This window comes from Amycolatopsis sp. WAC 01416, from assembly GCF_003947485.1.
In the GTDB taxonomy this organism is placed as follows: domain Bacteria; phylum Actinomycetota; class Actinomycetes; order Mycobacteriales; family Pseudonocardiaceae; genus Amycolatopsis.
On record NZ_QHHX01000003.1, the window covers coordinates 567,368 to 624,449 of the forward strand.

Annotated in this window: 53 protein-coding genes and 2 pseudogenes (2 of these 55 cut by a window edge); 39 read left to right on the plus strand and 16 right to left on the minus strand. The window is 68.5% G+C overall.

Features of this window, described 5'->3' with window-relative positions:
• The 4 genes in view from DL990_RS12570 to DL990_RS12585 are tightly spaced (each overlapping or abutting the next) and all read left to right on the plus strand, a layout consistent with a single transcriptional unit that may run on beyond the window.
• Window positions 1–795 carry the 3' portion of a methylaspartate mutase gene (locus DL990_RS12570; RefSeq protein WP_125788281.1) on the plus strand. 513 nt of this gene lie to the left of the window's left edge, so the window shows 795 of its 1,308 coding nt (coding positions 514–1,308); its start codon lies off the left edge, out of view; the stop codon is at window positions 793–795.
• Window positions 792–1,787 (plus strand): asparagine synthetase A, encoded by a 996-nt coding sequence (locus DL990_RS12575; RefSeq protein WP_125798747.1) that lies wholly within the window; start codon window positions 792–794, stop codon window positions 1,785–1,787. Before DL990_RS12570 ends, DL990_RS12575 begins: the two co-directional genes overlap by 4 nt.
• Complete coding sequence (locus tag DL990_RS12580; protein WP_125798748.1) at window positions 1,784–3,028, plus strand: glutamate synthase-related protein; 1,245 nt, start codon at window positions 1,784–1,786, stop codon at window positions 3,026–3,028. Before DL990_RS12575 ends, DL990_RS12580 begins: the two co-directional genes overlap by 4 nt.
• Window positions 3,025–3,354, plus strand: coding sequence for a hypothetical protein (locus DL990_RS12585; RefSeq protein ID WP_125788278.1), 330 nt, complete (start codon window positions 3,025–3,027; stop codon window positions 3,352–3,354). The genes DL990_RS12580 and DL990_RS12585 overlap by 4 nt, the downstream gene beginning before the upstream one ends.
• Before the next feature lie 363 nt (window positions 3,355–3,717).
• On the opposite strand, the gene DL990_RS12590 is transcribed toward DL990_RS12585, so the two are convergent.
• Entirely contained in the window at window positions 3,718–4,068 is a 351-nt protein-coding gene (locus DL990_RS12590) for an MmcQ/YjbR family DNA-binding protein (RefSeq protein WP_125788277.1), read from the minus strand.
• Window positions 4,052–4,744: a hypothetical protein gene (locus tag DL990_RS12595; protein WP_125798749.1), complete on the minus strand. Its 693-nt coding sequence runs from the start codon at window positions 4,742–4,744 to the stop codon at window positions 4,052–4,054. Before DL990_RS12595 ends, DL990_RS12590 begins: the two co-directional genes overlap by 17 nt.
• Window positions 4,745–4,931: 187 nt before the next feature.
• Here DL990_RS12595 and DL990_RS12600 point away from each other — a divergent pair, with 187 nt between their 5' ends.
• From DL990_RS12600 to DL990_RS12635, 8 genes are all read left to right on the plus strand, one after another.
• Entirely contained in the window at window positions 4,932–6,398 is a 1,467-nt protein-coding gene (locus DL990_RS12600) for an NB-ARC domain-containing protein (protein WP_125798750.1), read from the plus strand.
• 87 nt (window positions 6,399–6,485) lie between these two features.
• Window positions 6,486–8,054 (plus strand): carbamoyltransferase C-terminal domain-containing protein, encoded by a 1,569-nt coding sequence (locus DL990_RS12605; protein WP_125788274.1) that lies wholly within the window; start codon window positions 6,486–6,488, stop codon window positions 8,052–8,054.
• A 102-nt stretch (window positions 8,055–8,156) separates the two neighbouring features.
• On the plus strand, window positions 8,157–9,314 hold the full coding sequence (locus DL990_RS12610; RefSeq protein ID WP_125798751.1) for an FAD-binding oxidoreductase: 1,158 nt from the start codon (window positions 8,157–8,159) through the stop codon (window positions 9,312–9,314).
• On the plus strand, window positions 9,311–10,564 hold the full coding sequence (locus tag DL990_RS12615; protein ID WP_125798752.1) for an ATP-grasp domain-containing protein: 1,254 nt from the start codon (window positions 9,311–9,313) through the stop codon (window positions 10,562–10,564). Before DL990_RS12610 ends, DL990_RS12615 begins: the two co-directional genes overlap by 4 nt.
• A gap of 79 nt (window positions 10,565–10,643) precedes the next feature.
• Window positions 10,644–11,456 (plus strand): dimethylargininase, encoded by an 813-nt coding sequence (gene ddaH, locus DL990_RS12620; RefSeq protein ID WP_125788271.1) that lies wholly within the window; start codon window positions 10,644–10,646, stop codon window positions 11,454–11,456.
• A 10-nt stretch (window positions 11,457–11,466) separates the two neighbouring features.
• Entirely contained in the window at window positions 11,467–12,888 is a 1,422-nt protein-coding gene (locus tag DL990_RS12625) for a cation:proton antiporter (RefSeq protein ID WP_125798753.1), read from the plus strand.
• A gap of 6 nt (window positions 12,889–12,894) precedes the next feature.
• Window positions 12,895–13,908, plus strand: a complete 1,014-nt coding sequence (locus DL990_RS12630) for a TauD/TfdA family dioxygenase (RefSeq protein ID WP_125788269.1) — start codon at window positions 12,895–12,897, stop codon at window positions 13,906–13,908.
• A gap of 300 nt (window positions 13,909–14,208) precedes the next feature.
• Window positions 14,209–15,063, plus strand: coding sequence for an SDR family oxidoreductase (locus tag DL990_RS12635; protein WP_125798754.1), 855 nt, complete (start codon window positions 14,209–14,211; stop codon window positions 15,061–15,063).
• Here DL990_RS12635 and DL990_RS41745 read toward each other — a convergent pair.
• Window positions 15,026–15,241: pseudogene (locus DL990_RS41745) on the minus strand (glycosyltransferase family 9 protein); the annotation flags it as partial. The gene DL990_RS12635 and the pseudogene DL990_RS41745 sit on opposite strands and share 38 nt — an antisense overlap.
• Window positions 15,242–15,374: 133 nt before the next feature.
• Between DL990_RS41745 and DL990_RS12645 the strand changes: the two are divergent.
• The 6 genes and pseudogenes from DL990_RS12645 to DL990_RS12670 all read left to right on the plus strand — a co-directional run.
• Window positions 15,375–15,800 (plus strand): annotated as a pseudogene (locus DL990_RS12645) (aldehyde dehydrogenase family protein); the annotation flags it as partial.
• Window positions 15,800–16,855 (plus strand): aromatic acid exporter family protein, encoded by a 1,056-nt coding sequence (locus DL990_RS12650; RefSeq protein WP_125798755.1) that lies wholly within the window; start codon window positions 15,800–15,802, stop codon window positions 16,853–16,855. The pseudogene DL990_RS12645 and the gene DL990_RS12650, both read left to right, overlap by 1 nt.
• A 28-nt stretch (window positions 16,856–16,883) precedes the next feature.
• A complete protein-coding gene (locus DL990_RS12655; protein WP_125798756.1) occupies window positions 16,884–17,939 on the plus strand; it encodes an NAD-dependent epimerase/dehydratase family protein in 1,056 nt (351 codons plus the stop codon).
• On the plus strand, window positions 17,936–18,745 hold the full coding sequence (locus DL990_RS12660) for a nucleotidyltransferase family protein (RefSeq protein WP_125788265.1): 810 nt from the start codon (window positions 17,936–17,938) through the stop codon (window positions 18,743–18,745). Before DL990_RS12655 ends, DL990_RS12660 begins: the two co-directional genes overlap by 4 nt.
• Window positions 18,742–19,479, plus strand: coding sequence for a metallophosphoesterase (locus tag DL990_RS12665; RefSeq protein WP_125788264.1), 738 nt, complete (start codon window positions 18,742–18,744; stop codon window positions 19,477–19,479). The genes DL990_RS12660 and DL990_RS12665 overlap by 4 nt, the downstream gene beginning before the upstream one ends.
• The gene (locus DL990_RS12670) at window positions 19,476–20,147 is read left to right on the plus strand and encodes a PhoU domain-containing protein (protein ID WP_125798757.1); all 672 of its coding nucleotides are present in this window, start codon (window positions 19,476–19,478) and stop codon (window positions 20,145–20,147) included. Before DL990_RS12665 ends, DL990_RS12670 begins: the two co-directional genes overlap by 4 nt.
• 424 nt (window positions 20,148–20,571) lie before the next feature.
• Here the strand turns inward: DL990_RS12670 and DL990_RS42145 are convergent, their stop codons facing one another.
• Window positions 20,572–20,697 (minus strand): hypothetical protein, encoded by a 126-nt coding sequence (locus DL990_RS42145; RefSeq protein WP_255431337.1) that lies wholly within the window; start codon window positions 20,695–20,697, stop codon window positions 20,572–20,574.
• Between the two features lie 137 nt (window positions 20,698–20,834).
• On the opposite strand from DL990_RS42145, the gene DL990_RS12680 reads away from it, so the two are divergent.
• Window positions 20,835–21,524: a HemK2/MTQ2 family protein methyltransferase gene (locus tag DL990_RS12680; protein ID WP_125798758.1), complete on the plus strand. Its 690-nt coding sequence runs from the start codon at window positions 20,835–20,837 to the stop codon at window positions 21,522–21,524.
• On the plus strand, window positions 21,508–21,723 hold the full coding sequence (locus tag DL990_RS12685) for a CDGSH iron-sulfur domain-containing protein (RefSeq protein WP_125788261.1): 216 nt from the start codon (window positions 21,508–21,510) through the stop codon (window positions 21,721–21,723). Before DL990_RS12680 ends, DL990_RS12685 begins: the two co-directional genes overlap by 17 nt.
• Here the strand turns inward: DL990_RS12685 and DL990_RS12690 are convergent.
• From DL990_RS12690 to DL990_RS12700, 3 genes are read right to left on the minus strand one after another with little or no spacing between them, the layout of a single operon-like run.
• Entirely contained in the window at window positions 21,691–22,701 is a 1,011-nt protein-coding gene (locus tag DL990_RS12690) for an iron-containing redox enzyme family protein (protein WP_125788260.1), read from the minus strand. The two genes, DL990_RS12685 and DL990_RS12690, sit on opposite strands and share 33 nt — an antisense overlap.
• Window positions 22,702–22,719: 18 nt before the next feature.
• Window positions 22,720–23,817, minus strand: coding sequence for a glutamate--cysteine ligase (locus tag DL990_RS12695; RefSeq protein ID WP_125798759.1), 1,098 nt, complete (start codon window positions 23,815–23,817; stop codon window positions 22,720–22,722).
• Window positions 23,817–25,331 carry an FAD-dependent oxidoreductase gene (locus tag DL990_RS12700; protein WP_125798760.1) on the minus strand — a complete coding sequence of 505 codons (1,515 nt, stop codon included), beginning with the start codon at window positions 25,329–25,331 and terminating at the stop codon, window positions 23,817–23,819. The genes DL990_RS12695 and DL990_RS12700 overlap by 1 nt, the downstream gene beginning before the upstream one ends.
• 74 nt (window positions 25,332–25,405) lie before the next feature.
• Here DL990_RS12700 and DL990_RS12705 point away from each other — a divergent pair, with 74 nt between their 5' ends.
• From DL990_RS12705 to DL990_RS12720, 4 genes are all read left to right on the plus strand, one after another.
• Window positions 25,406–26,719, plus strand: a complete 1,314-nt coding sequence (locus DL990_RS12705) for an acetyl-CoA carboxylase biotin carboxylase subunit family protein (protein ID WP_125798761.1) — start codon at window positions 25,406–25,408, stop codon at window positions 26,717–26,719.
• 3 nt (window positions 26,720–26,722) lie between these two features.
• A complete protein-coding gene (locus tag DL990_RS12710) occupies window positions 26,723–28,747 on the plus strand; it encodes a CocE/NonD family hydrolase (RefSeq protein WP_125798762.1) in 2,025 nt (674 codons plus the stop codon).
• On the plus strand, window positions 28,734–29,660 hold the full coding sequence (locus DL990_RS12715) for an alpha/beta hydrolase (protein WP_125798763.1): 927 nt from the start codon (window positions 28,734–28,736) through the stop codon (window positions 29,658–29,660). The genes DL990_RS12710 and DL990_RS12715 overlap by 14 nt, the downstream gene beginning before the upstream one ends.
• 213 nt (window positions 29,661–29,873) lie before the next feature.
• A complete protein-coding gene (locus DL990_RS12720; RefSeq protein ID WP_233620449.1) occupies window positions 29,874–30,257 on the plus strand; it encodes a DUF6098 family protein in 384 nt (127 codons plus the stop codon).
• A 319-nt stretch (window positions 30,258–30,576) separates the two neighbouring features.
• On the opposite strand, the gene DL990_RS12725 is transcribed toward DL990_RS12720, so the two are convergent.
• The gene (locus DL990_RS12725; RefSeq protein WP_125798764.1) at window positions 30,577–31,659 is read right to left on the minus strand and encodes a glutamate--cysteine ligase; all 1,083 of its coding nucleotides are present in this window, start codon (window positions 31,657–31,659) and stop codon (window positions 30,577–30,579) included.
• Window positions 31,660–31,731: 72 nt separating this feature from the next.
• On the opposite strand from DL990_RS12725, the gene DL990_RS12730 reads away from it, so the two are divergent.
• Window positions 31,732–32,091 (plus strand): hypothetical protein, encoded by a 360-nt coding sequence (locus DL990_RS12730; RefSeq protein WP_125788253.1) that lies wholly within the window; start codon window positions 31,732–31,734, stop codon window positions 32,089–32,091.
• Between the two features lie 10 nt (window positions 32,092–32,101).
• Here the strand turns inward: DL990_RS12730 and DL990_RS12735 are convergent, their stop codons facing one another.
• On the minus strand, window positions 32,102–33,037 hold the full coding sequence (locus DL990_RS12735) for a universal stress protein (protein ID WP_125798765.1): 936 nt from the start codon (window positions 33,035–33,037) through the stop codon (window positions 32,102–32,104).
• 97 nt (window positions 33,038–33,134) lie between these two features.
• Here DL990_RS12735 and DL990_RS12740 point away from each other — a divergent pair, with 97 nt between their 5' ends.
• Window positions 33,135–33,527 carry an STAS domain-containing protein gene (locus tag DL990_RS12740; RefSeq protein ID WP_233599141.1) on the plus strand — a complete coding sequence of 131 codons (393 nt, stop codon included), beginning with the start codon at window positions 33,135–33,137 and terminating at the stop codon, window positions 33,525–33,527.
• A 17-nt stretch (window positions 33,528–33,544) separates the two neighbouring features.
• Here the strand turns inward: DL990_RS12740 and DL990_RS12745 are convergent, their stop codons facing one another.
• The 4 genes from DL990_RS12745 to DL990_RS41235 all read right to left on the minus strand — a co-directional run bounded on the left by DL990_RS12745 (window position 33,545) and on the right by DL990_RS41235 (window position 37,916).
• Window positions 33,545–34,789, minus strand: a complete 1,245-nt coding sequence (locus DL990_RS12745) for a CdaR family transcriptional regulator (protein WP_125798766.1) — start codon at window positions 34,787–34,789, stop codon at window positions 33,545–33,547.
• 22 nt (window positions 34,790–34,811) lie between these two features.
• On the minus strand, window positions 34,812–35,159 hold the full coding sequence (locus DL990_RS12750) for an STAS domain-containing protein (RefSeq protein ID WP_125788250.1): 348 nt from the start codon (window positions 35,157–35,159) through the stop codon (window positions 34,812–34,814).
• A gap of 223 nt (window positions 35,160–35,382) precedes the next feature.
• Window positions 35,383–37,569: a tetratricopeptide repeat protein gene (locus DL990_RS12755; RefSeq protein WP_125798767.1), complete on the minus strand. Its 2,187-nt coding sequence runs from the start codon at window positions 37,567–37,569 to the stop codon at window positions 35,383–35,385.
• A gap of 188 nt (window positions 37,570–37,757) precedes the next feature.
• Complete coding sequence (locus DL990_RS41235; RefSeq protein ID WP_158632604.1) at window positions 37,758–37,916, minus strand: hypothetical protein; 159 nt, start codon at window positions 37,914–37,916, stop codon at window positions 37,758–37,760.
• A gap of 260 nt (window positions 37,917–38,176) precedes the next feature.
• On the opposite strand from DL990_RS41235, the gene DL990_RS12760 reads away from it, so the two are divergent.
• From DL990_RS12760 to shbA, 3 genes are all read left to right on the plus strand, one after another.
• Complete coding sequence (locus DL990_RS12760; RefSeq protein WP_233599140.1) at window positions 38,177–39,178, plus strand: hypothetical protein; 1,002 nt, start codon at window positions 38,177–38,179, stop codon at window positions 39,176–39,178.
• A gap of 246 nt (window positions 39,179–39,424) precedes the next feature.
• Window positions 39,425–40,111, plus strand: a complete 687-nt coding sequence (locus DL990_RS12765) for a hypothetical protein (RefSeq protein WP_125798768.1) — start codon at window positions 39,425–39,427, stop codon at window positions 40,109–40,111.
• Between the two features lie 3 nt (window positions 40,112–40,114).
• Window positions 40,115–40,765, plus strand: a complete 651-nt coding sequence (gene shbA, locus DL990_RS12770) for an RNA polymerase sigma factor ShbA (RefSeq protein ID WP_125798769.1) — start codon at window positions 40,115–40,117, stop codon at window positions 40,763–40,765.
• Between the two features lie 12 nt (window positions 40,766–40,777).
• Here the strand turns inward: shbA and DL990_RS12775 are convergent, their stop codons facing one another.
• Window positions 40,778–41,713 (minus strand): SEFIR domain-containing protein, encoded by a 936-nt coding sequence (locus DL990_RS12775; RefSeq protein WP_158632605.1) that lies wholly within the window; start codon window positions 41,711–41,713, stop codon window positions 40,778–40,780.
• 222 nt (window positions 41,714–41,935) lie between these two features.
• On the opposite strand from DL990_RS12775, the gene DL990_RS12780 reads away from it, so the two are divergent.
• The 7 genes from DL990_RS12780 to DL990_RS12810 all read left to right on the plus strand — a co-directional run bounded on the left by DL990_RS12780 (window position 41,936) and on the right by DL990_RS12810 (window position 53,236).
• Window positions 41,936–42,514 carry a toll/interleukin-1 receptor domain-containing protein gene (locus DL990_RS12780; protein WP_233598672.1) on the plus strand — a complete coding sequence of 193 codons (579 nt, stop codon included), beginning with the start codon at window positions 41,936–41,938 and terminating at the stop codon, window positions 42,512–42,514.
• 3 nt (window positions 42,515–42,517) lie between these two features.
• Window positions 42,518–44,149 carry a CATRA system-associated protein gene (locus tag DL990_RS12785; RefSeq protein ID WP_125798770.1) on the plus strand — a complete coding sequence of 544 codons (1,632 nt, stop codon included), beginning with the start codon at window positions 42,518–42,520 and terminating at the stop codon, window positions 44,147–44,149.
• Between the two features lie 25 nt (window positions 44,150–44,174).
• A complete protein-coding gene (locus DL990_RS12790; RefSeq protein ID WP_125798771.1) occupies window positions 44,175–44,813 on the plus strand; it encodes a hypothetical protein in 639 nt (212 codons plus the stop codon).
• Entirely contained in the window at window positions 44,813–47,899 is a 3,087-nt protein-coding gene (locus DL990_RS12795) for an ATP-binding protein (RefSeq protein ID WP_125798772.1), read from the plus strand. Before DL990_RS12790 ends, DL990_RS12795 begins: the two co-directional genes overlap by 1 nt.
• 53 nt (window positions 47,900–47,952) lie before the next feature.
• Window positions 47,953–51,345: a hypothetical protein gene (locus DL990_RS12800; RefSeq protein WP_125798773.1), complete on the plus strand. Its 3,393-nt coding sequence runs from the start codon at window positions 47,953–47,955 to the stop codon at window positions 51,343–51,345.
• Between the two features lie 93 nt (window positions 51,346–51,438).
• Window positions 51,439–52,128 (plus strand): DNA alkylation repair protein, encoded by a 690-nt coding sequence (locus DL990_RS12805; protein WP_199746324.1) that lies wholly within the window; start codon window positions 51,439–51,441, stop codon window positions 52,126–52,128.
• 88 nt (window positions 52,129–52,216) lie between these two features.
• The gene (locus DL990_RS12810; protein WP_125798775.1) at window positions 52,217–53,236 is read left to right on the plus strand and encodes a hypothetical protein; all 1,020 of its coding nucleotides are present in this window, start codon (window positions 52,217–52,219) and stop codon (window positions 53,234–53,236) included.
• Window positions 53,237–53,258: 22 nt separating this feature from the next.
• On the opposite strand, the gene DL990_RS12815 is transcribed toward DL990_RS12810, so the two are convergent.
• On the minus strand, window positions 53,259–53,642 hold the full coding sequence (locus DL990_RS12815) for a nuclear transport factor 2 family protein (RefSeq protein WP_125798776.1): 384 nt from the start codon (window positions 53,640–53,642) through the stop codon (window positions 53,259–53,261).
• Between the two features lie 123 nt (window positions 53,643–53,765).
• Between DL990_RS12815 and DL990_RS12820 the strand changes: the two genes are divergently transcribed.
• Together DL990_RS12820 and DL990_RS12825 are read left to right on the plus strand one after the other, a co-directional pair.
• Window positions 53,766–54,347 carry a PadR family transcriptional regulator gene (locus DL990_RS12820; RefSeq protein WP_125781402.1) on the plus strand — a complete coding sequence of 194 codons (582 nt, stop codon included), beginning with the start codon at window positions 53,766–53,768 and terminating at the stop codon, window positions 54,345–54,347.
• Window positions 54,340–54,762 (plus strand): VOC family protein, encoded by a 423-nt coding sequence (locus DL990_RS12825; protein WP_125798777.1) that lies wholly within the window; start codon window positions 54,340–54,342, stop codon window positions 54,760–54,762. The genes DL990_RS12820 and DL990_RS12825 overlap by 8 nt, the downstream gene beginning before the upstream one ends.
• Before the next feature lie 5 nt (window positions 54,763–54,767).
• On the opposite strand, the gene DL990_RS12830 is transcribed toward DL990_RS12825, so the two are convergent.
• A complete protein-coding gene (locus tag DL990_RS12830; RefSeq protein WP_125798778.1) occupies window positions 54,768–56,609 on the minus strand; it encodes a glycoside hydrolase family 5 protein in 1,842 nt (613 codons plus the stop codon).
• Between the two features lie 71 nt (window positions 56,610–56,680).
• Here DL990_RS12830 and DL990_RS12835 point away from each other — a divergent pair, with 71 nt between their 5' ends.
• Window positions 56,681–57,082 carry the 5' portion of a cysteine hydrolase family protein gene (locus DL990_RS12835; RefSeq protein WP_125781396.1) on the plus strand. 153 nt of this gene lie beyond the right edge of the window, so only the first 402 of its 555 coding nucleotides appear in the window; the start codon lies at window positions 56,681–56,683; its stop codon lies off the right edge, out of view.

A 57,082-nucleotide genomic window follows, 5' to 3' on the forward strand; every position in this document is an offset into this window, starting at 1 on the left:
CCGCATCTGGAGACCTTCGGCGGCTGCATGATGGGCCAGCTGTGCCCGCCGGCGCTGCTGGTGGCGCTGAGTGTGCTGGAGGGGATGTTCTTCTGGCGGCACGGGATCCGCTGCCTTTCGTTCAGCTACGCGCAGCAGACCCACGCCGGGCAGGACGAGGAGGCCGTCGCCGCGCTGCAGGCGCTGATCAGGGAATACGTGCCGCACGCGCGGACCCATGTGGTGATCTACGGCTACATGGGCGTCTATCCGAGGACCCCGGACGGCGCGCTCGCGCTGATCGCGGAGTCCGCTCGGCTGGCCGCGCGGACCGGGGCGAGCAGGCTGATCGTCAAGACCACCGCCGAAGCGCACCGGCTGCCGACCGTGGCGGAGAACGTGACCGCGCTGGAACACGCCGCCGAGGCCGCGCGGGGCGTGTCCCGCATCGGCCGTCTCGGCGACACCGGGATCCACGCGCAGGCGAAAGCGTTGGTGGACAACGTCCTTTCGCTTGACAGCGACCTCGGCAGGGCGCTGGTCACCGCTTTCGCGCGGGGCCAGCTGGATGTCCCGTTCTGCCTGCATCCGGACAACGCCGGCCGCGCGCGCGGCCGGCTGGACGCCGGTGGCCGCCTCGAATGGCAGCGGATCGGCGCGATGCCGCTGGGCGACCTCGTCGACCTGCCGGCGGACCGGCGGATGACTTCGAGCGACCTGCTGGACGCACTGCGGTACGTCGAGCGGTCGTTCGACGAGAAGTACGGGCTGCCCGGAATCGAGACTGTACAACCAATACAGGGGAGTGGAACATGACCGGAACATCGGAAGCCGGGCTGCCGCCGGGCACCCGCGAACACCTGACGTCACCGGTGACGCAGGCGGCGTTGCGCATCCAGAACAGCATCACCGCGGGCACCCGCGAGTACCTCGGGATGAACGGGTTCGTGGAACTCCAGCCGCCGCTGATCGGACCGGTCACCGACCCTGGCTGCCGCGGTGCCAAACAGGTCGATGTCGACTACTACGGGCACAAGTACAAGATGATGACCAGCGTCATCCTGTACAAACAGGCGTCGTTGCTCGCGTTCGACAAGATCTTCTACGTCGCCCCGAACGTGCGGCTGGAGCCGCTGGAGACCTCGACCACCGGACGGCATCTGGTCGAGTTCACCCAGATCGACGTCGAGGTCGCGCGGGCGAGCCGCGAGGAGGTGCTCGACGTCGCTCAGGGCCTGCTCCGGCACGTGGTCACGTACACCCTGCGTGAGTCCAAAGTGGACCTCGCCACGCTGGGCCGGGACCAGGCGGCGTTCACGGCGCTGCTCGAAGAGGACTTCGAGCGGATGACGCACCGCGAGGCGGTGTCGCGGTTGCAGGGCCTGCGGCACGGGCAGAGCGCCGACGCGGAGATCGACTGGCAGGGCGAGCGGATCATCTCCGAGCAGACGAACCGGCCGTTCTTCATCGTCGACTATCCCAAGGGGTCGCGCGGGTTCACCGACGGCGAGTCCAGCACCGAACCCGGGGTGCTGCGGAACTTCGACCTCATCGCCTCGGACGGGTTCGGCGAACTGTGCAGCGGCGGCGAGCGCACGCACGAGTACCGGCGGCTGATCGAGCGGATGCGGGAAACGGGGGAGAACCCGGCGAAATACGCCTGGTACCTCGACCTCGCGCGCGAGGGACTGCCGCCGAGCGCGGGTTTCGGGATGGGGCTCGAGCGGGTGACGCGGTACATCGCCGGGCTGGACGCGGTTTGGCAGGCCAACGCGTACCCGAAGCTGCCGGGGATCGCGGCGCCGTGATCACCGCACGGCAGCTCCCCGAAGACGCGATCCGCGCCAGGGCGCGGGAAGGCAGCGCGGCGATCTTCCCCGACGTCGCGGGATACGGCCGGTCGCTGTTCGGCGCGGACGTCGAATCGGGTACCGACGAACTCGACCGCGCGCGGATCGTGCCGCCGGTGTTCGTCCCGCGACGCCTGGAGAAGATGTTCGACCTCGCCCGCGAACCGGTCTACGGCGACGTCGGACTGTCGACCGTGCTCGGCGGCTTTACCGCGCCGTCACCGGTGTTCCTGTGCGCGTTCGGATCCACACAGGTGGCGGGCAGCGGGCTCGGCATCGCCGTGAGCGAGCAGGCGGGCAGGCTCGGAATGCCGATGGTGATCGGCGAGAACGTCGTGCCCATGCACGGATACGGTCGCATGGGCGAAAGCGCCGAAGACGGCCTGCTCGGCCGGATCCGCGCGTACGCCGGCGCGGTGCCGGACGGGCTGCGCGGCGTCGTCGTCCAGCAGAGCACCGAAGACGCCGACGCGGAGGTGTGGAACCTCGTCTACAGCGACCCGTCGGCGACGAAACTGCTGGAAACCGGGCGGCTGGCGTTCGAGCTCAAGGTCGGCCAGGGGGCCAAACCGGGCCTCGGCGGGATGACCGTGCTCTCGCGCACGGCCGCGGGTGAGATCGCCGAACAGTACACAGTGGACGAAGCCTTCGGCGACGGCACGGCCATGGTGCTGCGGTCCAGCAGTCCCGGCACCTTCACCGGGGAGATCCTGCGCCAGCAGATCCACCTGATGCGCAACAACTACCCGCGGGCCCGGGCCTGGGTGAAACTGCACCCGGGCCGTGACGTCGGCGAGGCCGCGCAGGTCGCGTGGGCGGCGGGCGCGGACGCCGTCACCGTGGACGGTGCCGAGGGCGGTACCGGCTGGGCGCCGTCGGTGTTCCTCGACCAGGTGGGGTTGCCGCTGGTGGAATGCCTGCGCAGGGTCGGCAAACATGACGCGTCGCTACTCGTGTCGGGGCGGATCTGGGAAGGGGCCCGCGCGCTGAAATGCCTGGCGATGGGCGCTTCCGCGGTCGGCCTCGGCCGGGCGGCGCTCCTCGCCGTCGACGAGGACGCGACCGAAGGGCTCGTGCGGCTGGTGCGCTGCCTCGAGCTCGAACTGCGGCTCCTGGCCAGCGCGCTCGGGAAGTACGACCTCGCGGATCTCACCTCGGACGACCTGTGGTTCCCGACTCGAACGGAGCAGCACGGATGATCAACTACGACGGGAAACGGTTCCGCAAGGTCAGTGCCGACCCGAACGCGCCGGTCACCCTGTACCGGCAGAAGGACGACCTGGTGTGGGCCGAACTGACCGGCGGCGGTGTGCGGCTCGGGTCGCTCACCGGGAAATGCGGCGAGGACGGGACCATCGACATGGCGTACACGATGGTCCTGGCCGGCGGTCAGGTGATCGCGGGGCACAGCACGAACACCCCGGAGTTCCTCCCGGACGGGAGGATCCGGCTGAACGAGGTCTGGGAGCGGTACGGGACTCCTGGCTCTCGCGGAACCTCCGCTATCGAAGAGGTCGCCGAGTAGGTCTTTTGCGCGTGAAGGCCCCCTTCCCTCGGCTGAGCCGAGGGAAGGGGGCCTTCACGCGCTTATGGGGTGCGGCAGGCGTTCGGTGCAGGTGGTCGTGGCGAGGACCGAACACACGTGATTGAAGGCGTAACACACGTGATTGAAGGCGTAACTCTCGCACCCGGCTGTCATCCGTCCCCAGACACGCGAGTTACGGCTCCAGACACGCGAGTTACGGCTTCAATCACGCGAGTTACGCGTCAACACGATGCCGGGCCGCCGCAGCACCGGATTTCTACCCGCTTCATCGGCCGAATGGCGATTCACGCGACCGAAAAGGGCAGTCGAGGGGGCCGAACGGCGCACGCCGAAAGGAGGATTTCACCGCGGGTTCTTTTCCAGGTATTCCGTCCAGACCTTCTTGGGCACGCACATTCGCCAAGAGTCGACGATCAGCTCTCGTAACTCCTCGTAATCGATCGCGGACAGCCGGACGCGAACCCACTGATAGCGCATATCGGAGGGAATCGGCATCATGAACTTGTCCGGCTCGCCTGCCACCAGCGCTTCCCGCTCTTCTTTGGGATAGCCGAATCCCATCACGGTTTCGTCGGGTGAGAGCGAAAGGAAGACGATTCGCCCCACGCGGAACTTCGCCCGGTCCCGGACCAGTGCCTCATAGGCGCGGGGTAGCTCCGAAGCGATCTTTCTGACGTCATCCCCGGTTACCATTTTTCCACCATTCTCCGCTGTCTGTTCCCCAGTCACCCTTGGCGCCCATGGTGAAGGCGACGTAAAGGTATTCGTCGAGGACCTTCGCCAGTGACACGGGCCTGCCCATCAGGGCGGGGATGTCCTCCCCGCCGTCTCCCGCCTCCGCGATCACCGCGGCGGCCCAGTCGCGGCCGAGCCGGAGGTGCCTGCCGAACGCGGCGCCGTCACCGACGCCGTGGAGGGCGGCCGCGATGGCGGCGTCCCACGGCATGATCGTGTTGGGCCGCAACGCATACAGTGCCTTGGCCGCGGCGGTCGGACCGAGGGTGCGCCGGGCCCGTCCGGCTGAGACGACGACGCCCGAGAGGTCCGCGTACGCCTTCGCGGCGGTGTCGATTCCCGCGTCGGTCAGGTCGGCGAGGTCGCCGGACGGGAGCGTAGTACCCCAGGTCTCCCACCAAGCCCGGACCCCCTCGTCGAAGGGGGCGGGCTCGCCGTCCCGAGGGTATCGGATCCGGCATCCCCACGAGTTCAACCAGCGAAGAAGAATTGTGCGATGTGCGGGCTGTGACAGGTCGATCGCGGACCGCGTTTCTTCTACGAGTCGAAGCCATGTGGTGTCGGCATTCGCGAAGCCGTTGAACACTTCGGCGGCCCGTCGGAGTTCGGCGAGTGGCGGCAGGGCGTCAGACATGGGCGAACCCTATCCGGTGCCACCAAGGGGGTGAATTTCCGCGTCCAACTATTGGACTTTGTACATTGAGTCACCTATTTGTATCTGCTGCATGGTTGATTGGTCCTTTAGGGTTGTGGCCAGGAAGGCCACAGGGGTGGCGGTCACGCAGCGCGATTGCGTTACCCCATCCAGGGGAGGAGATGGCATGGGCAGACCCGAGCGACCGTTGGACGGCACAACCGGTCCGATCGCCGCATTCGCTCACGATCTGCGCGTTTTGAGGAACCGAGCGGGAAACCCGAGCTACCGGGAACTCGCGAGGACGGCACTGTTCGCACCTTCCGTGCTGTCCAGCGCGGCCAGCGGCCACCGACTGCCCACTCTCGCCGTGACCTTGGCGTTCGTCTCCGCGTGCGGTGGGGATCGTGCGGCGTGGGAACGGCGTTGGCGGAGTGTCGCCGGGCAGACCGGGAGCGGCGCCGAGGTCCGGGAGGACCGTGCGCCCACGCCACCGCAGGCGGAGGTTCCGCCGGATGCCGCGCACGCGGTGTCATCCGGCGTCATCCGTCTCGCCCATCCGGCTCAGCTGCCCATGGGATCGAGGACTTTCGTCGGCAGGGAACGGGATCTGGCCGACGCCGCCGGGATGATCGGGTCGACCGGGCCGGTCAAGGTGCCGTTGCTCGTCAGCGGGCCGATAGGCGTGGGGAAGACGGCCTTCGCCTTGCGGCTGGCCGAAGAGGTGGCGGCGGACTTCCCGGACGGGCAGCTCTACGCCGATCTGGGGGACGGCGGAACCGGTGGCCGGTCGGCCAACGGGATCGTGCGTGGTTTCCTGCGCGCGCTCGGCGTGCCGGCGCATCTCGTGCCCGACGACCCGATGCAGCGGATCGGGCTGTACCGATCCCTGCTCGCGGAACGCAGGTTGTTCGTGCTCCTCGCGGGCGTCAGCGACGAAGGACAGGTGCGGCCGCTGCTGGGCCGGGCCCCGCACAGCCAGGTCGTGGTGACCAGCCGCGCCCGGCTGCTGGGGCTGGAGGACACGAACCGGATCGAGCTGGACACGTTCTCCCGCAAGGAATCGCTGGCATTGATCGGCAGGATCGCCGGCCAGGGCCGGGTGCGGTCGGAACACGACGCCACCGACACGATCGCCGAGTTGTGCGGGGATCTGCCGTTGGCGATCAACATCGTCGGCCGAAAGATCGCCGCGCGTCCGGAATGGGCGATCGCGTACACGGCGGGCCAGCTCGCCGATCGCGAGCGGCTCATGGACAGTCTCGCCGTGGGAGACGTCAATGTCCGGGACCGGTTCACCTCGGCGTACGAACGGCTTTCGGCCGCCGAACGGGAGGCCGTCCATCACTTCGGGCAGAGCGGGGCGGGCTGGACGACGTCGATCGGCATCGCGGCGGCGATGGGCATCATGATCGAGACCGCCGACGAACTCCTCGAATCCGTAGTGGACGCCGGACTTCTCCGGCGTGCCAGCGTCGCCGGCCGGTACGCGGTCTCCCGATTGGTCCTCGATCCCGCCGCCGAGCGGCAGCGCGAACCGAGCCCGTTCGCCGCCGCCGTCCCGATGGTGGGCCGCAGGGCCAGGAAGAACGCGTTCGAATCGCTGCGCCACGAGGCCGTGCGCACGCTGCCGGGTGGCTCGTCCGAAGGTTGATTGTTCTCCCCGTGTGGCGCTTCCGGTCAACGGGCCGCGCGGTTTGAATGAGTCGACGAATGAAGGCGAGCGAAATTCGGTGACACAATGCTGATTCTGTCGATGAAAGAGGGTCACGATGGCGGGATCGTGGCGATCGAGGACGGCAAGCTGCTGTTCGCGCTGGAGTCGGAAAAGGACAACTACCCGCGCTACGACCGGATCACCGGCGAGCTGATCGCGCGTGCGGCGGGCATGCTCGACTCCCGTCCCGACGTGGTCGCGCTCGGTGGCTGGGTCAAGGGGGAATTCTCGGTGGAACCGCCCTCCCGCACCGGATACTTCGGTGTCGGCGAGGGCGCGATCTCCGATGAGGCGGGCAAGTTCTTCGGCAAGGACGTGCGCTACTTCTCCTCCACTCACGAGCGCTCGCACATCTACACCTCCCTCGGGATGGCGCCCGCCGCCCCCGGCCAGGAGTACTACTCCCTGGTGTGGGAAGGGAACATCGGCGACTTCTACCGGATCGACGAACACGGTGAGGCCACACATCTGAAGCACGTGCTGACCGACCCCGGTGCGAAGTACGCGTACCTGTTCGCGCTGGCGGACCCAGGCTTCCCGATGGGCAAAGGAAAGTTCCGGTTCAACGACGCCGGCAAGCAGATGGCGCTGACCGGGTTCGCCGAGCCCGGCCCGCTCACCCCGGACGAGCAGAAGACCATCGACTTCATCCTCGACCGCGACGGCATCATCCTCGGTCTGTCCAAAGAGGAGATGTCCTGGTCCCATCTGTACAACGCCGGCGTCTGGTCGCAGGAGTACCGCAACGCGGCGGCGAAGCATTCGCAGGCGATCTTCGACCGGTTCCACGACTACGCCGAGAAGAACCTGACCGAAGGCCTACCGCTGCTGATCTCCGGCGGCTGCGGCCTGAACTGCGACTGGAACCGCTTATGGCGTGAGAGCGGCCTGTTCTCCTCGGTGTTCGTGCCGCCTTGCCCCAACGACAGCGGTTCCGCGCTGGGCACGGCCATCGACGCGCAGTGGTTCTACACCGGGCAGGCGACCATCGATTGGGACGTCTACGCGGGGGAGAACTTCGTCGAGGACGTCGTCCCGGATCCCGCCAAGTACGAGACGCGGCCGCTCGTGGCGAGCGAGGTCGCGAAGTACCTCAAGGACGGCAACATCATCGGCTGGGCGCGTGGCCGGTACGAGATGGGTCCGCGGGCGCTGGGCAACCGGTCGATCCTGGCCGCGCCGTTCACCGTGGACACCACCGTGCGGCTCAACAAGATCAAGCGCCGCGAGGACTACCGCCCGATCGCCCCGATCGCGCTGGAATCCGACGCCCCCAAGTGGTTCGTCGGCTCGGTCGAGGATCCGTACATGTTGTACTTCAACCACGTCACCTCCGACGAGTTGAAGGCCATCACGCACATCGACGGGACCGCGCGCACCCAGACGGTGACGCGGGAACGCAACGCCGGCATCACCGACCTGCTCGAGGCGTTCCGCGAGCAGACCGGGTTCAGCGTGCTCTGCAACACCTCGCTGAACAACAACGGGCGCGGTTTCCTCAACCGCACCAGCGATCTCATCGAGTACGGGGAGACGTACGGCCTCGACGGCTACGTCATCAACGACACGTTCGTGACCCCGCGCGACTCCTGAATCCTTGCCCAACGGGGGCAAGACCCGGATGCCACGCGCCCAGTCGTGGCATCCGGGGACCTCGTCGCGTCCATCGAACTTTTCGCCAGGAGGGGGAAGGCCATGCGAGTCGTGCTCGCGGGCGGCGGGGTCATCGCGTTGCTGACCGCCGTGGAGTGCGTGTCGGCCGGGCACGAAGTGGTGATCGCCGATCAGGCGGACATCCCGTTCTCCGGCGCGACTTCGTTCGACCGTCATCGAGTGCTGCGCGCACTGCACCCCGGTGACCTCGCCACCACGGCCGCCGCCGTCGGTGCACACCACGCGTGGATCGAACTCGAACACCTGCTGTCCACGGCGTTCTACGAACAGTCCGGCGCGCTCACCGCGCTCGGGACGGACGACGCGACAGCAGCGCGGGACCTGCTGACAGTGGCCGGATCGAAGGCCGAAGTGTTCGGCGCGGACGAACTCGCCGCCGAGTTCCCGCACGCCGGATTCGCCCCCGGGACGGGCGCGGTCTTCGAGTCGCACGCGGGGATCCTGCTCGCCGATCGCTTGCTGGCGGCCTGCGCCGGCTGGCTGCGTTGGCACGCGCACGCGGAACTCCACCCGCATCGCAAGGTGGTCGGGGTCGACGCCGACCGGGCCGAGGTCCGGCTTGCCGACGGCGAGATGCTCCGCGGGGACGCGGTCCTGCTGGCGGCGGGGCCGTGGTCGCGGGAGCTGCTGGCGCCCGAGCTGTCCAGGGAACTCGTGCTGCACCGGCAGACCATGCTCTACTGCGACGTGCCGCCCGCCGACGCCGCCGCGTGGGCCGCGACCCCGGCGATCACCTCGCTCGGCTCCGACGGCGGCGCCTGGCTGGTGCCGCCGGTCGCCGGGACGCCGTTGAAGCTCAGCGCCGCGAGCGCGTGCCGGGTGGTCGACGAGGTCGGCGGCGCCACCGTGCCCTCGTGGTGGCGTGAGCATCTGATCGACACGTTCACCGCGCTGATCCCGGGCTTCCGCCGGGACTGGCTGATCGACACCCGGGACTGCCACTACCTGGCCCGGCGCTCCACCCTCGGCCCGATGCTCGCCGTCCTGGGCGACCGGGTCCTGTCCTACGCGGCGTGCGGCGGCTCGTCGTTCAAGTTCGCCCCGCTGATCGCCCGCTCCCTCGCCGCGCGCCTGACCGGCGCCGAACCTGCCCCGACCGGACTCGAACCGCTCGACCGGCCGCTCGTGCGAGCGGGCGGTGTCCACCCGATCCGTCCTGCCCTACGAGGTGTGTCGTGAAACTGCTCGCGCTGGAAGCCAGCCAGAACTCCTACTACTACCTGCCCCGGTACCAGCAGATCGAGGACTTCGGCGGGGTGCTGTACGTGCTCAACGGGATCGGGACCGAGGATCTCTGGCCGTCCGAGCGTTACCGGGTCGCCGGCAGCAACCACATCGGCGACCTGATCCGGCATGCGAAGGCCTGGCACGCGGAAGAGTCCTTCGACGGAGTGCTCACCTTCTCCGAGTCCGGTGTGGTCCTGGTCGCCGCGGTGGCCGAAGCACTCGACCTGCCCGGCGTGGGAGTGGACGCGGCACGGACGAGCCGGAACAAGCTGATCATGCGGCAGGCGCACGAAAAGGGCGAGGCCGCACATCCGGACTTCCGATTCGTCGAAGACCTCGATTCGGCCCTTCGAGCGGCCGAAGACTTCGGCTATCCGGTGATCCTCAAGCCGACGCTCGGCGCGGCCAGCAACTTCGTGTTCCGGGTCGACGACGAGGAGAAGATGCGGGAGCGCTACGCACAGGCGCGCGAAGGCATCGACGGCATGAGCTGGTACAACATGGAGGCCGAAGGCCTGGACCTCGGCCCGCACGGCCTGCTCGTCGAGTCCTTTCTGGACGGTCATGAGCACCTCATCGAAGCCGTCGCCTGGGACGACGAGGTCTACCTCGGGTCCATTGTGGACAGGGTCACGTCGGAGGGCGAGACCTTCGACGACGACGTGCACCACGCGCCCACGTCGCTCACCGCCGAACAGGTCGCCGAGGTGCACGCCGTGGTGACCGCCGGGGTACGGGCACAGGGGCTCACTCGCGGCGCGTTGCACGCCGAAGTCCGCTTCCACCAGGGCAAACCGTTCCTGCTGGAGATCGCGGTCCGCCCCGGCGGCGGCGGACTCGACCACATGGCCCGGCTTTCGGCGGGCTACGACCCGATCAAGGGACTCATGGACGTCTCCCGCGGGGTGCGGCCGGACGTCCGCCATTTCAGCCCGACCGGACTGCACACCGCCGCGATGTGCCTGATCTGCCCGGGCGGCGTGATCGCCTCGATCGAGGTCCCGCCGGCGGTGAACGACTCGGAATCCCTGTACTACCTCAAGATCTTCGCGAAGCCGGGTGACCTGATCAAGCGCCCGCCGCTGGGCAACAACATCTTCGGCGGCATCGGCGCGCTCGGCTCGACCTTCGACGAAGCCATGCGCAACGCGAACGACCTGGCGGGCAAGATCGAGGTCAAACTTTCCGAAACCCAGAAGTAGTACCGAATCCTGTTCGACGAAACCGGAGCCTCACCCAGGGTCCGGTGGCGGAAGACGCCCAAAACCGCGTGGAGGAAGCGTGTCACGGACTGCCACCCAACGGCAATACCTGATGGTCAGACCGACGTACTTCGACGTCGAGTACTCGATCAATCCCTGGATGGACCCGAAGAAACCCACGGACACCGAGCTGGCCGTCGCGCAATGGGAGTGGCTGCGCGATCTGTACGTCGACCTCGGCCATCGTGTCGAGCTGCTCGATCCGTTGCCCGGCCTGCCCGACATGGTGTTCGCGGCCAACGGCGCCACCGTGGTCGACGGGCAGGTGCTCGTCGCGCGATTCCACCACGTGCAGCGGGCGGGCGAGTCCGAGGCGTACCTGGAATGGTTTCGGGCCAGCGGATACCGCTACGTGCGGCAGGCGCAGTGGGTGAACGAGGGCGAGGGCGACTACCTCGTCACCGGGAGCACGATCCTCGCCGGGACCGGGTTCCGCACGAACCCCGAGGCGCACAACGAATCCCGCGAGTTCTTCGGCCGTCCGGTGACCAAGCTGACGTTGATCGACCCGCGGTACTACCACCTCGACACGGCGCTCGCCGTCCTCGACGAGGACACGGTCATGTACTACCCGGGTGCGTTCTCCGAGGACAGCCGTCTGCTGCTGAAGGAGATGTACCCCGACGCGATCCTCGCCTCCGAACGCGACGCGTCCGTCTTCGGTCTCAACGCCGTCTCCGACGGCAAGCACGTCGTGCTGCCGCAGGCGGCCACCGAGCTGACCGCGCAGTTGCGGGAGCACGGCTTCGAACCGATCGGTGCCGACCTGTCCGAATTGCTCAAGGCGGGCGGCAGCGTCAAATGCTGCACGCTGGAACTACGTGCCGGTTAGGGAGAACTCGATGGATACGGCTGTGCGGGATCGGGTCGGGCGCACCACACTGCGCCGGATCTTCGTCGGGACGGCGTTGATCACGGTCCCGGCGGTGGTCGTCGTCGTGGTGCTCGGACTGGGAGCGGCCAACGCGCCGGTCGCGAGCACGGCGGCCAAGGCCGCGGGCGGCGGACCCGACGTCTACGCGCGCCTGCTGGTCGCGCTGCCGGTGATCCTGGGCGCCTGCCATCTGGCAGGCGTCCTGGCCCGGCGGCTCGGCCAGCCCGCGGTGATCGGCGAGATCGTCGCCGGCATCCTGCTGGGGCCGTCGCTGTTCGGGATCGTCTGGCCCGGCGCGTTCGGCTGGTTGTTCCCCGGCGGAGTGGTCTCGGCGATCGACATCCTTTCCCAGCTGGGCCTGATCTTCTTCATGTACCTGGTCGGATCCGAGATCGATGTCGACGCGGTCCGCAAGCGCGGCTTCACGGCGGTGACGGTCAGCCAGGTCAGCATCGCGCTGCCGATGGTCTGCGGCATCCTGCTCGCGCTCGGCATGTACCCGACTTTCGGCGGAGACGTCGGCTTCCTCGCGTTCGGACTGTTCATCGCGGTCTCCATGAGCGTGACGGCCTTCCCGGTGCTGGCGAGGATCCTCACCGACCGGGGGATCTCGAAGACCCCGCTGGGCGCGCTCGCGCTCACCTGCGCCGCAGTCGACGACGTCGCCGCGTGGTGTCTGCTGGCCGTCGTGGTCGCCGTCAGCCAGGGCGGGGCGCCGTCGGAGGTCTTCCTGACCGCCGGGCTCACCCTCGCGTTCGTCGTGGTCATGATCTACGTCGTCAAGCCACTGCTGGGCAAGGTGCTCAGCCGGGTGCCGGAACCCGCGGTGCTCGCGATCCTGCTCGGCGGGATCATGCTGTCGGCCTTGGCCACCAACGAAATCGGCATCCACGCGATCTTCGGCGCCTTCCTCTTCGGCGTGATCGCGCCGAGGAAGGACCCGGTCGTCGCCCGCGCGGCAGGGAAGCTCGGCAGCGTCACCCTCACCCTGCTGCTGCCGCTCTTCTTCGCCTACACGGGACTGCATACCGAGTTCAGCCTGCTCGGCTCCGGATCGTTGTGGCTCTGGACCGTGCTGATCACGGCGGTGGCGGTGTTCGCGAAGTGGGCGGGCAGCACCGCGGCGGCGCGGTTGACCGGTGTCGGCTGGCGCGAGTCACTGTCGCTCGGGGCGCTGATGAACTGCCGGGGGCTCACGGAACTGGTGGTGCTCAACGTCGGCCTCCAGCTGAAGGTGATCAGCCCGGCGGTGTTCGCGATGCTCGTGATCATGACGCTGGTCTCGACGATCGCGACCGCCCCCGCGCTCACCCTGATCGCCAAGTTCGGGAAGAAGTCCGGAAAGGACTTGGACAAGACCGCCGGTCCAGCGGCGGCGGAGAGCAGATAGGACACCATGACCAGTAAGCAGGAAACCCTAGTCAGCACCTTCGCCGAGGTCGTGCTCGCCGACGAGGTCCGGGACACCATCGGCAGCGAGCTGCGGTCCTTCCCGAACCCCGCCGACGACATCGACCGCTCGCTCGCGATGCTCCGGGTCGCGTTCTCGAAGCTGCCGATCGAGCAGTTGCAGACGATCCTGGACTTCGGCAGGCACGTCGACACCCCCGGCGTCGCGCTCGTGCGCAACCTGCCGGTGGACCAGGAGCTCCCGGAGACGCCGGTCGACGGGGAACCCAGCAAGGACAAGAAGACGTTCGTCGCCGAGACCGTCCTTTTGGGACTGAGCCAGCTGCTCGGCGAGCCCGTCGGGTTCACCACCGAGAAGAGTGGGCGGCTCGTGCACGACGTCGTCCCGGTCTCAGCGGGGGCGCGGAGCCAGACCAACCAGAGCTCGCACGTGTTCCTGAACTTCCACAACGACATCGTGCACGACGACCTCGGTCGCTACGACGTGTCCAATCCGGACTTCCTGGTGCTGAACTGCGTACGCCAGGACGGGAACAAGGAGGCCGTCACCTACTACGCCGACGGCCGGGACATCTCCGCCGCACTGGCCCCCGAGGTGCTCGACGTCCTGCGCCGCCCGCTGTTCCGGCTCAACGCGCCCGGCAGCTACGTGCGCGACGTCGCGAAGGGGGCTGACGTGCTGTCCGACCTCGTGCCGATCATCTCCGGGCCGGCGGACTCGCCGGAAGTGGCGGTATCGGCCAACGGTGTGGTGGGGGAGACCGTCGAGGCGGAACAGGCGCTCGAGGAACTGCAGCGGATCTGCCGCGAGGTCGCGCACCAGGTCAGACTGGAGCCGGGGACGGCGCTGCTGATCAACAACCGAAAGGGCCTGCACGCGCGGTCGCAGTTCTTCGCGCGGCACAACGGGCGGGACCGGTGGTTGCAGCGCACCTACATCCGCCGGAGCCTGTGGACGATCCGGTACCGGGGCACGGCGGAGGACCGGCGGGTGCACTGAGCCTTCCTGCCCCCAGTCACGCGGGTCGTCCCTCCAAGCACACGTGACCGCCCTTGGCTGCGGGTGATGCGAAAGCCACTTTCGCAACGTTGAAGGTTGCGAAAGTGGCTTTCGCAACGCTTGACCTGGGCGCACCGGTTCGTGGTGCCGTGGTCGCGTCGGGGTGGCGTGCTCCCAATGTGGCATTGGGGACGCTCACCGTCCCCAATGCCACATTGGGTGCGCCGCGGCGGCCGCGCATGTTCGAGAGAGCGGCCATCCGGGTAACCGTCGGCGAAAGCACCCGACGGGAGGATTCCGATGCCAGACAAGTTACGGCCACCGCAGCAGCAGGAACCGCCGGGCGTGACGTCGAAGATGGACCCGCCGCCTCGCGACTCCATGGCGGACTACGAGGGCCGCGGTCTGCTGAGCGGTAAGCGTGCGCTCATCACCGGCGGCGACTCCGGGATCGGCCGCGCGGTCGCCATCGCCTTCGCGAAAGAGGGCGCCGACGTGGCGATCGCCTACCTGAACGAGCACGAGGACGCGAAGTACACTGAAGAGCGCGTACGAGCTGAAGGGCGCGAGTGCCTCCTTCTGCCGGGTGACCAGGCTGAGGCGGCGCAGTGCCGCGAGATCGTCGACCGGACGGTGAACGAGCTCGGCCGCTTGGATATCCTGGTCAACAATGTCGCCACGCAGTGGCCGGTCGATTCCCCGGAAGAGCTCACCGACGAGCAGTGGACCCACACCTTCGACGTGAACATCCACAGTTTCTTCCGGGTCACCAACGCCGCCTTGCCCCATCTGGGGGAGGGCTCGGTGATCATCAACACCGGTTCGGTGAACGGCTTGCGGGGCAACAAGTCCCTGATCGACTATTCCGCGACCAAGGGTGCCGTGCACGCCTGGACGTACGCGATGGCGCAGGCACTGGCCGATCGCGGGGTGCGGATCAACTGTGTCGCGCCCGGTCCGGTGTGGACACCGCTGATCCCGTCGACCTTCCCGCCCGAGAAGGTGGAGAAGTTCGGCCTCCAGGTCCCGTTCGAGCGCGCGGCTCACCCCGACGATCTCGCGCCGTCGTACGTCTTCCTGGCGTCCAACCGGCTTTCGTCGTACTACAGCGGCGAGGTCATCGCCGCGCTGGGCGGCGAGACGACACCGGGATGAGGCTCGCGACCGCGTCGACGACGGTTTCGGGCGCGATACGGTCCAGGCACGGATGGCCGGGCACGGGGCAGACCCGGGCCCCGCTGTCCTTGCAGGCCGCGTGCTGGTCGCCGAGCACTTCGGACGGCACCCCGTACGGTGCCCAGCGCGACGACGGCACGACAGGGGCGAACAGCGGGCAACCGGCCTCCGAATACTTCGAGGAGGTGCGAATGACGACGGTGGACCGACCTGTCGTACTGGAGATCCGCGACCCCGCGCTGCAAACCGTGCAGGGTGACGCGAGCGTCGGCGCGGAACTGGCGGCCCACGCGGAGGCGATCGCGCAGGGCGCCGATCCGCTGGTGGGCGGTGTGCTCCCGGACGGCCCCGGTGCCTTCTACCCGGCGACCGTCCTCGCGGGATGCACCCCGGGTATGCGGGTCCTCACCGAGGAGACCTTCGGCCCGGCCGCACCGGTGACGGTGGCCGCGGACTTCGAGCAGGCACTCGAACAGGCCGCCGCCGGCGACTACGGTCTCGCGGCCACGGTGCTCACCCGCTCGATGGCGCACGCGCAGCGGGCTTGGCGCGAACTCCCGGTCGGCACCGTGAAGATCGGCAACGTGTTCGGCGGCGCGCCCGGCGGGGCCGCCCAGCCACGAGGAGCCAGCGGCAGCGGCTACGGCTATGGGCCGGAACTGCTCGACGAGATGACCCAGACCAAAGTCGTCCACCTGGCGCCACGGGGGCCGTGATGGACCTCCGGAGCCGTTGGGCGGCGCCGTTCGCCTGGGCCGCCCGCGCTTTCCGGGTTCCGGGGGAAGAACGACGGAGTCTGATCCAGACCACGAAAGCCGCCGCGGCCGCGATGATCGCGTGGATCATCGCGACGGCGGTGCTGCGGCTGCCCCAGCCCTTTCTGGCGCCGTATGCGGCGGTGTTCCTGGTGCAGGCCACCGTCTACCGCTCGTTGCGCGGCTGGGCGCAGCAGGTCGGCGCGGTGAGCGTGGGGGTGCTGCTCGCGGCGGGCGCCGGACAGCTCATTCCCTCGGTGACGGTGGCGCTCGGGCTGGTCATCTTCATCGGCTTGCTGATCGGCACCTGGCGGGGTTTCGGCGATTCGGGGGTTTGGGTCGGGATCACCGGCATGCTGCTGATCTCCTACGGCAACGCGACCGAACCCGTCCTGCTGGCCGACAGGCTGCTGGAAACCGCGCTGGGCGCGGCGATCGGCGCGGTGCTGAACGCGGTGATCCTGCCCCCGTTGCACGGCGAGCGCCTGCGGGCGGCCGCCTCCCGGCTCGCTTCGGCGATCGCCGACGTCCTCGAGGAAACCGCGGCACTGGTCCGCGACGGCGAGCCACCCGAAGCGACCGAAGCCCTGCACGACCGCGTGCGCGACGTCCGCAGCCTGGTCGCGGAGGCGGAGGACGCGATCGGCTGGACCAGGGAAGGTCGGTACCTGAACCTCCGCGGGCGGCGTGAACCGGGGGAGGAGTCCTTGTCGAACCTCATCTCCCTGTGGCAGCCGCTCGCCCAGTTGATCGACGCGGTGAGCGAAGCCGCCCGCCGCGAGCGGCCGTTCCGGCATCCCGGCGAATACGCGCGCGGGGTGGTCGGCGATCTGCTCGAAGCCCTCGCCGAAGTGGCCCGTTCGGGTGACACGGACGAACTCGATCGATGCCGCGAGCTGCTCGACGAGATCGACCAGCTGCTCCTCACGCCGACGGACGAGGTCACCACTTCGATCGAACTGGGGGCGATGGCGCTGCCCGCCCGCCGTCTCGTCCAGCGTCTTCGCGCCGATTAAGCCGGGGCGACGGCGGGTAACCGTACCCATGACCAGCAGCGGTAAGCGGATCGTGGTCACCGGCGCCACCGGCAACGTCGGGACGGCGGTGGTCCGCGCACTGGGCGCGGACCCCGAGGTCGGCTCGATCGTCGGCGTGGCGAGGCGCCCGAGCCGCTGGGAGAGCCCGAAGACCGAGTTCGTCACCGCCGACGTCACGCGTGACGACCTTCGCGCTGTGTTCGACGGCGCCGACGCGGTGATCCACCTGGCCTGGCTCTTCCAGCCGACGCACCGGCCCGAGGTCACCTGGCGCTCCAACGTGCTGGGGTCGATCCGGGTCTTCGAAGCCGTCCAGGCGATGCGGGTGCCGGCGCTGGTGTACGCGTCGTCGATCGGCGCGTACTCGCCGAGGGACGACGACCACCCGGTGACCGAGGACTGGCCGACCCACGGATCGCCGAGTGCGGCGTACACGCGGGAAAAGGCTTATGTGGAAAGGGTTCTCGAGGCATTCGACCGGAGTCATCCGTGGCTGCGCGTGGTGCGGGTGCGCCCGGGGTTCCTCTTCCAGAAGGCCGCCGCACCCGAACAGCGCCGCCTTTTCGCCGGGCCGTTCGTACCCGGCAAACTCGTGCGGCCGTCGCTGATCCCGGTGCTCCCGGACATCCCGCAGCTGCGGATCCAGACCGCGCACACCGACGACGTGGCCGACGCGTACCGTCGCTGCGCGCTCCAGGACGTCAAAGGCGCCTTCAACATCGCCGCCGATCCGGTGCTGGACACCCGTGCGCTCGCGCGGATCTTCGGCGCCAAGCCGGTGAAGGTCCCGGCGATCTTCGTCCGGCGCGCGCTCGCCGCGGCCTGGTCGCTGCACCTGATCCCGGCCACGCCGGGACTTTTCGACGCCGTCCTGCACCTTCCGGTGATGGACTGCACACGCGCCAGGGAAGAACTGGGCTGGACGCCGCGATACTCCTCGGAGGAGGCGATCGAAGCGTTCCTCAAGGGGCTGCGGGAAGGCGAAGGATTCCCGACCGAACCGCTGAAAGCCGACGTCGGGAGGGGCCACGAACTGGCCACCGGAGTGGGGGAGCGGCCGTGAACGAGAAGGAACTGCTGCACACGCTGACCAAGGTTGTGTCCACTTTGGACAGGACGTCGGTGCGGTTCGCCGTCGCGGGCGGACTCGCCGTGTACGCGCGGGGCGGACCGCCGTCGGATCACGACGTCGACCTCTTCCTCAAACACGAAGACATCCCCGAAGCGACGAAAGCCCTGGAAGCCGCGGGGCTGAGACGGGTGCGCCCGCCGGAGGACTGGCTCACCAAGGTCTACGACGGCGACTGTCTCGTCGACCTGATCTTCCGGCCAAACCACCGCCCGGTCACCGACGAGATGCTCGACCGCGCTTCGCTGATGCGGGTCGGGCCGACCGCCGCTCCCGTGCTCAACGGGACCGATCTGCTCGTCGACAAGGCCCTCGTCCTCAGCCCGCACCGATGCGATTTCGGGCCGCTGCTGCGGATCGCCCGCGACCTCCGTGAACAGGTCGACTGGCACCGGGTGGCGGAAGAGACCTCCGAATCCCCGTACGCGTGGTCGTTCCTGACCCTGCTCGCGGCACTGTCCATCATCGACGGAAAGGAGCTCCCGATGCCCGCGGAAGCACCCCAGTACCTGGTCGCCAGGCTGACCAAGGCACTGGCCGAAGATCCGAGGACCGCCGAACTCGGCGTGCACGTCACCGTGCGCGGCGACCAGGTCCGGCTCAGCGGCGAGGTCGCCTGCGCCAACCGCAAGGCCGACATCGAGGCGGTCGTCTGCGAACACATCGCGGCCGAACTGGTGCACAACGACGTCCGGCTGGCCGACATCCGCGAACCGGCGCACGCCGAGGAGATCCGGTGATCCGGGTCGCCGCGGTCGGGGACGTCCACCTCGGGGAGGACAACCGAGGCCTGCTGCGGCCGGCACTGGACAACATCGCCGAACACGCCGACGTGCTGCTGCTCGCGGGTGACCTCACCCGGCACGGCAGCATCGAGGAGGCCAGGGTGGTCGCCGACGAGTTCGCCGGACTCGACGTCCCCGTGGTGTCGGTGCTCGGCAACCACGACTACCACTCGGACGCGGCCGAGGCGGTCAGCGGACTGCTGGAGGAAAGCGGGATCACCGTCCTCGAAGGCTCGGCCACCACGGTCGAACTGGAAGGCGGGAAGCTCGGCGTCGCCGGGGTGAAGGGTTTCGGCGGCGGGTTCGCGGGCAAATGCGCGAGCCGGTTCGGTGAACGCGAGATGAAGGACTTCGTCGAGCACACCATGGCGGCCGCCAAGCGGCTGCGCACCGCGCTGGAAGGGCTCGAACACGAGCAACCCGACGTGATCGTCGCGCTGACGCACTACTCGCCGATCCCGGGCACACTGCACGGCGAACCGCCGGAGATCCACCCGTTTTTGGGGTCGTATCTGCTGTGCGAGCCGATCGACGACGCGCAGGTGGCGCTCGCGGTCCACGGGCACGCGCACTACGGCAGCGAGCAGGGGGTCAGCCCGGGCGGGGTCCCGGTGCGCAACGTCGCCCAGCCGGTGATCCGCGCGGCGTATGCGACGTACGTCCTCGAACCCGCGAAGGTGCCGGCATGAGGGAGCGATTCCACGGTCAGCTGAGCGGCCTCGGCGACCGCCTGTCGGGTATGTGCTGCATGGCGTGCGAGGAACTGCGGCTGGCCAACCGGGTCTTCCTCGACCGGGACGCCGAGGCCGCCGCCGAGCTGGGGACGGTCGAGGCGAAGTTGAACGCGGCGCGGACCGAATGCGAAGAGGCCGCGCAGAAACTGCTCGCCCTGCAGGCGCCCGTCGCGCGGGACCTGCGGACCGTCCTCGCGGCGGTGTACTGCGCCGACCGGCTGGAGCGGATGGGCGACCTTGCCAGGCACATCGCCGAACAGGCCGCGCGAGCGCCCGAATTCGCCGTCCCCGACGCACTCGCCGGACGCTTCGGCGAGATGGCCGGGCTGGTCGTTTCGATGGCGGAAGACCTCGGTGTGGCGATCGAAGGACCGACGGCGGAGGTGTTCCCTTCCCTGGCCCGGTCCGATCAGCGCGTCGACGCGCTGTACGAGGAGCTGATGACGCTGGTGACCGCGCCGGACTGGGCCGACGGTGTCGCGCCCGCGATCTCGGTGGCGCTGCTGGCGCGGTTCTACGAGCGGTTCGCGGACCAGGTCGTGTCCGTGGCGCGGCGGGTGGACTTCGCGCTCACCGGGGAACTGCCCGAATCTTCCGTGCGGGACGTTCCTGCCGGGCTCTGAGGTCGCTGGCGCGTTTTGCGCGCGATTTGCCGGCTGGAGCGGCGGGTGTCACCGGAGGCTGTTGCGAAAGCCACTCACGACCCCACGCGGGCAACCCGATGCGGATGCCCGAGAGCGAGCCGTCCGAAACACCGGTGATCGCGCGGCGGATCTTCCGCACCACGGCCGCCCGCCGGCGCGCGTTGGCTTCATGGCGTCGCGGAGGATGCCGAAGTCGACGCCCGCGTGTTCGGCGGTCCGCAGCAGCGCGGCGATGTCCTTGGGCAGGTACGCGGTGGACCAGCGCCACCGCTCGCAGTGGGGAGCCTGCCGCACGTCGGTTCATCGGGAACGCCTCCGTTGCGCCGCCAAGTCCGTCGGATACCCCGAGAAGACGTCGTGAAACGCCCCGGCCAGTGGGACCGGAGGCGATTCCGCCGTGTGATCAACCCGATTGCGGGTCGGTGTCGTCGTGGGGGTCACCGGAGGACGTGCCTTGTTCCCCGCGGACCTCTTCGCGGTCTTTCTCGTCCTGTTTGTCTTCACTCCCGGACTTGTGCTGGGCGTCCATGGCGCTTCTCCTTCGGTTGCTTTCCTTGCGGCTACCCCTTTCGCGCCGTTTCAACCCCTTGAGCGCCAGACCTTTGTGGACGTTTGGCGCCACCCGGACGGGGTAGTCCTCGGCAACGACGGTGAACCGGAGGGGACATGACCGCGATCTCCAGCGCAGCGATTCCACTTGTCCGGACGCGGCCGTGGCTGCTGCGGCCACCGGGCGTCTATCGCCCGCAAGACGACACCTGGCTACTGGCGCACGCGTTGAGCACGTCCGGAATGCCCACCGGAGCAAGAGTTCTCGACCTCTGCACCGGAACAGGGGCGCTCGCGCTGACGGCCGCGGCGCACGGCGCGGGGTCCGTGACCGCCGTGGACATCTCCCGGCGGGCGCTGGCCGCGGTCTGGCTCAACTCGCGGTTGCGCCGTCTTCCGGTCCAGCCCCTGCGAGGTGGCCTGGCCGAGGCGGCCCGTGGAGGCCCGTTCGACGTCGTGCTGACGAACCCGCCCTACGTGCCGTCCCCGGTGCGGGCGGTCGGGGCCGCGCGGGCATGGGACGCCGGACCGGACGGCCGGATCGTGCTCGACCAGGTCTGCGCACAGGCGTCGTCCCTGGTGGCGCCCGGCGGGTACCTGATGATGGTCCACTCCGCGGTCGCGGGACCGGACAAGTCGTTGGATCAGTTACGGGCGGCGGGATTGACGCCCGAGGTGGTCGCCACCCGATCGATCCCGTTCGGGCCGGTGATGCGGGCGCGGGCGGCCTTCCTCGAAGCGGCGGGCCTGATCGTGGCCGAGCAGCGGCACGAAGAACTGGTGGTGATCCGTGCCGACCGGCCGTAGGACCAAGGTCCGGCTCGATCCCGGCGGGCCCCTCCTGGTGGAGGGGCCGGTCGAGATCGTCATGGAGGACGGCGAGACGGTGACTTCGGACCGCTTCCTGGTCGCGCTCTGCGCCTGCCGCCGCAGCAAGCGTTACCCGTTCTGCGACACCAGCCACCGCCGCCGCTCACGGCAAGGGGTGCAGCGGCCTCAGGAGTGACGTTTCCCCGGCTGACCAGGTGCCAAGCAGGTGCTCGGTCAGCCGGTTCTCCAGCAGGTCGGTGGCCTGGATACCCAGCGCGATGTCCGCCGCCAGTTCCGGCTCCCGGTCGAGCAGATCCCCGACGACGTCGTGCCGCAGCACTTGTTCGTGCACCGCGTCGGCCTCGATGTGCTCGGTGTAGAAGTACCGGCACTCCCCGGGCGCGCCGAGACGCTCCAGCGCCTGGTCCATGCGCCGGGCGGCGGGCGCGGTGGTGATCTCGGCGGCGGCGAAATGCCCGACGAGCGCGCCACGCAGGCTCCGGTGCAAACCGAACAGCGACATCATGTTCACCGTCGCGAGCGGCTCGGCCGGGACGTGGTCGAGGTAGGCGAGGTAGCCGCCGGACAGGCCCGCCGCGGTCAGCAGATCCGCGAACAGGCGGGAATGCGCCTGGTCGGCCCGGCCGCCCCCGAACTCGTCGAACTCCACGGCGACCAGAGCCGCCTTGGCCTTCCCCCGCAGCCGCGGGATCACCCAGGCGTGGGGGTCGGCCTCTTTGAGGTGATAGATCGACCGATGGGCGAAGTACTCCTCGACGTGCCGCCATTCGCCCTCGTCACGCAGGAAGTGCGAAACACCGCCACCCTCGACCGGCTCGATCAGCAGGTCGTCGAGCAGGCCGTGGACGTCGTCCCCGCCGGGCACGGTGGCGCGGATGCCGTCGAGGAACGCGTGCTCAAGAACGGACCGGAAGGCGAGCAGGCGGTAGTCCCATTCCCATTCGGAGTCGACGCCGTCGAAGCCTTGGTAGTGCAGCTCGTAGCAGACATGCAGCGCCAGCTGCAGGTCCTCGCCGAACGGATCGGCGTCGGTCGCCGCATCGAGGTCGAAGTCGTCACGGCGTCCGCCTGCCAGGGTGTCCACCACGGCGGCCGAGAGCGGGCCGCGGATCTCGGGCAGCCTCGCGGCCACCTCACGGTCGATCGTCGTCATGCCAGGGGAGTACCCGATCTAGCCGTGCGGAACCGTCTCTTCGGTCAGCATCCGCAACACCGCGACCTCCCCGTCGGCGGCGGCCCGGCGCTGCCGTTCGGCGCCGGTGCCCTCCCGGTCCAGCCGGCCGAGGAGGGTGCGCACGAGACCCAGGTCGCCGGTGTCCTCCAGCGCCTGCTCGGTACGCGTGAGCAGCGCGGCGACCCGGTCGCCCACCGGAACCGGCTTGCCGGCCACCGGATCGACGGCCGGCCCGGAAAGGCCGTGACGCGCGGCCGACCACACCGCGGCGGCGGCGATCTGCGGATCCAGCGGGATCGCCTCCGTCCCGTGGTCCAAGTCGGCGAGCGCGGTGCGCACGAGCGCACGCGTCAGCAGCCCCTGCAAGACGGCTTCGTCCACAGTCGACGCGGTGTCGGCGACGCGGACTTCGACGGTCGGCCAGCGCGTGGAAGGCCTCGCGAGCCAGAAGGTCTGGTTCTCGTCCACCAGCACCCCGCAGTCCACCAGCTTTCCGACCTGCTCCTCGTATCCGGCGGCGTCCGCGAAGTACGGGGCGATGCCGGAGCCGGGGAAACGGCTCTGCTCCACCATCCGCCAGCTCTCGTATCCGGTGTCGCGGCCCCCTTCGAACGGCGAATTGCCCGACAACGCCAGCAACGTGGGCAGCCATTCACCCAGATGGTTAACGACGGCGACCGCGGTCTCGCGGTCCGGCACGCCGATGTGCACGTGGCAACCGCAAGCCTCGTACGCCTTGACCACCCCGGCGTAGAGCGCGTCGACCTTGCCGAAACGGTCGCCGGCGCCGTACTCGCGGTCGGGCGAGCGACGCGGGGGAGTGCCGGAGGCGATGATCGCGCAGTCCTCGCCCGCCGCCGCTTCGGCGAGCGTGCGACGCCCCGCTGCCAGGTGTTCGTACAGCTCGTCGGCGGTTTCGCAGACGCCGGTGGCGGCCTCGATCTGCGTCGGCCGCAGTTCCCGGTGGACCGCCGCGCCGTCCGGCAGCGGGCAGCAGACCCGGTGCCGTTCGAGCACGGCCTCCGCCCGGGGGCAGCTCACCCCGGTCCTGGGGTCGACCAGCAGGAATTCCTCTTCGACACCGATGCCGGTCATCACCGCTCCCGCTTCTTCGGCAGTGCGCGCACGGCCGGACCTTGGATCACCGACCCGTCCAGACCGAACCGCGAACCGTGACAAGGGCAGTCCCACGTCTTCTCCGCGTTGTTGAACGCGACGAGGCAGCCCAGATGGGTGCAGTGGGCGCCGACGGCGTGCAATTCACCGCCCGGGTCGCGGTATCCGGCGACAAGTTCTCCTCCATCGCGGGTCACCTTGGCCTCGCCGGGTAGGAGTTCGTTCAGGGAGGCGGGTTTGCGCAACGCGCTGAGGTGGTCGCCCACCAGGAACTTCGCCACCGTGGCGTTGTTCTCCACCGTCGAGATCGCGGACCGGAGGTCGAAGCGGTTGGGGTCGTACAGGCTCGCCGACGGATTGTCGCGGCCGGTCAGCAGATCCGCGAGCAGCAACCCTGCCGCGGTGCCGCCCGTCATCCCCCACTGGCCGAAGCCGGTGGCGACCCACAGGTGACGGCTCGCCGGATGGTAGCGCCCGACGTACGGAACGGAGTCCAAAGTGGACAGATCATGGGCCGACCACCGATGGGTGACCCGGCGTACGGCCGCGTGTTCGCCCGCCCAGCTCGCCAACCGTTCGTAGCGGCTCTCGACGTCGACGGAGTCGCCGACGCGGTAGTGCTCGCCGCCCGCGATCGCGTACGGAACACCGTCTTTGAGGTAACTCCGCACGGAATGGTGGGTATCGGCGTCCAGGTACATCCCTTCCGGCGGGCGGTTGCCCTCGACCGGCCCTGCGACCACGAGGTCGCGGACCGGGTCGAGCCGGGCGAAGAACAGGCCACGGTCGAAAACGGGGTAGTGGGTCGCCACCACGACCTCGCCCGCCCGCACCTCGCCGGAACTGGTGCGCACCTTCACCCCGCCGAGTTCGTCGACGCCTTCCGCGCGAACGCCTTCGACGATCGTCCCGCCCGCGCGTTCGATCTCGACGGCGAGGGCGAGCAGCCAGCGGCGCGGGTGGAAGTGCGCCTGCGACGCGAACTTCACCGCGCCGAGGGCAGGAACGTCGAGGTCGACTTCGGTGACGTAGGAAGCGGGAAGCCCGGCCTCGGCCGCGGCTTCCGCCTCTCGTTCGAGGCTTTCGACCGTTCCGGGATGGGTCGTGTAGACGAAACTGTCGGCGCGCGTGAACCCGCAGTCGATGCCGAGTTCGGCGGTGGCCGCGGCTATCCAGTCCAGCGCGGCCGCCTGTGTGTAGGCGTACGTCGCGGCGGCTTCGGCGCCTTTGGTCTTCGCCAGCGTGGCGTACTTGAGCCCGTGCTGGGTGCTGACCTTCGCCGTGGTGTGGCCGGAAACCCCCGCCGCGAGGCGACCGGCCTCCAGTACCAGCACCGAGCGCCCGGCCCTCGCCAGCCGGTAGGCCGTGGTGAGGCCGGCGATCCCGCCGCCGAGCACGGCGACATCGACCTCGGCGGGCAGCGGCGTCCCGGTGCGGTCGGGAGCGGGAGCGGTGTCGAGCCACAGTGAACGCGTTCCAGGCAACTCCGTCATGGCGCCCGGATTCCCGCGTGGCCACGTGGGCAAACCAGGGTTTTCCGGATCGTCGGAGCGGGTAGCACTGGCCTATGACCACATCCTCCAGTCCCCCAGAGGAAAACAACACAGAGGAAAAGAACATCTTCGTCATCGGTCTCGACGACAGCAACGAAGAGGTGCTGAGACGAATCCCCGGCGCTGGGCGGTATCGCTTCCACGGCCTGCTGTCGCCGGACGAACTCCAGCACGGGCAGATCCCGATCGTCGAACTCGTGGAGAAGGCGGTGTCGCAACTGGACGCCTTCGACGGATCGATCGACGCGATCGTCAGCTATTGGGACTTCCCGTCTTCGACGATGGTGGCCATGCTGTGCGAGAAGTACGGCCTCCCCGGTGTCTCGCTCGAGGCGGTGCTCAAGTGCGAGGACAAGTACTGGAGCCGCCTCGAACAGGCGAAGGTGATCGACGAGGTGCCGTCGTTCGGCGTCGTCGACCTGGACCAGGACGACCCTCGGCCGCCGGAGGGTGTCGACTACCCCATGTGGCTCAAACCGGTGAAGTCGTTCTCCTCGGAGCTGGCCTTCCACGTCGCCGACGACGACGAGTTCGAGAAGGCCGTCGCCGAGATCCGGGCGGGTGTCGACAGGATCGGCAAGCCCTTCGACCGCATCCTCGGCATGGTCGACCTCCCCGCCGAGGTGGCCGACGTCGGCGGGTCCGCGTGCCTTGCCGAGGGCGAACTCAGCGGCGTGCAGGCGGCGACGGAAGGGTATGTCTACAAAGGACAGATCACCGTCTACGGTGTCCTCGACTCGATCAACTACCCCGACACCCCTTCTTTCCTGCGGCATCAGTACCCGTCGCAGTTGCCCGAGGACGCCGTCGAGCGGATGAAGGAGATCTCCGTCCGCGTGATGGAGCAGATCGGCTTCGACAACGCCACTTTCAGCATCGAGTTCTTCTGTCACCCCGAATCCGGGCAGGCCTGCCTGCTGGAGATCAACCCGCGGCATTCGCAGTCCCACGCGGAACTGTTCGAGTACGTCGACGGGGTGGCGAACCACCAGATCATGGTGCAGCTTGGCCTAGGCCAGGATCCCGGACGGCGCCGGAACCAGGGTGACTACCGGATCGCGGGTAAGTGGTACCACCGCCGCTTCCGTGACGCGCTGGTCACCAGGGTGCCCACCCGCGGCGAGATCGCGGACCTGGAGGCGGAGATCCCCGGGGTGAAGATCGAGCCGGTGGCCGAGAAGGGAATCCGGCTCTCGGAACTGCCCGAACAGGACAGTTACAGCTACGAACTCGCGCATATCTTCGTCGCGGCGCAGACCGGACGGGAGATGGAGAGCAAGTACCGCCGGTGCGTCGAGGCGCTGCGGTTCGACTTCGAGGAGGGATAGCCCATGCGGACGGTGGCCTCGCTGCCGTACGAGATCACGGAGGAGGACCACGTCTGGATCCCGGTTTCCGACGGCGTGCGGCTGTCGGCGCGGATCTGGCGGCCGGTCGCTTCGGACGGTGAACCGGTCCCGGCGATCCTGGAGTACATCCCGTACCGGCACCGCGACCTGACCTCGGTCCGGGACTCCGTGCACCACCCGTACCTCGCGGGGCACGGCTACGCCTGCGTCCGCGTCGACATCCGCGGATCGGGGGAGTCGGAGGGCGTGCTGGCCGACGAGTACCTCGAACGGGAGCAACTCGACGCCGAGGACGTCCTGGAATGGATCGCCGCGCAGTCCTGGTGTTCGGGCCGCACGGGGATGATGGGCATCTCCTGGGGCGGATTCGCCGCCCTCCAGGTGGCGGCACGCAAACCGCCGAGCCTGATCGCGATCGCGATCTCGTCGTTCACCGACGACCGGTACTCCGACGACATGCACTACATGGGCGGCTGCCTGCTCTCGGACAACGTCGCCGAGGCCTCCACGATGTTCGCCTACGCGACGTTGCCGCCCGACCCCGCGCTGGCGGGTGAGCGGTGGCGGGACCTGTGGCACGAACGGCTGGAGAACTGCGGACTCTGGGCAGGCGAATGGCTGGGACACCAGCGCCGGGACGACTACTGGCGGCACGCGTCGGTCTGCGAGAACTACAGCGACGTCCAGGTACCCGTCCTCGCCTCCAGCGGCTGGGCGGACGGGTACTCGAACGCGGTCTCCCGGCTGCTGGCCAATCTCGACGTGCCGAGGCTCGGCCTGATCGGGCCGTGGTCGCACAAGTATCCGCACCTCGGCCGCCCCGGGCCCGCCATCGGCTATCTGCAGGAGCTGGTCCGCTGGTGGGACCACTGGCTGAAGGACGTCGAGAACGGCGTCATGGACGGGCCGATGCTCCAGACCTGGATGCAGGACAGCGTGCCACCGTCGACCTCGTACGAGGACCGCCCCGGCCGGTGGGTGGGGGAGCCGTCCTGGCCTTCGCCGCACGTCCACCCGTCCGAGCATCGGCTCGCCCGGCACCGGATCGCCCGTCCGGGCGAGGACGTCCCGGCGGAGAACCTGTCGGTGGAGTCGCCGCTTTCGGTCGGTCAGTTCGCCGGTAAGTGGGCCTCCTACAGCGCTCCGCCCGACCTGCCGTACGACCAGCGGGAGGAGGACGGCGGCTCGCTCGTCTTCGAAACCGACGAGCTCACCGAGCCGTGCGAGATCCTCGGTTCGCCGGTGGCGGACCTGGAGGTCTCGGCGGACAAGCCGGTCGCGCAGATCGCCGTCCGGCTGTCCGACGTCGCGCCGGACGGCAGGGCCACGCGAGTGACCTACGGGCTGCTGAACCTGACCCACCGGGACGGGCACGAAGATCCGGAGCCCTTGGAGCCGGGCAAGCGGTATCGGGTGCGAGTCGAGCTCAATGCCGTCGCGCAGGCCTTCCCCGCCGGGCACCGGATCCGGTTGTCGATCTCGTCGTCGTACTGGCCGCTGGCGTGGCCACCGCCGGAACCGGCGATGGTGACCGTCCACACCGGACAGAGCACGCTCACGCTTCCGGTGCGGCCGATAGCGGAGGCGGACGAGGTCCCGGCGCGGCCGTTCGGCGAACCCGAGGGCGCGGAACCGCTGCCCGCGACCCAGGTCGAACCCGGCGAACAGCGCTGGACCGTCTCCCGTGACCTGATCGACTACCGGTCCGCGCTCGACATCGTGAAGAACGAGGGCAAGGTCCGGTTCGACGACATCGATCTCGACGTCACCAGGAACGTGTTCGAGCGGTACTCGTGGGTGGCCGACGACTTCTGTTCCCCGGTGGCGGAGACGTCGTGGTCGATGTCGTTCGCCCGCGGCGACTGGGAAGCCCGGTCCGAGACCCGCACCCGGGTGTCCTGCACTCCCACCGAATTCGTGATCGACGCACAGCTCGACGCATACGAAGGGGAGCGAAGGACGTTCTCCCGCAACTGGCATCGGACGGTTCCCCGTGATCAGGTCTAAGACGAGTCTCGCCGCGAAGTCGCTGCTCGCGTGGCTGCGCCTCACCAACCGGAAACGCACCTACGCCGAGCTCGACCGCTTCCGCCGGAGCATCGAAAGCAGCCAGGCGAAGGGTGACAGGGGGCCGATCCGCGCGATCTGGCGCCGGTTCGACGTCACGTGGTCCGAAGTGGACGGACGACCCTGTTACACGATCCGCCCGGCGGGCGGCGGGGGCGACGGCAACCACGTGCTGTACTTCCACGGCGGCGCCTACGTGCACCAGATCCAGCACGACCACTGGCGCTTCTTCGGACGGCTGATCGACCGCACCGGCTGCTCGGTCACCGTGCCGATCTACCCGCTCGCCCCGGTGCACCAGTGCCCGGAGACCACCGCGTTCGTCCGCCGCGCCTACGACGAGTTCGCCGCGGGTGCCGCCCCGGAGGACCAGATCGTGATGGGGGATTCCGCCGGTGCCGGGATCGCACTGGCGCTCACCAAGGCGTTGCGGGACGAAGGCAGGCCGATGCCCAAGGAGACCGTCCTGTTGTCGCCGTGGCTGGACCTGACACTGTCCCATCCGGCGCAACCGGCGCTGGACGAGCGCGACCCGTATCTCGCGCTCACCGGACTGAACGAGGCGGCCCGGCTCTACAGTGGACAGTTGCCGCGCACGGATCCCAGGCTCAGCCCGTTGTCCGGCGATCTTTCCGGGCTCGGGGCCTTGACCGTCTACATCGGGACCAAGGACGTGCTCCTCTCCGACGCCCGGCGGCTGCACACTCTGTGCACCGAACAAGGGGTGCCGCTGAGCTATCACGAGTACGAGGGCATGATCCACGCGTGGATGCTGGCCTCGATCCCGGAAGCGAGGCTCGCGCTGGAGGAGATCGCGCATCTCGTGGATCGATCACTGGTGAAATCGGTGTAGCTCCCTCGTGAGCGGGTAACCGAAACGCAACGGCCGGTGCAGCGAGGTTGTACGTCCACTGGCCGTGAGGTGGACCGGCGTGGGCAGCCCCGGCGGAGCAGGGCCGCCGGCGCGCCGGTCACCGAGTCCATCCTTCGCACAGGAGCGTTCGATGCGGCAGTTGGAATCCCTGGGGAACTCGCCGCGCTGGTCCGGCGACGGAAAAGCCTGTACGTGCGCTGGGCGCCGTCTCCCGAACGTCGCCCCGGCACGAGCCGGGACGAACTCACCGGCACGGAACTGCCGGGCCTCTCGGTGAACCCCCTCGATCCCGAACCGTGGTGGCGGGACCAGCCGCTCGAACTCTGGCCGGCCAGACGGCTTTACGACTACTGCCACCTCAGGCACGACCGGCCCCGCGAGACCAAACCGTGGGTGCTGGCGGGCCGGGTGGTCGGTTCGGGACCGGACAACGAGCCACTGCCGACCGACCCCGAACCCGTCGGGCGGATCTCCACCGCCGTCCTCGACGAGGCTCGCGGCCTGTTTCGCGAGCGAGCGCGGAACGACGCCGACTGCGGCCCGCTACGCCGGCCGTCAGAACTCGGCCAAACCTGACCGCCGCTTGCCGTCCGCCTGATCACGCGAGTTCCGCCTTCAATCACGCGAGTGACGCGAACCCGCCCCCTGTCGAGGGGTAGGCAAAGGTCGCGGGTCGCGGTGAGCGGTCCCTCGTGGCCGTTGGGCGACTGTGTCGCGAAAGCCACTTTCGGGACCCTAGGCGTCGCGAAAGTAGCTTTCGCGACACACTTCGACCATGGGGTTCAGCGAGGGGCCCCTCGTCGCCACACCCTGCCCCCGGACGTTGCGAAAGCCACGTTCGCAACGTTGAAGGTTGCGAAAGTGGCTTTCGCAACCTGCCACCTTGCCTTACCCCTCAACCCGGCCGGACGGCCAACAGGTCCACGACGTCTTCCGCGCGTTGACGCTTCTCGAACCGCGCCCGTTGCCGGTCGGCCCCGCTGCCTTCGGCGAACAGCTTGGCGAGGCCGTCGCGGACGAAGTCGAGGTCCCCGGTCTCCCCGAGCGCGCCGGCGGCGAAGGTGACGACGTCGTCGAGCACTTCGCTCGCCGGGGCGAGGTCGCCGGTCCGGAAATGCGGGCAGCGACCCGAAAGCCCTTCCCGCGACGCACGCCAGATCTGGGCCCGCAAGACTTCGTTGGACAAATCCACGGGGTGCTCCTCCGTGCCGAGCACCGTGCCGACCAGACCGCGGATCAGCACCCCGAGCAGCACCGCTTCGCCGGGAGTGACCGCGACGTCGGCGAACCGGAACTCCACGGTCGGCTGCTTCTCGGAAAGCCTTACGTCCCAATAGACCATCGCGCGATCGAGGATGGCGCCCGCGCGGAGCCAGGCGTCGACGATGCTTTCGTAGTGGTCCAGTGAGGTGAACAGCGGCGGCGAACCGGCCGAAGGCCAGCGGTTCCACTGCTGGTAACGCCAGCTGGCGTACCCGGTGTCGTAGCCGTCGCAGATCGCGGAATTGGCGGTCACGGTCAGCAACACGGGCAGGAAGGGCCGGACGCGGTTGATCACCCGGATCCCGGTTTCCCGGTCGGGGATGGCGATGTGGACATGACAGCCGCAGGTGTGCGACGTCCGCGCGGTCGCCCCGAAATGTTCGGACATCCGTTCGTAGCGCGGATTCGGTGTGATGGCGGGCAACTCCGTTTCCGCCAGTGGTGCGCTGCCGCTTGGCAGCAGACGGCAACCCCGCCGGGCGGCGCCTTCGGCCAGTTCCGCGCGCATCGCCGTCAGCTGCCGCTCGGCTTCAGCGTGTGTCCTGCAGACGTCGGTGGCCGATTCGGCCTGGGAGCGGGTGAGCTCCTGCTGGAGTTCGCCTTGATCCTCCTCCGCGGCGTCCACGACGGCGTCCCCCGCCGGGGAAAGGTGGCCGTCCCGGCCCACCACGAAGAACTCTTCCTCGACCCCGAAGGTGAGTACGTTGTCGTTCACAACCGCTGATACCCCCGGCCCTCTCGGCACAAACTTTGTTTTCGCAGGTCGTGGACGGGGTATTTCAGGGCAATGAACCCGAAGTCGGCGGAGCCGCCGTATCTGCTGGCCGCACAGGCCGGCACAGTCGTGCGCCACCTGTACAGCCGGCTGCGGACCGAGGAACAGGCCTCGCCTGGTGACCTCTGCCGCACCATCGGCGCGTTGCAGCAGCTCGCCGACGACCTCGCCAACGTCTTGCCCGGCTTGCAGGCACAACTCGAACAGAGCCTCCTGTCCGGTCAGGTCGGCGCGACCGACTCGGCGGAGGAGGCCTGGGCCAAGGTCGCCGACGTCGGCTACGCGCTCGCCCAGGCTCGCACGGGCGGTCTGCTGATGGCCGCGGAACTACGCGCTTCGCGGCGGACTCTCGGAGAACTCGCTTCCTCGTGACGTGCCGCGCTCAGCCCACCGGCTGAGCGCGGACCACCGCCACCGGGCAATGGGCGTGGTGCAGCGCGTCGTCGCTGATCGAACCCAGCAGCAGCCGCCGGAGATCGCCGTGATCGCTCCGGCCGAGCACCAGCAGCGCGGCCTCACTGGACTGCACGGTCAACGCCTGCGCCGCGGGTCCCACCCCGTGCACCAGCTCCACGGGGACCTCCGGATAGCGCTCGCGCCACGGCTCGAGCTGCCGGGCGACGAGCTCGTCTGCCACCTCCTGAGGGATACCGGGCGCCGGATCCAGTACCGGCCCGCCGAGCAGAGGTTCGCTCGCGGGGCCCCAAAGCGGCATGCGCGCGACGTGGACCGCGTGCACGGTGAGCCCGTGACGCGAGGCGAAGTCGAACGCGAAGCCCGCCGCCTGCGCGCTGTGCTCCGAGCCGTCGGTCCCGAGGATCACCGGCCCGCCCGGAGGCGGCTCGTCCCCGCGCACGACCACGACAGGACGTCCGGCGGTCTTGGTCACCTCGGATTCCGTCGAGCCGAGGACGGCCCTGGTGAACAACCCGGCGTGGGATTCGCCCAGCACGATCATCGCCGCGTCCGCCTCGTCGGCGACCGAGGTCAGGACCTGCTCCGGAGTGCCGCCGCGGACGACCGTGCGGACGTCGAGATCGGGCTCGGAGCGCTTCAGGGCCTCCGCCATCGAAGCGAGCTGCCGTCGAGCGGGCTCGACGGCAGCTTCGTCGGCGGCTTGCGGAACGGCTTCGTTCAGCGGCGTCGCGACAGGATCCGAGCCGGGCGGGGGAAGACGGTCGTGGGTGCAGTAGGCGAGAACGAGGCCGAGGCCGCGCGTTTTCGCCTCGGCGACCGCCCAGCGGACGGCGCGGCGTGCCTCCGGCGATCCGTCGAAACCGGTCACCACCGGCCCTGTGCCGGTCTGTGCAGCGGACATGGGACATCACCTCCGACGTGGGCGGTGATACCCGCTTTCGGCGGTCTTCAAGCGGCCGGACGGTTTCATCGCACCGGTCGGCTGGGTACTTCCACACATGACTTCTCTGTCGACGCCCCGCGCGCTTGACAAGAAGCGCGCCTTTTCAACGTCCTCCGGGCTGCGGGCACTCGAAGAACCGCGAGGGCGCCTCCACCTGCACGTGAGCAGGCCGACCAGGGAAACCGCGGTCGTCAAAGCGAACGGCGAGGTCGACCTCGCTACCGCGCCGAGGCTGTGGGAGATGCTGGACCAGCGGCTCCACGGCAGCGGCACCAGGTTGATCCTCAACCTGTCCGAAGTCGAGTTCTTCGGCGTGCCGGGCGTCCGGGTGCTCGAACGCGCGCAGCTGCTTGCCGAGGACACCGGCACGCAGCTCTTCGTCTTCCCCGGTGAATGCCGGTCCGCCCGACGGCTGCTCGACCTTTGTGACGGTCTCCGAGTCTTGTAGGCACCTTTCGTGACGCGTCACAAGGGGCCCGTGGCCGAGCGGGCCGCGAGGGCCGCCTGCAGCAGGGCGACGTGTTCGAGCCGGGTGGGGTCCAGCCCGGTGAGATCGGCGATCCGGCGCAGCCGGTAGTCGACGGTGTTGGGATGGACGTGCAGGGCGGCGGCGGTCTGCCGGCGTCCTCCGCGGCGAAGGAAGGTCTCCAAGGTGTGGACGAGTTCCTCGTTGCCGTCCAGCGGTGCCAGCCGGGTGGCCAGCCGGTCGAGCGCCGGGCCGGGGCGCGAAAGCTGGTACTCGAGCAGGACGTCGTCGAGCCGGTACAAGCCGGGTGGACGCCCGGATCCGGTGGCGACCGCGAGTACTTCCTGCGCGAGCCTCGCCGCCGCGGGCACCCCGGACGGCTCGGCCGCGGCGGTGCCGGCGATGACTTCCGCGCCCGCCGTGCGGGCGACGTCGGCAAGGACCCGCTCCAGCCGCGTCCAGTCGCGTGTGGACAGTTCCCCGGTAGGGGTTTCGTGCGGTAGCAAGGCGATGCCGCCTTCGGGGGTGAGCGAGGTCAGCACCGTGCCTCGGACCTGGCGCTCCAGCTCGACCCGGAGCCGCCGCAGTTTCCGGCGTCCGGCGACCAGCGGGTCGACCCCGGTGGTCGCCTCGTCCGGATGCGCCCCGACCGACGCCGCGAGCACGATGTAACACGGTGGCAGGCGCAGACCGGCCTGGCCTGCCGCGACTTCCGCCGGTTCGCCGTCGAGCAGGGCGGAGAGCACCGCGTGCCGCGCCGAACGCTCGTCGTCGAACATCGTCTGGCGCTCGTCGAGATACCCCGCGCCGACCGCGGGAGTGACCACTTCCAGATAACGCAGGGTGAGCGCGTTGACCGCGAGGACGTCGGCGACCTCGTTCGGCCGCGCGTCCGGCGTCAGCGATGCCCAGACCACCTCGATGCCGATGTGGTACGCGGTGAGCACGATGTCGATCGGGATGCCCTCCTCCGCGCGCCGGGCCGCCGATTCGCGGAGGAAGTCGAGCTCCTCCCTCGTCGGCGTGGACCCGGTGCGCAGAGTGTCGATGAACGAACGCAGGTTCTGCTCGATCACGTGCGTGATGTCGCCACTGAGTTCCTCGGCGGGCAACAGGCCGTACTCGGGGACGCGGGAGACGATCTCGGCGAGGACCGTCTTCGCGAGCGACGGCAGGACCTCGGTCAGCCGTTCCGCCAGTGGACGCCCGCCGATGCGGAACCCTGGATCCTTGTCACCCGTCACAACCGCCCATCATGACAGCTGGTCAGCGAGTGAGCGCGTCCCGTGCCGAATCGAGGGTCGGGTGCACGGTGAAGACGGCGTCGAGGCCGAGCAGCGACATCGGGCGCAGCAAAGCTCGCTCCCGAGTGACGATGACGAACGGGACGCCCGCCTCTTCGGCCTTCGCGCGGACCTGCACGAGAGCGGTGAAACCGGACGAATCACAGAAGCTCACAGTGGACAGGTCCGCGATCAGCGCCGCCGGAGTGAACAGGAGCTCCTCTTCCATCGCCCGTCGCAGATCGGCGGAGACGGCAAGATCGATTTCACCCGACACGGTGATGACCGTGTCGGTACCGGACGCGGTGACCGAGATGTCGAGAGGGGACACGAATCTCCGTGCTGACCGAGGCGGATCGGATGCGGGAGCGCGGTAGTCGGTCAAGTGGACTCCTTGCCGGTATGGGGGCCGGCTCCTGCCCCGGAGGGCATGCCGGACCCGGAAGAAAGGACCCGGCGGCTGGTGTCTGAACCGCGACAGGGGTCAACCGTAGCAGCCTTGCGGGTCGACCCGCCGGATGAGCGGCGTCCGGACTCGTCGCCGGTATCCCGGCTCAGGCCGTCGCGCCTCCGCGCGCACGGCTTTCACCGACCATGACCTCGTCGAGATCGGGATGGACCTCGTCGGCTCGATTCCACAGGTCGGCCGCCAGCTCGGTGGAGCCTTCAGCAGCCGCGACGTTCCCGAGGCCGACGTAGGCGCGCGCGGTTTCGTACCGGCTTCCGCAGGCTTCGGCGCGGTCCGCGGCCGCGCGATAGGCTGAGGCGGCCTGGTCGTGACGCTCCGTGTGAAACCAAGCCCAGCCCATGCAGTTGAGGGCCATCGCGGCGTCGAGGTCCAGCCCCAGTTCGTCGAAGACGGCCAACGTTTCGGCGGCGAGCGTGGCGGCTTCGACCGGCTGCCCGAGCGCCGTCAGGACCAAGGCGATCCCGCGGTCGGTGATCGCGGCGTTGCGGCGATTGCCGTCACGGACGTAGGCCGCGTGCGCCTGCCGGAGATCTCGCAGCGCGTCGTCATGGTTGCCCCGATAGTGCTCGGCCCAGCCGCTGTGCGCGAGTGTCGTGGTTTCCCCGTGACCGTCACCGATCTGCCGGAACAGCGCGAGCGCTTCGCCGTAGCATGCCGATGCTTCGTCCAGATCGCCGCGATCGACGTGCGCGACCCCGAGATTGGCCGTGGTGGTGGCGAGCGCCCACCTGTCGCCGACGGCCTCGGCGGACGCGCGCGCCCACCGATGGGTTTCCAGCCAGGGATCCCAGAGTTTTGCCACGAAGAAGTAGTCGCGCAGGAAGAAGGCGAGCTGCCAGCACCGGTCGTACTCACCGCGTTCATGCGCCGTCCTGCACAGGGCGACCAGCCCGGGCCATTCGGCGCGGAACCAGGACATCGCCATCTCGCCGTCGTCCAGCCGTGCCGGTTCCGGGATCCCCGGGTCGAAGACGATCTCCGGGACGAAGCGGTGCGGGGTGAGTTCCTTATCGGCCTGAGCCGCGGTTCGCACTGCGAAGGCGGCCAGCCTTCCGAATGCTTTCATTCCGTCCTCCGCGTCGGTCAGTACGAATTCGGTCGCGAACGCGCGCAGCAGGTCATGGAATCCGTAGCGGTCGGATTCCGGTTGGGTGAGCAGATGGGCTTCGTGTAAACGGTCCAGCAGCCGATCGGTCTCCCGGAACGAAAGCGCGCTCAGCGCACTCGCGGTATGGATGTCGACGTCGGTCCCGGGGTGGACGGTGAGTAGCCCGAAGAGCCTCGCTTCGGCGGCGCTCAGCTGCTTGACGGACAGCCGGAACGCGACGGCGAGCGAGCGTTCGCCGTCGTCGAGCTCGCCGAGACGAGCTGTTTCGTCGGCCAGCCGCCGCTCCAGTTCCGCGACGTCCCAAGACGGGTGAGCGCGAAGCCTCGCCGCGGCGATCCGGATCGCGAGGGGGAGCCGGGCGCATCGTTGGACCACCCGGGTGACGGCGGCGCTGGAGGGAACACCGGTGACCGTGGTGAAGAGGCCGACCGCCGCATCGAGCGGGAGCATGTCCAAGGAGATGTGCGCGGCGTCGTCGAGCGCGCTGAGCCGGGACCTGCTCGTGATCAGCACCCGGCATTTCGGCTCGGCCGGGAGCAGCGGGCGCACTTGAGCCGCGTTGACCGCGTTGTCGAGTACAAGGAGCACGCTGCGGCCCCGAAGCCGGGACCGATACAGCGCCGCCCGATCGGCAGGATCGGCCGGGATGCGGTCCGCCGGCACGCCGAGGACGCGCAGCAGTCTGTCGTGCACCGCGGCGGACTCGCCGGATTCGTCGCGCAGATCGACGAACAGGCAGCCGTCGGCGAATCCGGACTCCAGCCGGTGCGCGCACCGCACCGCGAGTTCCGTCTTGCCCACGCCGCCCATGCCGGACACGACGCAGACGCCTCCGTCGGCTTCGAGCGCCGTGCGGATCGCCCGCAGTTCGGCGGTTCGCCCCGTGAAGGAGGGCGTCGCCGGCGGTAAGCCGGACGGCCGGACGTCCGGCCGCGTCCTGCGCCGCACGGGTTCACCGGGCAACAGCGGTTTCAGCGCTCCCTCCGCACCGAGTTCGGTCTCGCACAATGCGGCGAGTGCGGGGTTCGGCGCGGAAAGCCCGGTCTCGACCTTGCTGAGGTAGCCCTTGCTGTAGTGGGTGCGAACGGCGAGTTCGGTGAGTGAAAGGCCGGCCGCCTTGCGGCGGCGTCTCAGCTCGGCTCCGAACGTGGCTCTCTCGTTCATCGGCCCCCACCCTCGTCGGAGGATCAGTATGGCCGTGTGGAAGACGTTTCGGCAGCCGCCTCCGGCCGTCGGCCGGATCCGTGGACCCGGCCGGCGGCCGCGTGTGCGTTCCATGGTCGTCGATCGCCCTCAGCCGAAAACGAAGCCGAGCAGGGCCAGGATCAGGCCGATGGTGTGGGTCTGCATGGTCAGTCCACCTCCTTTCCGTGTGTGGCGACCGCCGGCTGGACCGGGTTCGCGGGCGCGGTTCCCTGTGCGCCGCCGAGCACCACCCCGACGACGAGCGCGATCACCCACAGCCAGAAAGCCAGCCGTAAGAGCAGTGAAAGCGAGCACATGACCTTCATTCCGACTCCTTGGGTGTGCGCGTCAAGGCAGCACTCGACAGCACGGAAACCGCTGGTTGGAGTGTTATTCGCCGCGAATTTCGGCGACTCACCAAGAATGCGTCGCGGGTCTGGCAGCGACAAGGAGTTTCCTGTTTCCCGTATGGGCGGGAAAGGGAAACCCGAATAACGATCGTCGATACACGACCGCGACCGGCTGGACACGGGCCGCCGGGCTGACGACTATTGACCACCGTGCTCGAACCATTAGGGGAGGACTGGTGACCGTCAGCGCTGTTGATCTCGCCGGCGAATTGAAGCTGCTTCGACGGGGTAGGGGAATCGCGGCACCTCACCTCGCCGAGCGGGCGGGTCCCGCGCTGCGCGCGGTCTGCGGAACGGCCGGGGATGCCGGAAACGCGGCGATCCGGAGCATGCTGAGCGAATGCCTGTCCGAGTGGTCGCGTTCGTTGCCCGAGGATCTGTGCACCGCTGTGCTGGCCGCGCTCGGACTGCACCCGGAGGCGGTGCACCCCTTCTATCAGGAACGGGTGAGCTGGCTGGCCGGGCATCTGCAGCGTGACGACCGGACCGCCCGCCGACGTATCGACGAAGGAATCGATCGGCTCGCCGAGGTCGCCGTGGCGTCCACGAACGAATCCTTCGAAGCGGAAGCGGTCCAGCCCAGTAGGAGGTGGCACACGGAGGAGCTGCGAGTGACGCTGGCGCTCGACCAGCCGGTTCCGGAGGTTTTCGAGTTCCGCCGGATCGTCGCGGACGCCGACGACATCGCCGAGCTGGACCTCGCCCTGACCCTCACCGACTCGGTCTATCGGGGTGAAGCAATCGGCGCCGACGATCTCCGGGTGGACGTGTTCCACGGTGGACGGCTGATCGGCCGGGCGATGGAATCCACTGATCGCGTCGGCTTGGCGTTACACCTGCCCGAACCGCTTCAACGGCAGAGCAAACACGAGATCGCATTGCGGTTCAGAGCGGAATTCAGGCACCCGCATTTCGTCTGCGTCCCCCGTCATCCGGTCGACCTGTTCGATCTGCACGTCCGGTTTCCCCTGCCGATCCCGGCGGAAGTGGTGCGGCTGGAGCGGGTCTTCCAGGACGACGCGAGTGATGAGGCGGCGCGAGGATTCTCTCTGACGCCGGACGCTTCCGGCGAGGTCCATGTCCAGTTCCGGCGCCTGACACCGGGTTTCGCCTATGGAGTGCGATGGAGGGCGCCAGTACCGCTTGGGGAACCTCTCGTGAGCGGTAAGGACGGCTAGCGAGTCAACGCGTGCCGGTGTGCGGGCGGCGGTTTCGGGTGTCCGGCGGACGACACACGTGTCGTCCGCCGGATCACACGTGCCGTCCGTCCTGACACGCGAAACCGCCGGATCGGTCTTCAGCCACGCCGACGCCGGGCCTCCGGCGTGTAGTGATGCTGTCCATGGCGGCGAACCACTTCGGCTACGCGCTGCCGGAAGAGAAGGGCCTCCCGCACCAGGTCGTCGGCGTAAAGCTCTTATGTCGTGAAGGGCCCCTTTGAGACCTTCATCGTCTCAAAGGGGCCCTTCATGACATCCCCACGGACCGCGACCACTCGCTGCCGGTGCAGGACGGTTGCGGTTTCGCTACCGGTTATCGCGCCGTGGCGAAGACTGTCCTTGATTTGCGGGCTGTTTCACAACGGACAGAATCAGGACAAGAAACCGCGAGCCGCAACGTCGCGGCAGCTTTCCCCGATCACCGGGTATTCGGACCACGAACGCCCGGGGGAGAGCATGGGAACCGCCACTGGCACCACGGCTGTGGGAAACGGCACGGCCGGTGCCCTGATCGTCGTCGTGATCGTCGTTCTGTACCTGGGCTATACCGCCTTCAAGAGACATGGATTCCGGCCGCGGCGCGTGGAAACGACACTGAGCGGGCAGCAGCTGCGGCAGGTCTTCAGGAGAACGGTCGCGAGGAGGGGCTGGTCCATCGCGGACGACGGAAATCCCATGATCGCCCACTCCGCGGCACTCGACGCGGTCCGGCAACGGATCGCTCTCAGTGTCTCCGAGACGAACGGGCGCACGGTAGGTGAACTGGCCGCCATTCTTCCCGGGAAGAAGACGCTCGGTGATACGACTAAGGCGTACAGCCTCCGGTGGCGGATGAACTCCTTCATCGCACAGGTCCGCCGGCTCGACTCCACCGCGAAAGTGGTGGATTGATCGATGGCGACCATCGACACTCGCCTTATCGGCGGCGAAATGCAGGGATACCGCACCTTGGCGAATTTGCCACGCCCGTCGGGCCGGCTGACCAAAGAGGTGCTCGCCCCGCTCGTCGTGGCGGCGAAGAGCGGCGATCCGGACGCGGTGCACGCCTTGCTGGCCGTCGTGAAGCCGATGCTGGTGCGCTACTGCCGCGCGCGGATGGGCGGCCGCGACCTTTCCTACCTGTCGGCCGACGACGTCGCGCAGGAGGTATGCCTCGCTGTCTTCAAGATGTTGCCCGCCTACGAGGATCGAGGTGGCTCGTTCCTCTACCTCGTGCGGGCGATCGCGGCCAACAAGGTCGCCGACGCCTTCCGCATGGTTTCCCGTGACCGATCCGACCCCGTGCCCGAGCTGCCGGAGGCCGGACCGGTCCGCAACGAGCCGGAGAGCCACGCGCTCGATGTCGACCTCGGCGTGCGGTTGGGCAGGCTCGTCGCCAAGCTCCCGAGAGTGCAGCGGGAGGTGCTCACCCTGCGGATCGTCGTCGGGTTGACCGCCACCGAGACCGCGGCCGCGCTCGGGTTGACACCGGGGAATGTACGGGTCAAGCAGCACCGCGGCTTGGTGAGACTTCGTGAACTGGTACGGGAAGAGGGCGACTTCTGAGGCGGACGCCTGCTAATCCAGGACGGGGTCGCCCCAGGCCAGTTCCGGGAACCATTTGGTTTCAGTCGTGCCAGGGCGGTGGAATTCCAGCCGAAGCGTCAGCACCCCGGTGACGCCGATGTCGATCGTGGCCGGTTTTCCCAGCGCGACCTTGACCTCGGGTGACGGTCTTCCGTCGAGGAGCACGCGAAAGTGCCCGACCTGGAAGGGTTCCACGGCGTCGTCGAGGACGCCGGCCACCGCGGTCAACCTTCGGTAGGCCATTCCGAGGTCCACTTCGACGAAGGCGAGTCGCTCCGCCTCTCGTAGGACGATGCTGTCCGCGTAGTGGACGTCGTTGATCCGCGCGCCTTCCGTCCGGACACCGCCGCTGCACGCCCGCCATTCCAGGCCGGTCGCCAGCGACGTCCGGTGCGGTCCGGCCGCGCTCGCCGCGCCGCCGGACCACCGGCCGCGCTCGGGCCGCTGGTGCCGGGCTCTGCCGGTGATCGCGGCCAGCAGATCCTCCACGCCCTCCTCGGTGAACGCGTCGACCGGGTACCTCGTGGTGGAGAACGGGTTGAGGAAGTTCGGGATGTCCTCGACGGACTGCTGGGGGAACACGACCGGGAGCACCCGTTTGATCTCGCGGCCGAGATCCCTGGTCAGCCGATCGCGGATCCGCGCCGCCTCGAACTGGGATCCCCGTCCTTCGTCGGACGCAGCCGTTCCCTCCGCGCGCCGTTTGTACTCCGGGGAAGCGATGACCACTACGAAATTCGCCGTGTCGAGGTGCTTCAACGCCCACAATGACCAGTCGCGACGTTCGTTGTCGTCCCATTGATCAAGGTGCACTTCGAGGCCGATCCGGCTGTGCAGGAAATCTGCGAAGAGGCGAACCCGATCTTTGTGCTCCGGTGAATCGTGTGCGTAAGTGACGAACACGTGCGGCGGCTCGTTGTCGGCCATCGAAACTCCTGTCAGGTGAAGGTGACCCATTCTGCGGGTGCGTCGCATTCTTGACGATCGCACGGTCGAAGGCACTCGTTGTCACCCGCTTGTCATCTTTCTGTCTTTCCGTACTCGCCTGCGCTGCGGTGTCCACTTTTTGTCTTGTTTTTGGACCTTTTTAGAAACCCTCACGGGCCCCTACGATCAGGTCTGTCCGGCGGATCGGGGTGCGAAGGGGCGATGACGCTCGTGTACGAGTACGACGTGTTCATCAGTTATCGCCGTGGTGGAGGCGACGCCCCGGACTGGGTGCGGAATCATTTCCTTCCTCGTCTGCGGAGACTTTTCGACGACAATGTCGACTATGACGTCAAAATATTCCTGGAGGACAGCGTTCCCGTCGGAGGAAAGTGGCCACAGGAGATCCGGGACGCGTTGCAACGCACCCGGATCCTGATCCCGGTCTGCTCGCCGAAGTACTTTCTCGACGAATGGTGCCTTGCCGAATGGCACACCATGGCGAAACGAGAGGAAATCGTCGCGAAGGCGGGCCGGCTGATCTACCCGGTGATCTTCAGTGACTCGGAATACTATCCCGGCTACGCCCACGAACGTCGTATGCGCAGTTTCCGGAACTGGAACAAGCCGCATCCGCAGTATCAGAACACCCTTGAGTACCTCGACTTCGACCGCGAGGTCGAGCGGATGGTGGAGGAACTGGTGGAGATCATCGCGCAGGCGCCGCCGTGGTGTCCCGAGTGGCCGGTCGAGACACCTTCGCCCGAACCGCCAAGACCGTCGAAGCTGCCGAGGTTCTGACCCATGCCGGGAACCGTGGTCACCTTCTACTCCTACAAGGGCGGCGTCGGGCGGAGCTTCACCTTGGCCAATATCGCCGTTCTGCTGGCGCGCTGGGGATATCGGGTGCTGTGTTTGGACTGGGACCTCGAGGCGCCCGGTTTGGACACCTACTTCCGGCCGATGATGAGCGCGCCTCCGTCGGGCGGCGTCGTGGACCTGATCGACGACTTCCGCGATGGCAGGCTTCGCCCTGGCGCGCATACGACTCGGCTGAAAGGCAAGGTGAAGCTCGACGTCATCACGGCAGGCCGGGCGGACGCCGCCTACGTCGGACGAGTGCAGGACCTCGACTGGGAAGCCCTCTACGAGCAGGGTTTCGGCGACTACCTCGAAGAATGCCGGGAACGGTGGACGGCCGACTACGACTACGTGCTCATCGACAGCCGGACGGGGATCTCCGACATAGGGGGAATCTGCACCGCCCATCTTCCGGATCGGCTCGTCGTCCTGTTCACGGCGAACGTGCAGAGCATGAAGGGCGCGGTCGAGATCGCCGAACGTGCCAACGCCGCTCGCGACCGCATGCCCTACGACCGGCCGCAGCTGACCGTCCTGCCAGTGCTCTCGAGATTCGACGCCCGCGAGGAATACGCCCGCTCGGAGGAGTGGCGGCGTATCTGTCTCGAAGAGACCAAGGACCTGTTCCGCAGCTGGCTCGACCGCGATGTCTCGCCGGACCTGATGTCGCGTCATCTGACCTTGCCGTACGTCTCGTTCTGGACCTTCGGCGAGCAGCTCCCCGTGATGACGGAACTCAGCCCGACTGCCGACCAGATCAGTTTCGCGCTGGAAACGGTCGCGGCGGTCGTGGCACACGACTTCGACCGGACGGACCTGCTCGCGGAGAACCGGGACGCCTATGTCGCCGCGATCCGTGCGGAGAAACGAACGTTCGGCCACGACGTCCGGGTCAGCACGACCAGATCGACGATGCGGCTCGCCGACGACCTCATGAAGTACCTTGCCGAGCTCGGTGTGCGCCCGGTGTTGTCGTTCTCGGGGGAACGGTCACTGCTCGACAAGACCGGGGACGACGCCAAGCATCTGTGCCTGATCGTCGACGGGGAAGTGAGCCGGTGGCAGTCGGCCGAGGTCGAGCTGTTCCTGCACCGGACCCTCGGTCAGGATCGCCGGGTCGTCCCGGTGCTCACCGAGGACACCGAGCCGAACACGCTGCCGGGCTATGTGGGCAATCTCAGGCATCTCCAGTTCGGCCCGTCCCGTGGGCCGGTGGAGATCGCCCGGAATCTGGTCGATCAGCTCACGGGAACGACAGCGCTCGTCGAGCCGGGTGAGCTCGACGTCGCCGGTGTGCTCCGGCAAGCCGCTCGCGCGCGACTGCGACCGCTGATGTGGGGACCGGTGGAAGAGATCGTCACCGAGCTGCAGATCGCGATCGGAGCGGGCGAACGGGATCGCGTTCAGGATCTCGCCGAGGAGCTCATGTCGGTGACGCGGCCACGAGCGACCGACGCGGAGCCGGGCGGTCGCTTGCTTGCGCCACCGGACACCCGCATGGCGATCGAGTGGGCCATGCGGGCCGCCGAGGCGAGGGTCACACGACACGGATTCAGCGGATTTCTCGATCAGTAGGAATCGGGTATGGGAAGGATCACGGATGACGGATCGATTGGGACAGAAGCAGATCGCGGCGATGCTCGTGCTGATGGTGATCGCGCGCGAGATGTCGAATCCGGAGCTGGACGAGATGGTGGGTTTCACACTCGACGGGAAGGAACGCCGCCAGCTCAACGATCTCGATCTCGTCAGCAGTGACCGTAGCAAGGTGCTCCGCGGCCGTCCGTTCGTGCACGAGTTGACCGAGTACGGCTGGGCCTGGTGCGAGGAGGAGCTGAGCACGGAGGGGGTGCCGTCGCCCCGGACCAGCCTTGGCAGCGCCCTGTACGTTCTGCTCGGCGGCCTCGGCAGACACCTCCGGCGGGAAAGGCTCCGCCTGGCGGACCTCTTCATACCCGAAGTCCAGCTGACGGCGGAGGAGATCGAGACCCGGATCCGGATCGCGTACCGCAAACTGTCCCAAGCTCCGCGCGACTGGGTCGGGCTGGTGGACCTGCGGCCGATGCTCGGCGAAGCGTCCACTGTGGACGTGGATGCGGTCTTGAAGGAACTCAGCCGCTCGGGGCAGGTCCGCCTGGTCCCGGAGTCGAATCGCAAGGCGCTCACCGCCGCCGCTCACGCCGCGGCCGTCCGTATCGGCGGTGAGGACAACCATCTGCTCTCGATCGAGGAGCCGTGATGGATCCTCAAGCGGCGCTCTCGGCCCTGCGCTTCGACTGGGCCGACACACCCGATCACGTGTGGCGCGATTCGCCCTACCACGTCGACGGCCTCCACACGGGTGTCCTGGCGCAAGTGGGGGCCGGGATCAGGGAGGCGGTCTCCAGTGACGGCCCGAGTCCGATCGGGCTCGTCCTCCAAGGAAAGAAGGGTGTCGGCAAGACACATTTGCTCGGGCTCGTCCGAAAGCAGGTGCACGAGGCTCGCGGCTACTTCTTCCTCAACGATCTCACGGCCGGCGACGCGTTCTGGGAGAACACGGCGGAAGCGTTACGCCGGGGCCTTTCGCGACTGGACGGTTCCGGTGTTCCCCAGCTGACCAGCTTCCTCCGGCGCGTTTGCCTTCGCGCGAGCATCGACGCGAACGTCACCAAGAAGATCTTGGACGGGGGTGGCCTGTCGAAAGGCGATGTCGACTCGTTCGTCGACGGCCTGCGTGCCTTCGATCGGGACGTCGCGAGGGAATGTGCCGACACGGCACGAGCGCTGGTGCTCTACGCGAGTGAGGATCCGAGCAAGAACTACGTCGGGGACGACTACCTCGGTGTGTTCCCGGAGTCGAAATCCGGGGACCGCCGCAAATGGGGGATCCGGTCGGCTCCCAAGTCCGCGGCGACCCAGGTCAAGAACATCACGAGGCTGCTCGCGCTCACCGGCCCGATCGTGGTCGCCGTCGACCAGCTCGACACCCTGGTGGCCCGCTCCGCGGTGACCGCCGAGCAGGTGCGTGACAGCGCCGAAGAGGACCTGCTCGTCGCGCAGATCGCGGACGGGCTCATGGGGCTGCGGGAGGTGACCAGACGGACCATGACGGTGCTCGCCTGCCTGCCCGGCACTTGGGAGCTGCTCAAGAGGAAGGCCACGGACACGGTTCCGGACCGCTTCCGGGAGGCCGAGTTCCTCGGCCGGGTCACCGACGCGGAGGTCGGCAGGGCTCTGGTCGAGAAGCGTCTCGGAGTCGCGTACGAGGCGATGAAATTCGTGCCGCCCCACGCCACTTGGCCGGTGTCGCCCGTCGCGTTCGACGGTGTCTGGGAGGAATTGTCCCCGCGGGATGTGCTGAAACGGATCGTCGCGCACGTCGATTCCTGTGTGCGGGCGGGACGGATCATCGAGCTGACCACGTTCGACGAACGAGGCGTGCGGTCGGCCGGCCCGCCGCGGCCCGCGATGGCCGCCGATCGGTTCGTGGAGCTGGACAAACGGTTCGAGGAGCTTCGCTCGGAGGCCGACCCGTCGGCCCTCCTCGACCCGAAGGTCGAGGACAAGGTGATGCCGAGGCTGCTGTCCGCGGCGCTTCGGGGATGGATCACCGAGGTCGGCGATGACAACCTTGAATGGGTCTACGGGGCCAAGAGCGACCGGAACGAGCTGCACGCCTGGCTCACCCGCACGGTGGACGAGACGTCAGACCTGGAAGAGCATTGGGCGTTTCGGGCCATCGCGGCCTCGCATCCCATCGCCGTGCTGCACCGGTTCCGCAAGGCACGCTCGGCCGCCGGAGTGCGGAAGGGGGCCGAGAACCGGCATCTGGTCGTGATCCGCAACCTGGCGTGGTCGGGAGGGATCAAGACCCAAGCGGAACTCAAAGCGTTCGAAAAGGACGGTGGCAGGGCACGCGAACTGTCCGATGCGGACATCCGCACGTTCTGGGCACTCGACAAGATGTTCGCCGAGGGAAGCCGGGAACTCCATGAGTGGCTCGTCGACCGGCGCCCCGCCGGCCGGTCGGAACTCCTGGCGGAAGTCCTGCCAGAGTCCCTTCAGCGATCTTCGCCCGGATCCGTTGAGGCGCAGGCACCGGCCGCCGAAGGGGAGATCACCCTGGGCACCGTGACCGGCACTGGGAAGCCGGTCAGGATCGAACTCGCTGCCTTGCGTAAGCACGCGGCGATCTTCGCCGGCTCGGGTTCCGGGAAAACGGTACTGCTGCGACGGATCGTCGAGGAGTGCGCGCTGCAGGGCGTTTCGGCGATCGTGCTGGATCCGAACAACGACCTCGCCCGGCTCGGTGACGCCTGGCCGGAGCCGCCCGAGGCATGGCGAACGGACGACGCCGAGCTCGCCAAGCGGTATCTGGCCGAGACCGATGTCATCGTGTGGACCCCGGGGAGGGCAGGCGGCCGACCGCTCGCGTTCCAGCCGTTGCCCGATTTCGCAGGGGTTCTCGACGACGAGGACGAGTTCAACGCGGCCGTCGAGGTCGCGGTGGCCACGCTGGCTCCGCAGGTGAAGCTGACCGGAAGCACCGCGAAGACCACTGTCGGCCTCGCGGTGCTGCGGCAGGCCGTCGTGCACCACGCCCGTACGGGGTCTCGGAGCCTGCCTGAACTCATCGAGGTGCTCGAAGACCTGCCCGACGGGGTGAGCACCCTGAACGATGGGAGGAAACTGGCGGCCGAACTGGCCGAATTGCTGAAAGCCTCCATGGTCAACGATCCGCTTTTGGCGGGCGGCGGCGAGCCTGTCGACCCGGGGCTCTTGCTCGCTCCCGGGGAAGGAAAGCGGGCAAGGGTCTCGGTCATCAGTTTCGTCGGGCTGCCTTCGGAGAAACAGCGGCAGAACTTCGTCAACCAGCTTCAGATGGAGCTCTTCGCCTGGGCCAAGCGGAATCCGGCGGGTGACCGGCCACTCGGCGCACTCTTCGTCATGGACGAGGCACAGATGCTCGCCGCGTCGGGAACCCTCACGGCGAGCACCCGCAGCACCATCGTGCTCGCCTCACAGGCCCGGAAGTACGGTCTGGGACTGCTGTTCGCCACACAGGCACCGAAGGGCCTGCACAACCAGGTCGTCGGCAACGCGATGACGCAGTTCTTCGGCAGGCTCAACAGCCCGGCCCAGATCGCCGCGGCCAACGAACTCGCCAGGGCCAAGGGCAGCCCCGTCGACGACATCTCACGACTGGAACGCGCCCAGTTCTACGTGGCGGGGGAGGCGTTCGGCTTCCAGCGGGTGACCACTCCGCTGTGCCTCACCCACCACCCGGCCAGCCCGCTCAGCGTCGAGGAGGTGCTCGCCCGCGCACGCGCCGAAGCCGAGTGAAGCCGTAGCCCGTTCGCCCCATCAACTGTGCTCGCTGGAAGGGATTTCGCACCATGGCAGGAATCTTCATCACCGTCCGGTCCGGTGACGGTCAGGACCGGATCCGGGATCTCGAACGGAGTCTGGCTCACGTGTTCGGAAAGGACCAGGTTCTCCGGTCCGTCGGTTCAGCGTCGGTCCTGGTGGTGCCGATCGGCACCGAGGGGCTCGACGAAGAGGGCCGGGAGGAGCTTGCCGAGGCGCTGCGACTCGGCAAGAAAGCGGTCCCCGTCCTCATCGAAGACGACGAAGACTCCGAGGACGCCGTCATGCCGGACGAGATCGCCGGGCTCTCCCGCCTGCGATACCGGCGGCTCGGCGGGCGTACGGCGGAACAGGACATCGCCGGCCTGATCACCGAACTGATCCGCGTCGCCCCGGAATTGGGCATCGGCGTCGTCAAAGGCCTCGAAGACCTGCCGGAGTGGCTCGATTCCTGGCGGCACGAGACGAGTCCCGTACTGCCCGTGGAGCTCCCGGTGCTCGGCCGGGCCAGGGAAGTCGACCGGCTGTGCGCGTGGCTGGACGCCGCGCCATCCGTCCTGCCCGTGTACGCCGGCAGCCGTACCGAGGCAGCGGCGTTCGTCGCGACCGCGCTGGCGGCCCACCGGCCAGGACTTCGAGCGGTGCGAGTGTCCACCCAGGAAGGCCGGCGTCACTGCCGGGACCTGGACGGTCCTTTCGTCGCCGTGATGGACGGGGTCGACGTGGGGGAGGGCGACACCGGTGGTGGCCATGTCGTCGTGGTGCGGCGCACGCCGGAGCGGAGTGGTGCCGAGGTCCTGGTGCTGCCCGGGATTCCCCGCGACGAGGCGGCCGAGGCGTTCGCGGCGGCAGGTGTCCCGCCCGCCGACGCGCATACGTACGCGGATCTCGCTCGGCGCGGTCTCGGCAGTCTGCGCCGCAGGCTGAGTGTCGCCGGTGCTCTCCCGAAGTGGGTGAACCCGCTGGAACGCGATCTCGCCGCACCGCTCCTGCTGGTCGGCCGATGGTCGGCGGGATCCCGGCACGATCTGGACGAGATCGCGGTGATCACCGGGCGGGAGACCGACGAGCTCGGACGCTTTTTCGCCAGATCCGAGGTCGGCGACGACCCACTGCTGGCCCGGTCGGGCGACGGGATGCGGTTGGCCGATCCCCACGATGCCTGGGCGCTCCTCCATGGCCGGCTGAGCGCGCAGGATCTGCGACGCTGGCACGAGGAAGCCGTCAAGGTGCTCGGCGAAAGAGAGCCCGGGCGGAAGTGGTCGGCGGAACTGAGGCACGGGCTGGCAAGGAGCGTGGCGCTGCTGGCGGCCGAGGGAGAGACGACGTTGTCCGGTGGCGGTACGTGCGCCGACCACGCGACGCGGTTCGTTCGTGAACTGCTCGGACGAGCCAACGACGACGCGGCCGGAGTGCTCTGGCGGTCACTCGCCGATGTACTGCCTTTGCTCGCCGAAGCCGCACCTCATGAATTCCTCAGTGCTGTCGATCACGCGCTGACCAGTGATCCTTCGCCACTGAGCGGCGCTATCGACGGTCTCACGGCGGCTTTGGAAACGGTCAGCTGGTCCGACGACGCGTTGCCGATGGTGGTCTCGCTGCTGGCCGAACTGACGCGGCCGGGGAGGGAGGCGGGTGACCAGCCGCTCGAATCGCTGATCACCCTCGTGCAGCCGTGGTACCCGTACCTGGACCTGCCCGCCGGGCAGCGGACGGACCTGGTCAAGGCGATCGGACGGCGCTCTCCGGAAGCAGGCTGGCGGTTGGCTCTCGCACTCCTGCGCGGGCCGCGAGGACACCTTCTCGCGAGTCCGCGGCGTCCCCGGATCCGTCTCGAATGGACAGTCCCGGCACCACCGGTGGCCGTCTCCGACGGGCCGGAGTTCGAAGACGAGTTGGTCGCTTCGGCGTTGGCCGCACTGGGGGAACGGCCTCATCGGTGGTGCGAGTTCTTCGAGCGGCTGCCCGAGCTGACCACCGCGCAGTGGGACCGCGTCGTCGAAGCCCTCACGAGGCTGGACGCCGAACGGCTCTCGGCGGACGAACGGCTGCGCCTCTGGGGGCTGCTCACCGCGCTGACCGCCGAGCATCGCCACTACGACGGCGCGGACTGGACGCTTCCGGAAGAATTGCTGCAATGGCTGGAATCCTGCGCCGAAATGATCGAACCCGCGGTCAATCCGGGGCGTCACGGCCTGTTGTTCGGGCGGGATCCGTACCTGGAGGGCGGCGACTCTCTCGATCCGGAGGCTCGTGACGCCGAGATCGATCGTCTTCGCCGCGACGCTGTGAGTGGCGTCCTACGCGAGCACGGTGTCGCGGGACTGAGTGCTCTCGCCGCAGAGAGCGCGCAGCCCAGACTCGTCGGAGAGGTCGCGGCCCAGGTAGCGGTGGACGACCTTCAGGAAGACGCGCTCGCAGAACTGGGTCGCGAGGACTGGGCGGCAGGCTGGGCGGGCGAGAGGGCGCGGTCCCAGGGCGAAGAATGGCGGCAGGAGGTCGCGACGCAGCTCAAGGAACAGGACAGACTGGTCGACTACCTCCTGGCCATCCCGGTGGACCACGCGGCGGCGCTTTTCGATTCCGCCGACGACGCGGTTCTCGAGAGCTACTGGGCTCACGTGGATCCGTGGCCGCTTCCGGAAGGGGAGGAGTCGTCCTTCGTCACGCGACTCGCCCGGCGCCGGCCGTGGGCCGCGGTCCAGGCGCTCGCCTTGGGCGTGCGTGCGGCAGAGCCGCTTCCTTTGCCCGCCTCCCTGGTGGAAGAGGTGCTGCTCCAGGCGTCCGTCGATGGCATCGAACCACCCGATCGCAGGGCCGTCGCGAATGTGGCGCCGCTGCTGGACCAGCTGGTCGAGGCCGGGGGTTCGGACGTCGCGGTCGCGCGGTTGGAGCTGCGGTTCCACACGGCGCTCAAGCACCATCGGCAACCGTGGAGCCTCCAGCGGATTCTCTCCGAGAGCCCGGGCGCGTTCGCCGAACTCTGCACCCTGATCCATCCCGCGGACGACGACGTGCCGAGCGTCGAACTGGTCAACATGTGGCTGACGGTCTTCGAGACGCGCACCATGCCGGGTGGTATCGACGGTGTCGCGCTCAAAGCCTGGGTTTCGCGCGCCCGAGCGGAGTTCGCCGAGCGCGGCCGGGCCGAGTTCGGCGACCGGGCGATCGGCACCGTGCTGGCGAGCGGTTCGCCCGTTCCGGACGGCATGTGGCCGCCGGAAGCGGTCCGGGACGTCTTGGACGTCGTCGACGGCGGGTATCTCCGGGAAGGCTTCGCCGGCGGCCTGACCCTCCAGGACGGCGACTCGCGGGATCTCGCGCAGCGTCATCGCGGCGCGGCCCGGCGGATCAACGTCGGCTGGCCGCGGGTCGCCGCGCTCCTGCGTGAGCACGCCGACGAGCTCGCTCGGCGCGGGTAGCGGTCGAAGTCGCCCGTGTGGAGGGGCCGAACGGCTCCTCCACACGGAACGCCTCGTAGGCTGAATGCCACAAACGGTGGACGGGAGGCCGAGGTGACCGGGATGACGACGGCCGAGGTGCTGGCCGAACTGGCCGCACTCGACGACCCGCGCGCACGTCAGGTGAACGAGAAACACGGCGACGACCACGGGGTCAACCTCGGCAAGCTGCGCGCGCTCGCGAAGCGGCTGAAGACCCAGCAGGAGCTCGCCCTGGAGCTCTGGGAAACGGACGATACCGCGGCGAAACTGCTCGCGTTGCTGATCTGCCGTCCGAAGGCGTTCGAGCGTGACGATCTGGATCGCATGGTGCGCGAAGCACGCACCCCGAAGGTGCACGACTGGCTCGTCAACTACGTGGTCAAGAAGAATCCGCACGCCGAGGAGCTGCGCCTGGCCTGGTCCGCCGATCCGGATCCCGTGGTCGCGAGCGCCGGGTGGGCGCTGACCACCGAGCGGGTGGCGAAGAAACCCGAGGGCCTCGACCTCACGCGGCTGCTCGACGTCATCGAGGCGGAGCTGAAGACCGCGCCGGATCGCCTGCAGTGGGCGATGAACCACTGCCTGGCGCAGATCGGGATCGACCACGCGGAGCACCGTGCCCGGGCGATCGCCATCGGGGAGCGCCTGGAGGTGCTCAAGGACTATCCGACCCCGCCGAACTGCACGTCGCCGTTCGCGCCCGTCTGGATCGCCGAGATCGTGCGGCGGCAGGAGGAGCGGGCGGGCGCCGCGACCCGCTGACGACTCTGCCGATCGGGTGACGCGGGCAACGGCCGCCGCCCGGCGGGCGTGATCCGGCCGAACCTGTTTCGGTACTGAGGGGATCCGCATGGACATCGGCCTGGTCAAACGATGCGCGGCGGCAGGCGTCGCCGCCGTCGCACTTTCCGTTTCTGTTTCGGCTCCGGCCGCTGCGAGCCCGGCGCCAGGCGCCGCGACGTGCTCGTATCAAGTGACGCCGGTCGCGGTGCCGCCTGGCGCCGAACGCCAACGGGTCGACGTCGTGGCGACCGATGGCGCGGGCAACTACTCCGGCACCGAGATCGTCGGCTCGTCCGGCGCGTACCGGCTCGTCCTGTGGCATGGGGACGACCCCGAAACCGTCGAGCCGCCCAAGGGATTCGACTCCGTCGCGCCCCGCTCCCAGAACCGGTCGGGCACCGTACTGGTCAACGCCGTCTCGGTCGCGGACAGGAAACGGCAGATCTTCTTGTACCGCGACGGCAACTATGAACCGCTCGCGATACCGGACGGTTTCGTCGATCCGCGGGGGGTCGCGATCAACGATCTCGGCGAGATCGTGGCCACGGCGAATCCGGTCGGCGGCACCGGCTCCGTGGTGATCGCGTGGCTGAGCCACGCCGCCGGTCCCGTGATCATCGCGCCGCCCGAACTGCCCTACGCCTCCGCTGTCGACATCGACCAGGACGGCACCATCATGCTCGGCGACGGCTATTCGGCTTATCTGTGGCGGGCCGGCAAGCTGACCGCGTTGCCGCCGTCGCCCGAGGTCCCGGTGTTGTCGCGAGGCATCAGCGCGGGCCGCGCGGTCGGGACGATCCTCGACGCGAAGGGGCCGAAAGGCGTGGTCTGGACCGGGAACATCCCGGAACTGCTCGAAGGCGGCGGCGCGGCGGAGAGCATCAACCGGCACGGCCTGATCGCCGGCCGCGCCCGTGCCTGGGACGGACCGCCCGTGGTCTGGCAGGGCACCCGCCTGGCGGCGGAGCTGCCGCTTCCGGCCGGGTCGACCTCCGCGAGGGCGGACCTCGTCAGCGACGACGGGACCGTCTTCGGGAATGCCGACGCCGGCGCCGGTCCGGTGCACTGGCGCTGCGCGGTCCGGTGAACCGTCGCGGGCGGCGGAAAGCTCAGCCGAGCGCGTCCGCCTTGATGGCCTCGAACTGGGCGCCCATCCGCGCCGCGAGCGCCTCCGCCGCCCGCAACGGCCGGACCATCACCTTGAAGTCGATGATCTTGCCGTCGGAGTCGAAGGTCAGGAGGTCGCAGCCGTTGATCTCCAGCCCGTCGACCGTCGCTTCGAACTCGTACACGTGGTGCGCGCCGTCGTGGATTTCGCGGACATAGCGGAAGTCCTCGAACACCCGCAGGACGCCGCGCAGGATCGCGGCGGTGATCGCCTTCCCTTGGTAGGGCTTGAACGCCACCGGGCTGGTGAAGACCACGTCGTCGGCGAGCAACGCCTCGATCGCGGCGGCGTCCTTCGCTTCGACTGCCTGGCGGAACGTGGGCATGACGATCTCCTCATAGTCAACTTGTTGAGTAGACGTCGCCGAGCGTAGGTGATCACCATGCCGGTGTCCATCAAAGTGCCTAATCAACTTTGCGACTAATCCGCCCGGGGCTATCATCGCGCCATGGCGCTGCGAAACGCGATCCTCGCGACGCTGCTGGACGGCGAGTTCTCGGGCTACGACCTGGCGAAGAGTTTCAACGCGTCGGTCGCCAACTTCTGGACCGCGACGCCGCAGCAGCTCTACCGCGAGCTGGACAAGATGGAAGCGCAGGGCCTGGTGGCGGCGCGGGTCGTCGAGCAGCGACGGCGTCCGAACAAGCGGCTCTTCTCCCTGACGGACGCCGGCGCGGCCGAACTCGCCGAATTCACCACGCGGGCGCCGAAACCGACCGCGATCCGCGACGAACTGCTGGTGCGGATCCAGGCGGTCGAGGCGGGTGACGACAAGGCGGTCCGGCGCGCGGTCGCGGACCGGATGGCCACCGCCGAAACGAAACTCAAACGGTTCGAACGCCTCCGGGAACGCCTTCTCGGCGAAGCCACGGAGGTGGAGTTCCTCGCCACCGCGCCCCGCGTCGGCCCGTATCTGACCCTCGCCCGCGGGATGGCGTTCGAACAGGAGAACATCCGCTGGTGTGCACAGGTTCTCGCGGTCCTCGACCGGCGCGCGACCGCGAACGACGGAGGGGAACGGCTTGGTTGAGCGGAAGAAGGGCCCGACATTTCGTCAGGTGGTGCTGGATTGCGCCGACGCCCGCGAGCTGGCGGAGTTCTACCGGCGGCTGCTGGTGTGGGACTACCGCCCCGGGGACGAACCGCCCGCGCCCGGCGCCGGCGACAAGGACTGGCTGGTGCTGAGAAATCCGGACGGCGGGGCGCAACTCGCCTTCCAGCAGGTCGATCGGCTGCCGCAAGCGAGCTGGCCGGACGCCGAACCGGTACCCCAGCAGCTGCACCTGGATCTGACCGTGGACTCGGTCGAGGAACTCGAGGAGCAGCACGCCCGCGTCCTCGAACTCGGCGGGCGGCTCCGGTACGACCGCAGCGAAGATCCGGAAGAACCGTTGCGCGTGTACGTCGATCCGGCGGGGCATCCGTTCTGCGTCTTCGTCGCCTGAAGCCCTCAGGCGCGGCAAAGCAGCGCGTCGGGGGTGCGACTCGAGCCGACCCTGCCGGTGTACGCGACACCGGCGACGTACTCGCCCGGCGCGCACTGGCCCTTGTAGTGGCCCGAAGCGAAGTCGCCGCCGGGCGTCCCGGACGACCGGTTGTCACCGCGGTCGAACCAGACCGTCCGGCCGGTGCGGCCCAGCGGAGTGGCGGACCGGCCGCACAACAGGGCGGAGAACGCCGAACCGGTGACGCTGTACCCGACAGCGGCGTGATCGGGCGGGCACTGCACCTTGGTGTAGCCCGACGCCCAGTCAGTGTCCACATAGGTCTCCCCGCGGACCACGGCATACCCGGCCGGGACGGCGAGCGTACCGGTGCACAGACCCCGGTTGCCGGTGTGGGAAAGACCGGTGAGCCGCTGGCCGTCGGGGCAGGAACCCTTGCGCGCGCCCGGGTTCCAGTCCGGCATCGAACGGACCGTGCGGGAAGCCTGGAAATCGGCGTAGTCGAGGTTCAGCATCGACCAGCGCTCGGCAGGCGGGATTCGACCGGACCGGGACGGCGCGTCCACCAGCCTTCGCCAGGCGGGGCCACGCCAGTCCGTGCCGTCGAGCACGTCGACACGCCGACCCGCCGTGTCCCACGACAGCAACGACCATCCGTTGCCCTTGCCGCCGTCATGGAAGCCGACCGCCGGCCAATAGGCGAAGTCGGTGTCGGTCTCGGCGAGATAGGCGACGAAGTTCTCGAACCAGGCGCGGCTCGCCGCGTCGGTGGTGTGGCGGCCTTCGCCGAACTCGCTGATCCAGAGCGGGGCGGTGTAGTGCTTGCCGGTCTCGGCCGAGACGAAGAACGCTTGCCGGTGAAGGACATCGCGCAGTTCCTGGGGTGACAGGTCGCGGTAGCGCGGATCGTGGGTCTCACCGGTGCCTGTCGCTCCGGAATGGTTCGGCCCGGTGTAGCCGTAGAAGTGTGCGGCGTAGACCAGCTTTCCGGAGTCCACGAGCGTATGCGACAGCGTCCGGGCAGGCTCCAGCGTGGGCCTTCCGTGGGGAAGGCCGTCCACGGGCAGGCCGGTCCAGTTGATGCCCTCGACGATGAGAAGCAGGTCGGGATTGGCCTCGGTCAGGATGCGATCGGCCACCCGCTGGCTCGCGCGCTGCCAGTCCGTGCCGTTTCCCCAGCCCCAATTGGGATCGTCGAAGACGTCGCGGCGGACTTCGTTGTACAGATCGGCGCCGACGACGCGTTTGTTCGCGGCGTAGCGGCGGGCCATGAACAGCCAGTCGTCCTGCCATCGCTGTTCGGTCTGCGCGGTGTTCCAGCGTTCGTTGCCGTCGAGGCCGCAGCACCAGCGAGAGGTCGTGGTGTGGTTGTTGAGGATCACCGCGAACCCGCGTGCGGTCAGCCGGGTGACGACGCGGTCGTAGACCTGCAACGGGGTCAGGCCGCGCAGTTCCGGGTTCGCCGGGAGGTCGGGGACCGGCTCGGTGTCGTGGATCATGGCGTTGGAGAAGGGAAGCCGGACGCTGTTCAGGCCCAGCTCCGCCAGCCCGTCGATGACGGTGTCGATCGACGCCCGATCCAGCCCCAGCGGTGTCTGATAGGCGATCTCACCGGCGTGGTGAGCGGCCGGATCACGCACGTCACCGGACCCGGTCCAGGTACCGCTCGCGCCGTGCCAGTTGGCGGCCTTCAGCTTGAACCGGTCGCCCGCCGCGTCGACGATGTAGCGGCCGCGCGTGCTGAGCGGTGCGGTCCAGGCATTCGGGTCCGCCGCGGCGCCGGTGGGCGGGGGAACCACGATTCCGGCGGTCACCAGTACGGCGAGCAGCACACTCTTGATCCTCACCCGCCGGAGGCTAACCAGTCGCGCGCCCGGTTGTATACGGACGTTCGGGTTACTGTTGATAGCTTCGCGGTATGACTACCGCGCTGATCATCGGCGACCTCCAGCGAGGGATCACGGGCAATTACCCGTTCGCCAAGCAAGTCCTGCCGCCGGTCGCGGCCCTGCTGCCCCGGGCGCGTGCGGCCGGCGCGCTCGTCGTGTTCGTGCACTTCGCGCTCCGGGGCAACGGCGCTGACCTGCCGGCGGGGAACGCGTTGTTCAAGACGTTCCACGAGGCGGGGGACACCTTCCACGAGGGCTCGGCCGGGACCGGGATCGCCCTGCCGGTCGCCGACGAGGACGTGGTCGTGCTGAAACGCCGTGCCAGCGCGTTCGCCGGCACGGATCTCGATCTGGTGCTCCGCGCCCGCGGCGTCGACACCGTCGTGATCGCCGGAGTCGCGACCAGCGCGATGGTGGCCGCGACGGCCTAC

Coding starts and splice junctions, on each gene's coding strand:
- DL990_RS12575 (WP_125798747.1), top strand. CDS start 792: ATGACCGGAACATCGGAAGCCGGGCTGCCGCCGGGCACCCGCGAACAC.
- DL990_RS12585 (WP_125788278.1), top strand. CDS start 3,025: ATGATCAACTACGACGGGAAACGGTTCCGCAAGGTCAGTGCCGACCCG.
- DL990_RS12590 (WP_125788277.1), bottom strand. CDS start 4,068: ATGGTAACCGGGGATGACGTCAGAAAGATCGCTTCGGAGCTACCCCGC.
- DL990_RS12595 (WP_125798749.1), bottom strand. CDS start 4,744: ATGTCTGACGCCCTGCCGCCACTCGCCGAACTCCGACGGGCCGCCGAA.
- DL990_RS12600 (WP_125798750.1), top strand. CDS start 4,932: ATGGGCAGACCCGAGCGACCGTTGGACGGCACAACCGGTCCGATCGCC.
- DL990_RS12605 (WP_125788274.1), top strand. CDS start 6,486: ATGCTGATTCTGTCGATGAAAGAGGGTCACGATGGCGGGATCGTGGCG.
- DL990_RS12610 (WP_125798751.1), top strand. CDS start 8,157: ATGCGAGTCGTGCTCGCGGGCGGCGGGGTCATCGCGTTGCTGACCGCC.
- DL990_RS12625 (WP_125798753.1), top strand. CDS start 11,467: ATGGATACGGCTGTGCGGGATCGGGTCGGGCGCACCACACTGCGCCGG.
- DL990_RS12630 (WP_125788269.1), top strand. CDS start 12,895: ATGACCAGTAAGCAGGAAACCCTAGTCAGCACCTTCGCCGAGGTCGTG.
- DL990_RS12635 (WP_125798754.1), top strand. CDS start 14,209: ATGCCAGACAAGTTACGGCCACCGCAGCAGCAGGAACCGCCGGGCGTG.
- DL990_RS12650 (WP_125798755.1), top strand. CDS start 15,800: ATGGACCTCCGGAGCCGTTGGGCGGCGCCGTTCGCCTGGGCCGCCCGC.
- DL990_RS12655 (WP_125798756.1), top strand. CDS start 16,884: ATGACCAGCAGCGGTAAGCGGATCGTGGTCACCGGCGCCACCGGCAAC.
- DL990_RS12670 (WP_125798757.1), top strand. CDS start 19,476: ATGAGGGAGCGATTCCACGGTCAGCTGAGCGGCCTCGGCGACCGCCTG.
- DL990_RS42145 (WP_255431337.1), bottom strand. CDS start 20,697: ATGGACGCCCAGCACAAGTCCGGGAGTGAAGACAAACAGGACGAGAAA.
- DL990_RS12680 (WP_125798758.1), top strand. CDS start 20,835: ATGACCGCGATCTCCAGCGCAGCGATTCCACTTGTCCGGACGCGGCCG.
- DL990_RS12690 (WP_125788260.1), bottom strand. CDS start 22,701: ATGACGACGATCGACCGTGAGGTGGCCGCGAGGCTGCCCGAGATCCGC.
- DL990_RS12695 (WP_125798759.1), bottom strand. CDS start 23,817: ATGACCGGCATCGGTGTCGAAGAGGAATTCCTGCTGGTCGACCCCAGG.
- DL990_RS12700 (WP_125798760.1), bottom strand. CDS start 25,331: ATGACGGAGTTGCCTGGAACGCGTTCACTGTGGCTCGACACCGCTCCC.
- DL990_RS12705 (WP_125798761.1), top strand. CDS start 25,406: ATGACCACATCCTCCAGTCCCCCAGAGGAAAACAACACAGAGGAAAAG.
- DL990_RS12710 (WP_125798762.1), top strand. CDS start 26,723: ATGCGGACGGTGGCCTCGCTGCCGTACGAGATCACGGAGGAGGACCAC.
- DL990_RS12730 (WP_125788253.1), top strand. CDS start 31,732: ATGAACCCGAAGTCGGCGGAGCCGCCGTATCTGCTGGCCGCACAGGCC.
- DL990_RS12735 (WP_125798765.1), bottom strand. CDS start 33,037: ATGTCCGCTGCACAGACCGGCACAGGGCCGGTGGTGACCGGTTTCGAC.
- DL990_RS12740 (WP_233599141.1), top strand. CDS start 33,135: ATGACTTCTCTGTCGACGCCCCGCGCGCTTGACAAGAAGCGCGCCTTT.
- DL990_RS12755 (WP_125798767.1), bottom strand. CDS start 37,569: ATGAACGAGAGAGCCACGTTCGGAGCCGAGCTGAGACGCCGCCGCAAG.
- DL990_RS41235 (WP_158632604.1), bottom strand. CDS start 37,916: ATGAAGGTCATGTGCTCGCTTTCACTGCTCTTACGGCTGGCTTTCTGG.
- shbA (WP_125798769.1), top strand. CDS start 40,115: ATGGCGACCATCGACACTCGCCTTATCGGCGGCGAAATGCAGGGATAC.
- DL990_RS12775 (WP_158632605.1), bottom strand. CDS start 41,713: ATGGCCGACAACGAGCCGCCGCACGTGTTCGTCACTTACGCACACGAT.
- DL990_RS12780 (WP_233598672.1), top strand. CDS start 41,936: ATGACGCTCGTGTACGAGTACGACGTGTTCATCAGTTATCGCCGTGGT.
- DL990_RS12785 (WP_125798770.1), top strand. CDS start 42,518: ATGCCGGGAACCGTGGTCACCTTCTACTCCTACAAGGGCGGCGTCGGG.
- DL990_RS12790 (WP_125798771.1), top strand. CDS start 44,175: ATGACGGATCGATTGGGACAGAAGCAGATCGCGGCGATGCTCGTGCTG.
- DL990_RS12795 (WP_125798772.1), top strand. CDS start 44,813: ATGGATCCTCAAGCGGCGCTCTCGGCCCTGCGCTTCGACTGGGCCGAC.
- DL990_RS12800 (WP_125798773.1), top strand. CDS start 47,953: ATGGCAGGAATCTTCATCACCGTCCGGTCCGGTGACGGTCAGGACCGG.
- DL990_RS12810 (WP_125798775.1), top strand. CDS start 52,217: ATGGACATCGGCCTGGTCAAACGATGCGCGGCGGCAGGCGTCGCCGCC.
- DL990_RS12815 (WP_125798776.1), bottom strand. CDS start 53,642: ATGCCCACGTTCCGCCAGGCAGTCGAAGCGAAGGACGCCGCCGCGATC.
- DL990_RS12820 (WP_125781402.1), top strand. CDS start 53,766: ATGGCGCTGCGAAACGCGATCCTCGCGACGCTGCTGGACGGCGAGTTC.